Genomic DNA, 57671 nt, shown 5'->3' with positions numbered 1-57671 from the left:
GAGGCTGCAAAAGCTTTACGTGATTTAGATTTAGAAACACATGTTGTTGAGTTTGCGCCACGTTTAATGGCAGTTCAAATTGATGATTTGGGCGGTAAAGTTTTACGCCGTAAAATTGAAGACCTTGGTGTAAAAGTTCATACACAAAAAGCGACACAATCTATCGAATGTGGAAACAGCACTACACATGTAATGAAATTTGCAGATGGTAGCGAGCTTGAAGCAGATGTCATTTTATTCTCTGCGGGGATCCGTCCACGTGATGAACTTGCACGCAATAGTGGTCTGGCGATTGGTGAGCGTGGCGGTATCGTCATTAATGATTATTGCCAAACGTCGGACACCAATATTTATGCGATTGGTGAATGTGCGCTTTGGCAAAATAAAATTTATGGTTTGGTTGCACCGGGCTATGACATGGCGCGTATTGCAGCAAAACACATTTTAGATGAAGAGTGTAATTGCTTCGCCGGTGCAGACATGAGCACCAAGTTGAAGTTGATGGGGGTGGACGTTGCCTCTGTAGGTGATGCTCATGCCATGACTCCGGGTGCATTAAGCTATTTCTATGCAGATGAGCATGCGCTGGTTTATAAAAAGATTGTTGTAAATGCAGATAAAACCAAATTGCTGGGCGCAGTTTTGGTGGGTGATGCCAAAGAATACAATGACCTTTTACAAATGATGTTAAACGGTCTAGCTTTACCGGAAGTACCTGAAAGCTTGATTATGCCTGGATTTGAACAATCAGCAGGTAAGTCTGGTGGTAGCGGTGTAGATTTACTTCCAGACAGCGCGACCATTTGTTCATGTAATAACGTATCAAAAGCAGACATCTGCCAAGCAATTAGCGATGGTTCGACCTCTTTAGGTGCATTAAAGAAATGCACCAAAGCAGCAACAGCATGTGGTGGCTGTGCACCATTAGTGACACAAGTGTTGAAGTCAGAGTTGCAACGTCAAGGTGTGACTGTAAATAACCACATTTGCGAACACTTCCCGTACTCGCGTCAAGAGTTGTATCACTTGGTTCGTGTCAATGAAATTAAGACATTCGATGATTTGATTCATCAACATGGTCATGGTTTAGGGTGCGATATCTGTAAGCCTGCTGCCGCAAATATTCTGGCATCTTGCTGGAACGATTTCGTACTTGAGCCAAGTCATGCAGGCTTACAAGACAGTAATGACTACTATTTGGGTAACATCCAAAAAGACGGTTCTTACTCGGTTGTACCGCGTATGGCTGGTGGTGAAGTGACTCCAGATGGTTTAATCGCGATTGGTCAAATTGCGAAGAAATATAACTTATACACCAAAATTACTGGCGGTCAACGTGTTGACATGTTCGGTGCGCAAGTTCACGAGCTTCCATTCATTTGGGAAGAGTTAAATGCTGCTGGTTTCGAGTCTGGTCATGCTTACGGTAAATCATTGCGTACCGTGAAATCGTGTGTGGGTAGCACATGGTGCCGTTACGGGGTAGACAATTCCGTTGGTTTAGCGATTGAGCTTGAAAACCGCTACAAAGGTTTGCGTTCACCACATAAATTAAAAATGGCAGTGTCTGGCTGTACTCGTGAGTGTGCGGAAGCACAAGGTAAAGACGTTGGTATTATCGCGACCGAAAAAGGGTGGAACCTTTATGTCTGTGGTAACGGTGGTATGAAACCACGTCATGCTGAATTACTTGCATCTGACCTTGATAAAGCAACGCTCATCCGTTATATCGACCGTTTCTATATGTTCTACATTCAAACCGCAGACCGCTTACAACGTACCAGTGTATGGCGCGACAACATGGAAGGTGGTCTAGATTATCTTAAATCTGTAGTGGTGGATGATTCACTTGGTTTGGCTGCCGAGCTTGAGCGCCGTATGGAACACATTATTGGCACATATCAAGACGAATGGCGTACTGCGGTGGAAAATCCTGAAGTTCGTAAACGCTTCCAAACGTATATCAACGCAGGAGCAAATGAACAGGCCGATCCACACATTCAATTTACAACTGAACGTGGTCAAATTCGCCCATTAACTGAAGCTGAACGTTCAGAAGACCGTATTCCAATGGTTGAAGCATAAAGGAGAGTTTCTATGAATATTGTACAAGACAAAAATATGCTTCCTGATGATCAATGGATTGATGTGTGTGCACTCGATGATTTAACCCCAAACACTGGCGCGGGTGCGCTAGTGGGTGGACAAGCGGTAGCAATTTTTCGTGTAGGACATGAAAAACGTGTTTACGTGCTGAGTAATAAAGATCCATTTAGCCAAGCGAATGTGATGAGCCGCGGCATTATTGGTGATTTACAAGGTGAGCGTGTCATTGCATCGCCAATCTATAAACAACATTTCAGTTTAGCTACGGGCCGTTGTTTAGAAGATAAAGACCAAAAATTGGCGGTTTACCCGAGCAGAATTGTTGATGGTCGTGTTTGGGTCAATGCGGTGCCGCAGAAAACTTATATTACCAATACAGGTGTATCACAAGACAAACTTAAACTGGTGCTGATCGGGAATGGTTTGGCAGGGATGCGTTGTCTAGAAGATTTACTGGATATGGCACCAGACCGTTATGAAGTCACAGTGATCGGTGAGGAACCTTGGGGTAACTACAACCGCATTATGTTGTCTCCGGTTTTATCAGGCGAAAAAACCATTGAAGATATTATGCTGCACCCACCAAAGTGGTATAGCGATAAAGGCATCAAATTTATTGCCGGTGATAAAGCCGTAAAAATTGATCGCCCACGTAAAGTGGTTTACACCGAAAAAGGTCAGACAGTGGATTATGATCGTTTAATTCTGGCAACAGGCTCGGCACCATTTATTCCACCAGTTCAGGGTGTCGACTTAAAGGGTGTGTTAACTTTCCGCGATATTTATGACGTCAACACCATGATTGAATACTGCGGTTCAAAAACCAACGCCGTGGTGATTGGCGGTGGTTTACTTGGTTTAGAAGCAGCGTACGGTTTAAAACAACGCGGTATGAATGTCACAGTATTGCATTTGATGGACCGTATTATGGAACGTCAACTTGATGGGCGTGCAAGTCAGTTACTTCGTCATAGTATTGAGCAAAAAGGCATTCATATTATTACCGAAGCCAATACAGAGGCGTTAATTGGTGATGAAAATGGTCATGTCAAACAAATCCGTTTGAAAGATGGCACGGTCTTAGATGCTGACCTTGTGGTATTTGCTGTGGGCATTCGTCCAAATATTGCTTTGGCACAAAGTGCTGGTTTACGTTGCAATCGTGGTGTATTAGTGAATGATACCATGCAAACATTTGACCCAAGTATTTACGCGGTGGGTGAGTGTATTGAACACCGTGGTCAAACTTTTGGTTTGGTTGAACCACTATGGGGTCAAGCTTTTATTTGCGCGACCCATTTGGCTGAACACGGCAGCTTAACTTTTAAAGCACCCACTGTACCGACTCAGTTAAAAGTCAGTGGTGTCGATGTATTTTCGGCTGGTAATTTTGAGCCGAAAGATGATTATGAAGACATTATCCTGAACGATGAAAAACGCCAGATTTATAAGCGTATTATCATTCAAAGCGATCGGGTAATCGGTGCAGTACTGTTTGGTGATACTGAAGATGGCATGTGGTATGCAGAGTTAATTGCAGACCAAACACCTGTTTCTTCATTTAGAAATAAACTGCTATTTGGTCGAGATTTTGCATTAAAAAATGCAGGCTAAATAGGCAAAGGAGCAGTTATGAATAGTATTCCAAGCGTTGAAGTCGATAGCTCCGATCATGTTGCAAAAACAATCAAAACAACATGTCCATATTGTGGTGTAGGTTGTGGTGTTAGCGTAAACGTCCAACAAAAACCTCAAGGACCTGTGGTGCAAGTTGAGGGGGATGCTGAGCATCCTTCCAACTTTGGACGCTTATGTATCAAAGGTAGCCGTCTTGCGGATACTTTAGGGTTAGAAACACGTGTTTTACAACCAATGATGGGGCGCAAAGCTGATCGGGTGGTAACGACATGGGATACGGCAATCAATAAAATTGCTGATAAATTCCAATCTTGTATCGATCAATATGGTCGTGACAGCATTGCATTTTATGTTTCTGGTCAGCTTTTGACTGAAGACTATTATGTGGTGAACAAGTTTGTAAAAGGCTATTTGGGCACTGCAAATATCGATACCAACTCGCGCCTTTGTATGTCATCTGCGGTGGCAGGTCACAAACGTAGCTTTGGTGAAGATCTTGTCCCTGCAAGTTATGAAGATTTTGAACATGCAGATATGGTGGTTTTGGTTGGTTCCAATACCGCATGGTGCCATCCTGTGCTGTATCAGCGGATTATGCAGGCTAAAAGCCAAAATCCAGATATGTTTGTGGTGGTAATTGACCCACGTTTTACCAGTACCTGTGAACAAGCCGATTTACATTTGCCGATTTTACCAGGTCAAGATGTCGCATTGTTTAATGGTTTATTTCAATATTTATATAGAAATGGTCATGCCGATCAGGCCTTTGTAGAGACTTATACCGAAGGTTTACAAGAAGTTTTGGCAAGCAGCGAGCCAGAAACCGATATTGAATATGTGGCAAAGCGTACAGGTATTGCACTCGATAAATTACAGCAGTTTTTTGAAAAATTTGCACAGACTGAAAAAGTAATCACGTTATTTTCAATGGGTGTGAATCAATCAAGTCAGGGTGTAAATAAAGCCAATAGTATTATTAACTGTCATTTATTGACTGGAAAAATTGGTAAGCTTGGTGCTGCACCATTTTCAATGACTGGTCAGCCCAACGCGATGGGTGGCCGTGAAGTCGGTGGCTTAGCCAATATGTTGGCTGCGCACATGGACTTAGATAATCCACTACATCAAAAAGTTGTTCAAACTTTCTGGGACAGCCCATTTATTGCAACTCAAGCTGGCTTAAAAGCAGTGGATTTATTTAATGCGGTTGAAGCTGGAAAAATTAAAGCCATCTGGATTATGGCAACCAATCCAGTGGTGAGTCTGCCAGATGCCGATCAAGTTAAACGTGCTTTAGAGAAGTGCGAGTTAGTCGTCGTATCAGATATCTGTGCTGATACCGATACTACGGCTTATGCCGATGTTTTGCTTCCAGCTTTAGGGTGGGGAGAAAAAGATGGAACTGTGACTAACTCTGAGCGCCGTATTTCACGTCAGCGTGCTTTTTTACCTGCACCAGGTGAAGCAAAAGCAGACTGGTGGTCTGTTAGCCAAGTCGCGAAAAAATTAGGGTTTAATGGTTTTGATTTCACCACTGCCGTTGATATTTTCAATGAGCATGCAGCGTTATCTGCACAAGACAATGCAGACATAGATGCTCGTGAACAAAGTAATAATTTCCGTTATTTTAACTTAAAAGGCTTAATGAATCTGAGCGCTGTGGAGTACGACGCTCTACAATCAATTCAATGGCCAGTATGGGATAAAAACCAAGACGCTAAAGCCGTTCAACAATTGTTTGGCAAGGGCCAGTTTAGTCATAAAAATGCCAAGGCAAAATTGATTCCGACTGTTGCAATTGATCCGGTACATGCAGTTTCAGAAGATTATCCGCTCATTTTGAACACGGGACGTATTCGTGATCAATGGCATACCATGACCCGTACTGGTTTGTCACCAAATTTGACCAGTCACCGCGCTGAACCATTCTGTGAGATTCATCCAAGTGATGCCCTGAAATTTGGTGTACGTGATCAAGGCTTAGTAGAAGTTCGTTCGAAATGGGGCAGTTGTGTACTACGTGTGACCTTCTCATCGGGTGTCCGTCGTGGGCAAATTTTTGCACCGATTCACTGGACTGAACAGGTTGCATCCGACGCGCGTATTGGTAAAGTCGTTAATCCAGAAGTTGATGCAATTTCAGGTGAACCTGAGTTCAAACATACGCCTGTAACTATTCAGCCGTTCTATACCACTTGGCAGGGCGTGCTCTATATTCGTGAAGGATATGATTCGCAGATTCAAGAATCGCTACATCACTGTGCATGGTGGACCAAAGTCAAAATGGTGAAAACCAATCGTTATGAACTTGCAGACCGCCAAACTTTTCACGATACTCAAAAGAATCTGAAAAGCTTTTTACCATTTGCCGATGAAACCTTTGAATGGTTAAGCATAGAAGATATCTCTTCACAACTGAGCCATAGCGTTATTTTGAAAGATGGCATTGTAATTGCAAGTCTATATATTGCACCGCCAGATTTATTGCCAGACCGTGATTGGGTAGCGAGTCTGTTTAAACGAGAACGTTTGAGCGCCTTGCACCGAAAAGCTTTACTAGCGGGTATGCCAATGTCGGCTACTAATAATGATGGGCCTTTAGTGTGTAGTTGTTTTAAAGTAGGTAAGAATAAAATTATCGACGTGATAAAAACACAAAACATTACCCATGAAAAACAGGTTACTGCATGTTTAAAAGCAGGTGGGAACTGTGGTTCATGTTTACCTGAGATTCGTGGCTTGATTAAAGCTTGCCAACAAGAGGTGGAAGTGTGAATAAGGGATATCCCGTAACTGATTTGGTCATTTTGGCGGGTGGACAAGCCCGCCGTATGAATGGTTTAAATAAGCTGTTGCAGCAATTCGATGGCGATACGCAACTATCCAAAATTCATCAAAAACTAAAGTCATCTGTATCTGAAATTTGGGTAAATAGTCATCGTGATTATTCGATTTATCAAAGTATTGTGCCTGATATTAAGTGTTTTCAAGATGATGCTTCCGGTTTTTTCGGCCCACTTATGGGCATGAAAAGCGCATGGTCACATGTAAAAGCAGATTATGTTTTGTGTATTCCCTGTGATGTGACGTATATACCTACGCAAGTCGTTGCGAAATTACACAGTGCACTACGCAAAAATAAACAAGCTCAGGCAGCCTATGTTTCAATTAATGGGGATGCTTTATACCCATTTTGCTTATTAAAGCGTGAAAGCCTGCTTACGATAACAGCGCAAATTGATAAACAACGATTAAGTTTAAAAGAGTGCTTTAAGCTTTTACATGCACAAGTCGCCGTATTTCAAAAACAAAACTTATTTTTTCATAGCATTAACTCTTTGGATGAGCTTCAACAATATAAACAAATCAATGCTTTTAAAGAGATATTTACCGCGAGTTAAACATTAGATTTTATTAATTTACAAACTAAAGTGATGTTATAAACAAATTTTAAAGTGATGCGTTCTTGACTATCTAATATATAAGTTCTATTTTGGAACTTGTTATTTTAATTCTAGCTAGATGTATAAAAATAAACGGAGCCAGAAAAATGATGGACACAGCTCAGCAAAGTAAAACAGAAGTGACCGCATGTATCTTATGTTCTAGAAACTGCGGTTTAAGTGTTGAAATTAAAGATAACCAGTTTGTCAAAATTAAAGGTGATCCCGAACATCCATTTTCTCAAGGCTACATTTGCCAAAAAGCTGCCAGATTACAACACTACCAACAACACGCAGACCGTTTGACCACACCTTTAAAACTTCAGCCAGATGGTTCATTTCAAGAAGTGAGTTGGGATGTTGCCATACAAGAAATTGCTGATCGATTAGTGCAGATTAGAGATGATTTTGGTGGGACTGCTTTTGCTTCGGTTGGGGGCGGTGGCCAAGGCAATCATTTAGGTGCAGCGTATGGTCGACAACTTTTGCTGGCCATGAAAAGTTATTATGCATACAACTCACTTGCCCAAGAAAAAACGGGTGATTTCTGGCTGAATGGTCGTTTGTTCGGTAGTCAGGCTTGCCATACCACAGAAGATGTTGAACATGCCGACTATGTACTTTTCATTGGAACAAATCCTTTTCAGGCCCATGGCATTCCCAACGCCCGAGACACGCTAAAACATATTAAGAAAGATCCGAACCGAACTATGGTGGTGTTTGACCCGCGTGTTACCGAAACAGCCAAACAAGCTGATATTCATGTGCAACTAAAACCGGGGACAGATGCTTTTTTAATGTCAGCCATGATTGCGATCATTATTAAAGAAAAGCTTTATGACGAAGCATTTATTGAGCAGCATACGCACGGTTTTGAAGACGTAAAAACAGCATTTAGTCGAGTTCCAATTGAAGACTATATTGCTAAAGCTGATGTTCCAGTCGATTTGATTTACCAAGTCGTTCGAGATTTTGCCAAGGCGAAAAAAGGCTGTATACGTATTGATTTAGGCATTCAACATACTTTAAATACTACATTAAACGGATATTTAGAAAAACTACTGTACTTACTGACTGGAAACTTTGGAAAGCAAGGTACCAATAATCTGCATACTATGTTTATTCCAATCTTAAGCGATACAGATGAAAGAAAGCCTAAATATCGACGTAGTGTTTACCATAAAATGTTCCCCATTTCTGGGTTCTTCCCGCCTAATATTTTACCCGATGAAATTTTAAAAGCAGGGGAAAAGCGAATTCGTGCTGTGTTTGTAGATAGTTGTAACCCGTTATTAACTTATCCTGATACACCAGCTTATGAGGAAGCATTTAAAGCATTAGATTTGTTGGTTGTGGTGGATGTTGCCATGACGGAAACCGCTAGGCTTGCGGACTACATTTTGCCAGCGCATACCCAGTTTGAAAAATGGGAATTTACTGGCTTTAATCTTGAGTTTCCTAAAAATGGTTTTCACCTCAGGCATCCTGTATTGGCCGCTCAAACGAATACTTTGCCAGAGGCAGAAATTTATACACGATTACTTGAAGCTATGCTGGTGATTCCAAAACGCTTTCCAATTTTAGAAAAAATAGCTTCAGTCGACTCGAAAAAAACAGCCTATTTACCTTACCTATCGGCATTGGGACTTACTTTTGCACGAAATAAAAAATACATTCCTTTTGCAGCCTCAATTCTCTATCGCACTTTAGGTAAACACTTAGAAAAATCAGCTGGTTCAGTTGCTTTTTTATTGCCACTATCGATTCAATATGCTGTCTTACACACCAAAGCAGTGCGCCGTGCAGGTTACAAAGGTAACCCTTTAACTTTAGGTGTTCGTTTATTTGAACAAATTTTAAAGCAACGTTCAGGCGTAGTGTTATCGCAACATGAATATGACGAAATCTGGAAACTGGTTGCTTATAAAGATAAGAAAATACGTCTAGCTATTCCAGAGATGTTAAATGAGCTCGCAAGCTTGAAAAGCCATAACGTTAATATAGAAGAGTTTCCTTTTATCCTCTTATCAGGTGAGCGACGTAGCTATAATGCCAATCAAATTTACCGTGATCCAGCTTGGCGAAAAGTAGATGCTGAAGGAGCTTTACGAATTCATCCTGAAGATGCAGAGGCCTTAAATGTAGCTATGGGTGATCAAATCAAATGTATCTCACAACATGGAGAAATTCAGGTTACTGTAGATTTTGATGAGGGAATGCGAAAAGGAGTTGTTTCGCTTCCACATGGTTATGGCATGCGCTTTCAAGGTGGGGAACCAATTGGACCACAATTAAACATGCTCATTTCTGGTGAGCATTGTGATCCTTTGTCTAAAACGCCGTACCATAAATATGTACCCATCCGTTTAGAAAAGTGCTAGAAATAAAGTAGGGCATATAAAAGGTTGACGCCGCACTGATTTTGTAAAGCTTTAAAGTTTGAGCTAAAACGGTACGGCCGAAATTTCAAATACAACCCAAAAAGTTATGGATGATAAATAGAATTGGAACAAATTTTGCAATAAAGATCAAAGCACTACTAAGGCGCAATTTTAAAAGTTTAATTGCTCTTAATGAGTGCTTGCAATATTTGAACTGTTCTCAATATGAGTGCAAATAATGAAACAATATCACTCTGAAACTGCCCCAATGCTTTTGCAAGATCAATATGGGCGCATCAAGCGAAAGTTACGTATTTCAGTAACTGACCGCTGTAATTTTAAGTGTGTGTATTGCATGCCTGAACATCCTGAATGGCTAAATAAACAAGATTTGCTTAGTTTTGAAGCGCTCTTTCAGTTTTGCAGTTTTATGGTGCAACAAGGTATTGAAAGTATCCGTATTACGGGTGGTGAACCATTAATGCGTCAAGGTATTGTTCATTTCGTTCGCGATTTACAAGCTTTAAAAGCATTAGGTTTAAAGCGTATTTCAATGACCACCAATGGACATTATCTTGCAAAATACGCTCAGCAATTAAAAGATGTTGGTCTAGATGATTTAAATATTAGTTTAGATAGCTTAGATCCTGTTCAGTTTAAAGAGTTGACCAAGAAAAAATTGGAGCCAGTTCTTGAGGGTATTCAAGCTACAAAAGATGCAGGGCTACCTTTTAAAATTAACTGCGTGTTAATGAAAGATAAAAATGACGATCAAATCCTACCGATGGTGAAATGGTCTATCGCCAATCATATTCCGCTACGTTTTATTGAATTCATGCCACTTGATGGTGATGCACTTTGGTCAAATAAAGATGTGGTGAGTGAAGCCGAAATTTTACAGGCGTTGCAACCACATTATTCAGTACAAGTGATTGAGCAGCAACATGAGCCAGCACGCCAATATTTACTTAACAATAGCTACGCGCTAGGCATCATTTCTACCATTACTCATTCATTTTGCCATCAATGTGACCGTATACGACTAACGGCACAAGGTGAACTCTATAACTGTTTATTTGCACCGCAGGGTTTAAATATTAAACCACAACTTCAAACGCTGGTAAGTAAACAACGTACACCAGAATACGATATGTATATCCAAAATTTAAAGAATTTGGTCCATCCATATATCTGGCATAAAGCTAAAGGCTTTCATGCCTTACAACATCAACAAACCCGTAAAATCAGTATGCATATGCTTGGGGGATAAATGCAGCAATCTATCCAAATTAAAATCGAATCATTTGGTGCAATTGAAAAATTGCTTCCACAAAATCTTTCGTTAGTTTTCCCCACCGATATTTTAGTTAAAGATGTCTTAAATGAAATTGTTTCGTTGCATCCGGAATGTACACAGGCCATGGAAAAATGTGCATGCGCTATTGGCGATAATGTCATAACAAGGCAATCAGCTTTAAGTCAGCCATGTACTTTGGTTTTATTATCACCCGTTGCAGGAGGCTAAGCCATGCGAGATTTTGCACGTATACAAGAGCAGGCTTTAAGCCTTGATACCTTTGATCCTATTGAATCATTTCCTGAATGCGGTGGAATTGATATTTTTATGGGTACGGTTCGTAATCATCATGAAGGTAAAGCTGTTAAAGCACTGAAATATACCTCGTATAAACCGCTTTCTGAAAAAATGATACGTGAAATTGAACTGGAAATTGAGAAAAAGTATCAGGTATCTTATGTGCGAGTGGTTCATCGGATTGGATATCTAGATGTGGGTGAAACAGCCATTATTGCAATTGCTTATGCAGCCCATCGCCGTGAAGCTTTTCAAGCATGCGAAGAAGCGGTTGAGCGGGTTAAACATGAAGTGCCTGTGTTTAAAGAAGAGTTCTTTACAGATGGCACGAGTCATTATGTAGAGGGCTGCTGTATTCGTAAGGATGCACCGCACGAACACAAGCATCACCATCATGCCGGCCATGAACACTCAAACTGAAATAAGTAAGACTAGGATAAATAATGAAAAACGTAGGAATGAAGCCGGAAAGTTATCGTGTTGCTGAAGCACAAGCAATTTTATATGCACCACCGCACTGTATTGAATTATTAAGACAAGGGAATACGGAAAAAGGTGATGCATTAAAAACTGCACGTGTTGCAGGAATTTTGGCAGCAAAACGTACTGATGAGCTGATTCCTTTATGTCATCCACTGCCGATTTATCGGGCAGATGTTGAATATGAACTAGAACATGATTTTGTAAAGATCGTTGCAGTAGTTGAAACCATTGGTCCAACTGGCGTAGAAATGGAAGCCTTAACGGCTGCAAGTCTTGCAGGGTTAACCATTTACGACATGTTAAAGCCGCATTGTGAACCAGAAGAGCTCTGGATGGACCAATGTAAATTGCTTAAGAAAAAAGGCGGTAAATCACACTTTAAGCGAGTTCTTCGTCAGCCTGTTTCGGCTGCGGTTATTGTGTTGTCAGACACCGTAGCAGCGGGTAGAAAGCCCGATACTGCCGGAAAATCTGTGGTTGAAACTTTAACCGAAGCAGGATTCGATCCAATCCATTACCAAATTTTGCCAGATGAAGCGGATACTTTAAAAAACTTAGTGCTTGAGTTGAGCAAATCATATGCTTGCATTATGACGGTTGGTGGAACAGGAATTGGTAAGCGTGACATTACAGTTGATACGCTAGAACCACTTTTAGAACGAAAGTTAGATGGCTTAATGGAAGCTGCTCGTTCATTTGGACAAAAACGCACGCCATATGCTGCAATGTCGCGTGGAGTAGCTGGTTTTATTGATCGCTCTTTAGTGGTGACTTTACCGGGAAGCCGTGGTGGAGCAAGCGAATCAATGGCTGCTATTTTACCTGCCTTAGTGCATATTTTTGATGTTTGCCGTGATCTACCACATCCGGGAGGCTATGAATAATGACTGGTTGTGGTGCAGAACGTGGGTTGATTAGCGTGGATGAAGCAATTGAGCTGATTAGTAACCGACCTAAAAAATTAGACTCAATTCAGCAAGTTCTTCAAAATAGCCTAAGTAGATATCTTGCTAAAGAAATTTATTCAGAAATTAATTTACCAAGTTTCTCTCAAAGTGCTGTAGATGGTTACGCACTTTGTAGCCATGCAGAAGATTTAAATAATCAAAAGTTTCAGGTTACTGGCGAGATTCGCGCCGGAAGCGAAAGTCATGACATTCTGAATGAAGGACAGGCAATTCGTATATTTACTGGTGGCAAAATTCCTGAAGGCACAACACATGTTGCGAGGCAAGAAATCGTAGAGGTCGTTTCAGCACAAGAAATTTCGTTAACTGAACATATTCGCCCTAAAGCTGATATCCGTTTTACTGGCGAAGAAATCCAGCAAGGGCAGTTACTTGCGCAAGTTGGACAATTTTTGAATATTGGAAGTTTGGCTGCCTTAAGTATGGCGGGAGTGCAAACCGTTGAAGTCTATCGTGCGCCGAAAGTAGCTGTTTTGATCACGGGTGATGAAGTTGCCGAAACAGCAGAAGATCTAGCTGAAGGTAAAATCTTTGATGCAAATGGCCCATTACTAAAAGCTTGGTTTGAAGATTATGGTTTAGATGTTGAACTCATTCATGTGGCAGATGAGACAGCACAGGTCACACAATATTTCGATCAATTAAAAGATAGCCATGATGTCATCATAACCACGGGTGGAGTCTCTGTTGGAGACTATGATTTTGTTCGGCCATGTGCTTTTGAAGTTGGTTTTGAACAGATCTTTTGGAAAGTAAAACAAAAGCCGGGTAAGCCACTCTTTTTTGCTGAATATTCTCATCCTGAATCAGATCACCACTGTTATTTACTGGGGTTGCCCGGTAATCCTGCTGCGGTATATGTGTCTATGCAGGTTTACGGTAAAGCATTGCTCGACACTTTGCAGGGAAACCAAGCTGGGCCAGTGTGGTTTAGTGCAATTTTAGATCATGATTTAAAAGAAGATGCACGCGAGCGTTTTCTAAGAATGCATGCCTATTTTGACAATGGACAACTCAAAGTTAAAAGTCTGGCAAAACAGCAATCACATATGCTCAGTAATTTAATGCAAGCCAATTGTCTGGTTCGAATTCCGGCAAGTGCAAAATTGGAAGCGGGTTATATATTGAAGGGCGTATTTATTTCAAATTAATAACCAGTAATGATAAATATAACTCACTATATAATTGAGTGAGTTATATTTATTAAGCAATTTTAAATAATAATTTTAAATTTTTTATAATGAAAATTCTTTCATAAGCTTGATAAGAAGTTATTTTAATAATGAATCTTGCATAAATCGTGCTAAGTGGTTTAGGGTATAAACAATAGGGCCATTAGGCTAGGAAATATCGAGGAACGCATAAAGATGAAATGGGATGACATCGGTGATCAACCTTGTTCGGTTGCTCGTATGCTATCAGTGATTGGCGATCGATGGACGATGCTAATATTACGTAATGCTTTTATGGGAATACGCCGTTTTGACGATTTTCAAAAGTCATTAGGTGTCACTCGTCATGTCCTTTCGGATCGTTTAAAGCGTTTGGTTGAATATGAAATTTTAGTCAAAGCCCCTTATTTTGATCGGCAGGAACGCTTTGAATATAAATTGACTGATAAAGGTTTTGAGCTTTATCCAATTATCTTATCTATGGCAAATTGGGCAGATAAATGGATGGATCAAGGTTTAGGTAAACCTTTAGAATATCGTCATAAAACTTGTGGTCATAAATTTGAACCAGTCATGGTATGTTCGGTTTGCCGTGAACCTTTACATGCAAAACAAGTTCAGGTTTCAGCTGGGCCAGGTTATTTTGCATATATGCAGCAAAAACAGAAACAAGCTTAATTTCTCTTATTGCCAACTAAGACTCTTGTTGAATTGCATCAGCCAGAGTTTTATAGATATGGTCATGATTTGACTGTGTTACATTAAAGCGTATAAATTGACCAGCATTGGAAGCTTGGCTAAACGCATTTCCTGGCGCAAGAATAACCTGATGATTAATACAATATTTTGCAATTTCTGAAGCTTCAACTCCCTTTGGCAAATGACACCAAACAAAAATTCCAGCTTGAGGCTTAATCCATGGTTTTATACCCAAAGGTTCTAACTGAGTAATGGTATCGTGCATCGCTTTTGCTAATCGGACCTTTAATAATTCTATATGTTTACGATAAGAACCATCTGTTAAAGCACTTAATAAAACTTCAGCTGATACACCATTGTGAGAAAAGCTTGTGGCAATTTTCAGGTCGGTGAGCTGATCAATCCATTCTGGTTTAGCAATGATATAACCACAACGAATAGATGCCGATAAAGTTTTAGAAAAACTCCCAATAAAAATGACACGTGAAAGATTATCCAAAGCAGCAAGCCGAGGAGCAGGGCTATATTCAAAGTCTGAGAAAATATCATCCTCAACAACAATCAAATTTGATTGTTCAATAAGTTTTAATAATTGATGCGCCGTAGAAAGAGAAAGTACTGCACCAGTCGGATTATGAATTCCTGAGTTGGTGATATAAAGGCGTGGATTATAAGTTTCAATTGCTTCTTTAAATGCCTCTAAGTCAGGACCTGTTGGTGTGTAGGGAATACCAATAACTTTGACTTGATGGACTTTAAGTAATGCATGAAAGTTGAAATAACAAGGATCATCAATAAGAACGACATCATTCGGCTTTAATAAAAATCGGCAAACCAAATCAATTGCTTGAGTTCCAGAGTCTGTTAAAAGCACTTGATTAAGATTTGCATTGATACCTTTTGCTTGAGCACGTCTTGCCAGTAAATCACGTAGAGCTGGTAATCCTAATGGCGTTGAATAACCCATCAAACAATCATCTGGGCTTCTTGCAGCCGACCTTAATGCTTTACGAATACTATCTAATGGCATCCAGTCATCAGGTAACCAACCGCAGCCGGGTTTAAAAACATCTGATTTTGCTTCTAAAGATTGACGTGAAATCCATAATGGATCGACTGAGCGATCTAATTTAGGACCTAATTCGCTTAAAGAAAGAGGGGCAAGCGGACCAACAATATAAAAACCAGATCCAGTTCTTGATTCGATTTTGCCTAGAGCAATTAATCTTTCATAGGCTTCTACAACCGTTGATACAGAAAATCCAAGGTTATTTGCTAACTTACGAACGGAGGGTAAGCGTGCTCCAGGCATTAAAGACCGATTTTTTATTTGTTGCTCAATCTCAGAAATGACAATTTCAATTTTGGTTTTGTTCTGTTTCACTGGCTTACAATCCGAACTGTACTGGTTATTAATGCATTACAGTTCTTTTGAATTGTACTGCTTTGTATCTGGTTTATTCACCTTAGCACAGCTTAAATTCTTCGTATAGTGACGGAGAAAATTATGAATAGGTTTATGAATGGCTGGGTGAATGGTTTTATTGGCGTGGCTATTTTTGCGGGATCACTACCAGCAACACGTGTAGCCGTAATGGGGTTCGAACCGGGTTTTCTAACTGCGGCACGTGCGGCAATTGCAGGTATTTTAGGCCTTATTCTTATTTTGGTTTTAAAACAAAAAAAACCAGCCAAGCAAGATTGGTGGCCTCTTGCCATCGTCTCTTTAGGCGTGGTAATAGGTTTTCCTCTATTTACAGCGCTTGCTCTCCAATACATGAATGCGGCTCATTCAATCGTTTTTGTTAGCCTTTTACCTCTCGCAACTGCAATATTTGCTGTACTGAGAGGCGGAGAAAAACCCAATCAATTTTTCTGGATATTCGCAATCTTGGGGAGCGCGGTTGTATTTGCTTATATGTTCTTCATCTCTGGTGATACCTCACTTGGGATAGGAGACTTTTATATGTTGATGGCAATTATTTTATGTGGTTTTGGCTATGCAGAAGGCGGTGTACTTTCAAGAAAAATAGGGGGGTGGCAGGTCATTTGTTGGGCGCTAATTTTATCATTACCGTTTATGCTATTTCTGACTATTTTCTATATGCCAGCTTCATTTCAGAGCGTATCTACATCAGCTTTGGTCGGCCTTATTTATGTGTCTTTATTTAGTATGCTGATAGGTTTTTTCTTTTGGTACAAAGGGCTTGCACAAGGAGGGATTGCTGCGATTAGCCAACTACAACTCTTACAACCTTTAATGGGATTAGGTATTGCTGCGGTCTTGTTACACGAACAAGTAAGTTGGTCAATGTTGGTGGTTACAGCAGCAACGATTTTATGCGTCGCTGCTGCTAAAAAATTTACTTAATTTTATAAACAATTTGCTGGTTTAGGGATTCCAGCTAAACGACTTAAATGACGCGCCACTAAACCAGTATTAAATTGTTGCTGTAAAACCGCATTATTAATTTCTGGACTAACCGTTTTTATTAAAAATTTAATCAGCGGGCGAGTTGCTGGAGAATGTCCAAACTGTTGATAAAACTGACGTACAGCTGCTAAAACTTCAAAATGCCAATCGGTGAGTTCAAGATCAAGCGATTTGGCAAGTTCTTGCGCAACTTCAGGATTCCAGATTGTGTAATCAACCAAATGACCATCTTGGTCTAATTCTAAATTCATGAAACCAGCCTAAATATATTATTTAAGAGAAATACAGCGATTAAACGTTAAAACCAGATCAGCAAATTGATCGTAATCTAATACCTTCACTTGAGCTAAAGTAGCTGTATCGATTAAATCTTTTTCGATGCTTAAACATGAAACAGATACAAATGGTTGAATCATTTCAGCAGAAAGGTGTGCAGTTGCATCACCCATAAAAACAATTTGGTCACCTACCTGAAAAAGATTGTGTAATTCATCAATAATTTTCGGCGTAGAATGGTAAGAAGATTGCACAAGATAAAGTGTTGACGGATTCATTAAACTTACACCTTAATCTACCAATATAGAACATGATCAAAAGATTGAATAAACTCAGCATTCAACTGAACGAATTCAATTTCTTGTTCGGTTTTTTGTACAAGAGTATGCTGCTGATTTTTACATTCAATCAGAATAGGGCTCAAGTCGTAGAACTCAAAACTTTCGACCATATTTGAGGCCACTTTGAAAGCCTGACGAAACTGATCAAAGCTCAAATCATTTTGCAAAAGACTAAGAGCAGCATCTTTCAATAATACTTTGACTGGTGAGCCAAAGGTTGCTAAAACCATAGTAGCAGAAAGGCTTTCATTGATTTGAAGACTGGTTAAATTGGCTTGGCTTAAAATGACGAGTACAGATTTCACACAATATACCTTTTAAAAGCAACAATCTAAGCAAACAAAGTAACTTAAAATTGAATAAGACGAGATGCTGACTTTACTGCATCAGCAAGTTCACCTAACCCGACAAGTTCAAAGTCTTTGGCAAGGTTGTGATGAGTAAGGTGATGACGACTGGCATTTTCTGCATCTGTAATACCACGAGCGAGGGCAGCACTCACACAAACAGGAAGACGAATAGCAAGCTTTTGCCATTCATGCGTTAAATTACGTTGGTCGTCAGGAACCCATTGAAAATCATTAGCAACCTGCACGCCATCTTGGTAAAAGAATACACGGAAGTCTTCATTTTTACTTTTGAGTGCCTGAGCAAGTCCTAACGCATGCCAAGCATGAATGGAAGTAGGAGCAGAGGTAATTAGTAGTAATGTACTCATTGAGAATTCACTATGGTCATACGTCTAAATGGGCGTAGATACATTAAGAGAAAGGTAAGTATACAATGATTTTAGTGACAGGTGGTTTAGGCTTTATCGGTTCACACATTGCGTTGAGTCTAATGGCTCAAGGGCAAGAGGTGGTAATCGTCGATAATTTGGCTAATTCAACCTTGCAAACTTTGGAACGGCTAGAGTTTATTTCTGGTATGTACGTTCCATTTGTCAAACTTGATGTACGCAATACACCAGCGCTGAATAAGGTGTTTGAGCAATATTCAATTGATGCAGTTATTCATACTGCCGGATTCAAATCAATTGAAGAATCTAACCTTAAACCTCTTGAATATTATAATGATAATGTTAGTTGTATCATGAGCTTGCTTCGTGCCATGCAACGTACGGGTGTTCGTCACTTTATTCATCTGTCTAGCCTTGCAGCTTATGGGAAATCTGGCTTGCAATTGAGTGAAACAGAAGAATTTAATTATGCTTATCCTAATCCCTACATTAAGTCTCAACAGATGATTGAAGAAATTATCCGTGATACTTATAAAATTGACCATGAGTGGAAAATTGCGATCTTACGATTGTCTAATATCGTAGGTGCATTTGAACATGGGGTACTCGGAGAGTATGTCGCTCAGCTCCCTAAAAATATTGTTCCGCTTGCGATGCAAGTCGCAGCAATGCAACGTGATTTAATTGAATTACAAGATCAAGCTGAAACGTCAGATCATACGACTGAACGTAGTTTTTTACATGTTTTAGATTTATGTGAAGCTGTCATTGCGAGCTTACATTGGCTGCGTGAACAAACGCATTGTTGTGAAGCATTTAATATTGCACATGACCAAGTTCATTCAATTCGTCAATTACTCGATGAAATTTCACAAGTTACTAAAGCTGAAGTTCCTACACAATCAGCAATTTATAAACATGTCGAGTTAGATCAAGTTGGCGCTAATATTGAGAAAGCAAAAACCTTATTGCAATGGACACCGAAGCGCCCATTAAAACAAATGATCGAAGATGAATGGCGCTTCTATCAAAATACTTTAAATGGAAGATAAGATAATGATTCTTATTTACAATGCTGGTATGCTTGAGTACGATATTCAAAATTAACTAGCCAGAGCAAACACTTGCTTCAGCCCGTGAGTTCTTTATTGAGATAACCGAGGTTTCTATGCAAACACGAATTGAACATGACACTATGGGTGAGATTGAAGTTCCAAATGAAGCATTGTGGGGGGCACAGACTCAACGCAGCTTACAGAACTTTAAAATCGGGCAGGAACGATTACCCCGTGCCATGATTCGAGCGATGGGTTTGGTAAAAAAGGCTGCTGCAATAACCAATGCTGAACTTGAACAACTACCACAAGATTTGAGTCAATATATTGTGGGTGCTGCTGAAGAGGTCATTGATGGCAAGTGGGATTCCCAATTTCCTTTAGTTGTCTGGCAAACAGGTTCTGGTACGCAAAGCAACATGAACTGTAACGAAGTGATTGCCAATATTGCAAACCAGAAATTAGGGCAAGCCTTAGGTGCTCAAAAACCAGTACATCCAAATGATCACGTTAATCGTGCTCAATCAACAAACGACTCCTTTCCAACGGCCATTCACGTGGCAGCAAGTTTGCAAATTAATGAATTACTCATCCCTGCTGTAGAGCAGCTCAAAGCGACTTTGCAAAAAAAGTCAGATGAGTTTCAGGATATTGTCAAAATTGGCCGTACCCATTTGCAAGATGCTACTCCATTAACCTTAGGTCAAGAATTTAGTGGCTATGTATCACAGCTTGAGCATGGATTGGTTCGACTACAACAAGCTTTAAGTGGTTTATATGAGTTGCCATTAGGTGGCACAGCGGTAGGTACAGGATTAAATGCACATCCTGACTATGCAGTAAAAGCAGCAGCTCAGCTTGCACTACTTACAGGTTTACCTTTTGTAACTGCACCCAATAAATTTGAAGCTCTAGCAGGACGGGACGCCGCTGTTTTTGCATCAGGTGCATTAAAAACTTTGGCTGTAAGCTTAAACAAAATCGCGAATGATATTCGTTGGCTGGCAAGTGGACCTCGTTGTGGTTTTGGTGAAATCCGTATTCCAGAAAATGAGCCTGGTTCAAGCATTATGCCTGGAAAAGTAAACCCAACACAAAGTGAAGCAATGACCATGGTTGTTGCGCAAGTGCTTGGAAATGATACGACCATTAACGTAGCAGGTGCTTCAGGTAACTTCGAATTAAACGTCTTTATGCCAGTGATTGCTTATAACTTATTGCAATCTATTCAGTTACTTGGTGATGCATGTAATAGCTTTAATGATCACTGCGCGGTGGGAATTGAGCCTAATCGCGATAAAATTGATCACTTCTTGCATAATTCTCTGATGCTAGTTACAGCTTTAAATCCAGTAATCGGCTATGAAAATTCTGCAAAAGTTGCAAAGACTGCTTATAAAGAAAATAAAACGTTGAAGCAGGTCGCTGTTGAGCTTGGTTTGGTTACAGCGGAACAATTTGACGAAGTAGTTAAACCTGAAAAGATGGTTTCGCCAAATAGTAAGTAATCTATCTAAAAATAAAGATATTTTTAGAATCTCAATCAATAGAAAGGCACTTTGGAGCTATTTCGAAAGTGCCTTTTTATTTGAATAATTCGAATACTTAACTCCTATGAAAACTTGGCTTTTGATAATCTTATAGTTCAGGATAAAAGTTCAGTCGTTCTCATAGTGTTTAAAAAATTGAGAAATATAGTGAGAGGAAGCTATGTTTAGTAATCTTTGGAACATTTTCGGCTTTTCGTATTTCTTTTGAATGTTTTGTAACTCAGCTCAATTTATTACTTTTGTGTTAAAAAGTGCTTTTAATCGCAAAATTTACCTTAAAATCCATAGTTTTACTGATTACATTCTGGTTTTTCTATGGGAAATTTAACAATTTTAGGTGAAGCACTAGAAAGTGCAGAAATCTTGAAAAACATTCAATATCATATTAAAGACAACAGATTACCTATATCATTAAAAGATGATTTGAATAAGCAAGTTATTGAAGTTGAAAAATATTTTGGAGAAGATGATTTTGAAAAACTAGAAGTTAAGAAAAATAAAATCAATATATGGACAGGAGTTCTTGCGGTTCCAATATTGATTTATTGTATTGCATTATTCTTAAGTCGATATGTACATAACTTTGGTATCAATATTGATGTAGATGTCTTAAATCATATGTTATTCGATAACATATTTAAATATATATGGATTGTCATAATTTATGCAGTCATATTCTTTGGATTGATTGGATATTTTTATATACTTAATAACCAAAGCAAAAAATTAATTGAAAAGAATGTGAATAAACTTCTTAGCTAAATATGTTTAAAATCTTTAAGCATATAATATGCTGTGCATTCTATTATCTGTTTGTACAGATAAATCATTAATAAAAGTGTACGCGCTAATATTTATATAAAGCCCTCAAAGGAGGGCTCTTTTGGGGGGAAGGATTTAGCTTGTATCTAGAAATTAGAAAATATTAAAGTAAGCCGTCTATGTATTCCCAACCATGAGATTTCATAGCTTCAAACTTCTTTTTTAGCTCTTCTTTTTCGTACTCATGTATATCGCGTGCTAAAAGAACATGATACGAGTTAGATTCTGGTTCTATAGTCACTTCAATAATCTCTACTGGTTCAATCACTCCACTCTCAGTTAAACCAGAGTCTATAAAACACATTCCTTTTACAGGAATAACAGTACAATCATATTCCTTAGAAATAAAATAATTATTTGCTGAAGCGGAATACGTACGTGATGCTCTAACTTTCATATGTACCTCCTTCTCAAGCATAAAAAGGGAATGTTTTAGTCTGGCGTGCTTCCACAGTTATTTCTGTTTAATTTATATAGTGATTTTATTTTTTACTTCAATATTCTAATTATAGATTTTTTATTAGCATAAAATGCTGTTAGTTATAATTTATAAGTAAGGTATTAAAAAACTTATGAATCAAAAGCCAATTTCAGTTGTTTTAATTCCTGGTTATATGCTTGATGAATCTCTCTGGAATGAACTCATAGATGAAATGCCTAAAGAGTGGAGTATATCTCGAGCTACTTTAAAAGAAGGGAAAACAATCAAAGAAATTGCTCAAAATATTGTTGAACATGCGCCAGAAAGCTTTGTACTGATTGGTTTCTCACTTGGAGGATATATCGCTAGATCTATAGTGGAGCAATTTCCTGAAAAAGTTAAGGCACTTATTTTAATAGCGTCTTCACTACGCTCAGATACAGAAGAGCAGAAGAGTCAAAAGTTAACGGCGATTAAACTTAACTCTGGGAAAAATTTCCATGGGCTAAGCTCAATATCGATTGAAAAAACACTTCATCCATCGAATGTGCAGAATCGTACTCTTGTAAAAAGAATCCAAGAGATGGGGAAAGCTTTGGGTTATGAAGAATTCGTTAAACAATCTATGTTAGATAGAAGCTCTTATGATATGAGTAAAATCACATGTCCAACTTTAATCATTTCTGGTGCAGAGGACCAGCTGCGTTCTAAGGAAGAAGCTATAGAATTATTAGTTCAGTTACCCCATGCAAAGCTTGGGATAATTAAAAATACGGGCCATATGATTCCGATTGAACAACCTAAGTCGCTGGCATCAGTGATTTCCATATGGTTAAGTGAAAAGAATTTAGGAGCAAGTTAGAGAGCTTTAAATAACTTAAAAAATAGTTACTTGAGGACTTATGTTTCAGGAGGGCCTAACTTTCGTTTTCTTCGTCAGAATCTTAATAATCCTGAAAACTTGATTACCAAGTTTGATCTTTTGGTGAATGGTTGCATGATCAAGCTGATCCCATAACTCAAATGGGAAAAACTCTGAACTATGATCAAATATCCATAACCATTGGTAGCTATTGTTAAGCGTATTCTTATCAAAACGAACATCTTGGACTTTAATAATCTTAAACTGTTTATGATGTTCGTCTTGAAGAATAATTTCATGATTCTCCATTAGACATCCATACATTAAAGATAATTTTCAATTGTACTAAAATTAATAGTGTCTAATTAACTTGTTAGGTTGGCATTAATTTACAAAAGATTTCGGGTTGTTAAAGTTTGTCATTTTCAAAAAGAAAATAATCTTTACTTTTGAAATACAAGGTTTTAAATAGCTTACATTGTAAGAAGAGAGGGTAGATGTCAGAATGGACATAAAAATCTATCTTCGAGTATCGCTATGAGTTTAATAGGCTTTATGTATGCAAGTAAAACCAATAGTGAACATAGTCAAATAAAACAAGATTTAATTGATATTCTCACCGAAGCTGTCAAATTCAATTCACATAATGATATTACAGGAGTGCTTTACTATGGTAATGGATACTTCTTGCAGTATTTGGAAGGTGAGAAAGAACAGGTCGAATCGCTATTTTATAAATTAATTTTGAAAGATTCGAGACATCAGAACTGTGAAATCATCTTTTCAGAACCATCCGAACAACGGCTATTTAAACATTGGAGTATGAAATTTGCTCCCATTAACACGAAAATAAAAGAGTTCTTTCATCATCATCATGTTGATGAATTTAATCCTTATCTGCTTAACACTACATCTATTCCGACTTTTATTGAACTGCTTGTAGATCAGCCAAATTATAAAGTTGATCAATATCAAGGTTAATCGAAACCAAGAATTACAACGGATTTTTGATGTTCTATTTAAAGTTAAGCTCTCTTCGGAGAGCTTTTTATCACAAAGGCAGAAACTTTCACTAATTAATGGCGAATTGGCGTTGAATAAGCCGTCATAATTGTTAAAATGCCCACCTTGTCCTGTTTTTATATTGTTTTTTTGTTTTGCATGTATTTTGCAAAGTTAGAGATAAAATTATTAAAAACAGCTGCTTAGTTAAGGATTTTTGAATGCTCTCTATTTATTTAACAGATACCCAACAACATGTGCAATTTAATGATTATCCTAGTGATCAGCCGGTTAAGTTTCTGTTAAATCTTAAAAAGATTTTCCCAAGTACAGCGGATTTATTATTACCAGTTTTACCTGAAGATAATGATCTAGAAAACGTAACGTGGGAATCAACCTCAAAAGATTTTGAAGTTTTTAAAAAGCTATTAGCGGGATGGGGTGTTATTGAGCTTCGTTTAAATGCAATTACTGCTTATAAAGATAAAAACTTTGCAAATGAGCTAGTGAAACAAGCACAGGTAAAACGTAAGAAAACAGCGCAAAAAAATCATCAGCTTTCTTTAGTTGCTCTAGATTATATTTTTATGCACGAAGTTCATGCATTGATTGATGCTGAATTGGTCACTATTGGTGAGAAATTCTACTTACCAACCTTGCGTGAGCAATGGAAGGGTACGGTTTCAGACCAAGTGCTTAACGGTAAACTCTAATTTAAGTGTAAAAGGTGGATTTATAAAAATTCGCCTTTTTTATTTTCTAATTAAATCAGTATTTTATAATTTTAAGATTGCTTATACAAAAGTTTACAAGAAAAGAATGCGTTTTTTTCAATGTGGCAGATACATTGCTTATATAAATACAAAATTATTGCGGGAGAGAGGTTCATTAAGAACCCGCCGAAGGAGCAACAAGCCCGGAAACTCTCAGGCAAAAGGACTGTAATAATTAAAAAATCTGGAGAGAAGCTTAGATTTATAAGAATGGAAAACAATAACTTATAAATTATAAACTCACCGAAGGGGAAGATCTAAACGTTAAAAGGTAACGTTGGGGTCGAAACTCTCAGGTACCAATGACAGATGGGCTGTACTGATGAAATGTTTTTGCATTTCTGAGGAGTCTGTTATGCCACATGTTATTGTGATAGGTGCGGGAATCACAGGGGTTACCTCTGCTTATGAATTATCGCAACTGGGTTATCAAGTCACAGTGATTGATCGACATTTATATCCTGCAATGGAAACATCATTTGCCAATGGAGGGCAATTATCGGCTTGTAACGCCGAAGTATGGAACCAAAAAGCCACCGTCATTAAAGGCTTTAAATGGATGAGACAAAAAGATGCTCCTCTATTGTTGAACCCTTCATTTAGTTTGCATAAGTATAGTTGGTTGGTTGAATTTCTATCACATATTAAAAACTATGAAGCAAATACGATTGAGACGGTCCGTTTGGCATTGCTTGCTCGTAAGCGTTTGTTTGAAGTTGCTGAAAAAGAGCAGCTTGAGTTTGATTTGGAGAAACGTGGAATCCTCCATATGTATCACAGTAAGGCTGACTACGAGATTGCTAAACAAGTTAATAACGTATTGAACAAAGGTACATTGGAACGCTATTCGGTTTCACCTGATGAAATGAAAACAATAGAACCATCTTTGACGGGTGACTATTTCGGTGGCTATTACACACCAAGTGATGCGACGGGTGATATTCATAAATATTCAACTTCTTTGGCTGAGAAGACTAAACAATATGGCGTTCAATATAAGTTTGGCCTAGAAGTTATGGATATTAAGTGCAGCGCAGACAAAGTAGTCGTAACTTGTCAGCCAAGTGCTGAGCATCCTTATCTGGTTGAGTCCGATAACATTCAGCTTGAAGGTGATGTACTTGTTGTTTGTGGTGGTGTGGGGAGTTATCAACTTGCCGATATGATTGGTGAGCGAGTAAATGTGTATCCAGTAAAAGGTTATTCAATTACCGTGCAATTAAAAGATGAGCACAGTGTAAACAATGCTCCTTGGGTAAGCTTGCTAGATGAAAGTGCAAAAATTGTGACTTCTCGTTTAGGTAAAGATCGACTGCGTGTGGCAGGGACTGCTGAGTTTAATGGCTATAACCGTGACATACGGGCTGATCGTATTCAACCATTAGTGAATTGGGTTAATCGTAACTTTGATATTTCAACTGAGCATGTGGTGCCTTGGGCAGGGTTAAGACCAATGATGCCGAATATGCTGCCTGTTGTTAAGCAATCTAAACAACCTCGTGTTTTTTATAATACAGGGCATGGGCATTTAGGTTGGACTTTGTCTGCGGCAACCGCAGTTTTAGTCGGTCAGGATATTGCTCAAAAATATCCAGCGTAGAAAGTAAAAAGCCAGTGTTCAAACACTGGCTTTTATTTTAAGCGTTAATCATATAGGCGGTAGATTCCGCTAAAACGTTCACAGCCTTTTTGCTGAGTTTTCACATTAAGTAAAGCTTTTTGAAAATTAAACTGATATTTACAGTTGTGCTCATTGTCTAAAATCTCACTTTTTTGTTCAGGTGAACTATAGGCCATCAATGAGATCGTTTGAGTTTCTTTGCGGTTATTTGGATTGCGGTATGCTATCCCTTCAATCTTAATTTTATCTTTCGCGAGCTGATGGACTTGAATGTGTACAGGCTGAGCTGCTATATGTCCATTTTCAAACTTAAGATAATGCTGGGTAAGCGTTTGCTTAAGTGAAGCATAAAAATTTAAGTCATCAGTACGTAAATCAAACTGTTGTTGAATACATGTATTACTCTTGCATTGCTGAGTATGTTTAGACCATAACTTTTGTGTATCCTGTAAAAGCTGTAAGGGGGCATCAGTAACTAAATATGCAGAAAGATATTTATTATTGAGTTGCTTTCTGGATTCACTAAATGTTTTTGAACAGATTTTAAGCTCAGCTCCAGTATTGGAACAGTCTATTGATTCTGCAAAGACAAGAGGTGAACATAAACAACTCAGTGTCACGACAAAACTTAATCTTTTCAATTGATTCATATCAGTATTAGACAGCATGATCGCTTATACTTTCAGTCTACTTTGCTAGGTGTACTATAGCGAAACAGAACGGCTGAATACAAGATTTCTTAAGTTTTTATGGAAGGTAATAATTTATATGGTTGCTCAGATTCGTATTGGACAAGGAATGGATGTACATGCCTTTGAAGAGGGGAACTTCGTTACATTGGCGGGTATTCAAATTCCACATACACATGGTTTGAAAGCGCACTCTGACGGTGACGTTGTACTTCATGCGCTATGTGATGCTTTATTAGGTGCTTTAGCGCTTGGAGATATTGGACAACATTTTCCTGATACTGACCCAGAATACAAAGGCGCAGATAGCCGAGTATTGTTAAAGCATGTTTATCAATTGATCTTAGACCGTGGTTATCAGTTAAATAATGCCGATATTACGGTGGCTTGCGAGCGTCCAAAATTAGCTAAGCATAATCTTGAAATGCGTCAAAGCATTGCTGACGTTCTAAATGTAGATATTAATCAAATTAGTATTAAAGCAACGACAACCGAAAAACTTGGGTTTACCGGTCGTCAAGAAGGTATTTTGGCTACAGCGACTGTTTTAGTCTCTCATCACACCAAGTGATCGGCCTGCTGCAAAGACTGTTGAAGTTCTAAAGTTGCCTTACGGCCTTGTAGCTGTAAGGTAATACTATGAATGAGTCCAGTCCAAGTCTCATTAGGTTCCCAAATTTCGTGCAATAAATCCTGAGAAGTCGGCATATCCATATTCATATAAAACTGTCTATAGACATACATAAGGCAACTTACGCGTTTATTTTTGGCGCAATGTATCCAGATAATTTCATTTTGCACTAAATGATCAATCAAATCTAAAACTAATAAGCACTGCTCAGCAGAAGGCATCTCCCAATCAATTGGAATATGAATATAATTTAAACCTAGGTCTAAACAAATACGGTCTTCATTCTCAAGATGATTTGAAGCGTTAGTTAAAGCAAGGTTAATGACTGTGCTGCAACCAAACTCTTTAATCAATTTTAGTTGTTCAGCAGAAGGCTGGGCCGAGCTAAATAAATGTTCATGAATAATCGAAAATGCGGGAATTTGAGATAATGATTGTTCAAGGGTTGTCATGATCGCACTCTACAAGAGTAGGCTTAGCTTATTGTGTAGAATGTTATACACGATTCTAGAGAATAGTTGAAATATAGCCTGCTTATATATTCGGCAACGTTATCAAATTTTTAAAAATAATTAACTGGAAGAGTACAAGTCTTATAAAATAAAAAACAGCATCATTAAGATGCTGTTTTTTTAACTCAAAATTTAAGCTTTTTTTAGATTTTCATTCAATAAAAATTCGACTAAAGCTTTTTGAGCATGGAGACGGTTTTCTGCTTCATCCCATACGACTGCATTTTTATAATCGAGCATGGTTTCAGAAATTTCTTCGCCGCGATGAGCAGGTAAGCAGTGCATGAATAAACAATCTGGGTGAGCAAGGCTCATTAATTTTTCGTTAACTTGAAAATCAGCAAAGGCTTTTTCACGAAGTTTTTGCTCTTCTTCTTGGCCCATACTTGCCCATACATCAGTCACAATAAGGTCAGCATTTACTGCTGCATCTTCCGCATTATCATAAAGCTCAACGCAATGACCAAACTCCGCTAAAAATTCAGATTTAGGTTCATATCCTTTTGGCGATGCAATTTTGAGTTTGAAACCCATCATGTGCGCAGCTTCAATATATGAATTACACATATTATTACCATCACCAACCCAAGCAACGGTTTTGCCTTCAATGCTGCCGCGGTGTTCAATATAAGTTTGTAAGTCAGCAAGTAACTGGCATGGATGATGATCATCAGTTAAGCCGTTAATTACAGGAACTTTTGAATAAGATGCAAAACGTTCAACAATGTCATGACCGAAAGTACGAATCATCACAATATCAAGCATACTTGAAATTACACGTGCTGAATCTTCGATTGGTTCACCACGGCCTAATTGTGTGTCACGAGGCGATAAAAAAATCGCACTACCGCCAAATTGGTTAATACCTGCTTCAAAAGAGATACGTGTACGCGTACTTGATTTCTCAAAAATCATTCCCAATACTTTACCAACAAAAGGCTGGTAGACCTTATTGTCATGTTGCATTTTTTTAAGCTCGCTTGCGCGTTCTAAAATGCGATTAAGTTCTAGAGTGGATAGATCACGTAAAGTCAGGAAATGTCTTAGAGCCATGTAGCTACTCCATAATAATTGTTTTGAAATATAACAATTATCTGTTGTTGGCTGGGTGGATGTGGGAAAAAAGAAGTCTACTATACTATAAGCATTTTAAAATGCAAAAGAATTAGACTTTATGATGGCCTTTTAAGAAAATATCTACACAATATTCAATATAATCAAAAGCTTCTTTCTCATCTGGAAGAGCTGGCATACCCATAATCATACGCCATTCAATATCTCGTAAAATCCCGAAATACATGAGTGAAGAATAATACGGAGAATTACAGGTAATTTCGCCTGATTTATCCGCAAACTCTAATGCTTGAGTAAGTGTATTTTGTAAATTATGTACCCATTTGTCATATAAGTATTGTATGAGGACAGTGTTACATTCGGTCTGTTCAATAATAAGTCTTAAAAATGCAACATGTTCGGGCTGAATAATATGAATATATACACGATTAAGTGTTTGAATCAGATATTCTCTTAAAGTGCTTTTCTCTGGTTGGAATGGAATGCAAATATCTTTAAAAAACATTTCACGTTTATGATCACATATAGCCGTAAAAAGTCCTTCTTTATTGCCAAAATATTTATAAATAGAAGCCTTAGAGCCACCTGCATGATTAACAATATCATCGAGAGATACAGCATCATATCCTTTCTCTAGGAACAGCTCGGTCGCGCTTAACAATAGAGCTAAACGACGTTCAATACCGCGGCGTGTTTGAGGTTTCTCACATGCAAGGTGATGTGAATCCAGGACTGAATCATGCATAAAATTTAATAACAACAACTGACTTTGCTTATCTAGTATAGCAAAACTATCTTTAGTGATGGTCATAACCATTTTTTTAGATCATATGCTGAACAGTAAGTGGTTAATTCAAAAAATAAACTAATAGAAAATATAAGCTTAGAGTTGGTTGTAGAGGGATTTTATGATGTAACCTTATGTTTACATTATATTTTAATGAAAAATCTGATTTAAAAATAAAGCGGCTAAGAATGACTTAACCGCTCTGAAGTTAAATAACGAGATTTCTAGGCTTCAGTTTGAGTAACCTTGTGCTCATCTTCTTCGTCATCATCTGCAGAATCCATTCCAAGTTCTTTTAACTTGCGTGTTAAGGTATTGCGACCCCAACCCAATAATTCTGCTGCATGACGTTTGCGTCCACGTGTTTGTTGCAAGGCGGCGTTAATCAACGTGCGTTCAAACATTGGTGTGGCAATATCCAAAATTTTCATTTCACCATTTTTAAGCTTTTGAATAGCCCATTGATTTAGTAGTTCATCCCAATGATGTAGAGAAATACGTTCAAATGAAGGTGCTGGTTGACTAGAATCACTATTCTTTTGCAATGGAACTTGTTTGAGCTCAGAAGGTAAATCTTCCGGATAAACTTCGCGGCCCGTAATCATTACAGTTAGCCAGCGGCACGTATTCTCAAGTTGTCGTACGTTACCTGGCCATGGTAACTGTTGCATATAGTCTGTCGTCTCGGTACGTAAGATTTTTGGACTTACGCCAAGCTCTTTACCTGCACGCGCAAGGAAATGCTGCGCAAGCATTGGAATATCTTCACTACGGTGGGCAAGCTTAGGAATGTGAATACGAATCACATTTAAGCGGTGATATAAGTCTTCACGGAAGCGGCCTTCGTTTACCAACTTTTCTAAATCCTGATGCGTTGCGGCCACAATTCGAACATCTACTTTAACGGGAATGTGCCCACCTACACGATAGAACTCACCGTCAGCGAGTACGCGAAGCAATCGAGTCTGAGTTTCAAATGGCATATCACCAATTTCATCAAGGAACAGTGTTCCGCCATTTGCCTGTTCAAAGCGGCCTTGATGTTGAGTATTCGCGCCTGTAAATGCTCCTTTCTCATGACCAAATAACTCGGTTTCAATTAAGTCTTTTGGTATCGCAGCCATATTTAAAGCAATAAAAGGCTTAGCACGGCGTGGGGAGTGCTTGTGTAAAGCATGAGCAACTAATTCTTTACCCGTACCCGATTCACCATTAATTAAAACAGTAATATGAGATTGCGATAAACGGCCGATAGCACGGAAAACCTCCTGCATTGCCGGAGATTCACCAATAATTTCTGTTGATTGAAGAGGTGAGGCTGTTTTTGTAGCTTCTTGCTGTTGTAGTTTATTAATATGCAGGATTGCGCGATTGACTAAAGCTAAAGCTTCATCAATATCAAAAGGCTTTGGTAAATATTCAAACGCGCCTGTTTGATAGCTTGATACAGCAGACTCTAAGTCAGAATGTGCTGTCATAATAATGACAGGTAAATCTGGATGAGTGTTTTTGACTTTAGATAAAAAAGTTAAACCATCAATTCCAGGCATGCGGATGTCAGTTAAGATGACATCGGGAGCATCATGGTGCAAACGTTCAAGCGCAGTTTGAGCTTCTTCAAAATTGGTAACATCAAAACCTTCCTCTTTAAAGGTCTTTTCCAATACCCATCGCATGGCGCGATCATCATCAATAACCCATATTTTATTTCGCGACACGGTCTGACTCCCAAGGTAAATATAAGCTAAAAATTGTTTTTCCAGGAACAGATTGGCATTCAATCATTCCGTTATGTTGATGCATAATATTCTGTGCAATACTCAGGCCAAGCCCAGTACCTTTTGCTCGTCCAGTAACCAATGGATAGAATACTGACTCCAAAATACTTTCAGGAATGCCTGGTCCATTGTCCTCTATGTCGACTCGCACTGTAGATCGATTTAGTACACCGTTAATTGTGACAAGACGTTGTATACGTGTACGTAGAATTAACTCCGGTTCGTGATCTATAAAAAATGCTTTGTTTTCTGTTATGGCTTGAATTGCATTTACACTAATGTTGAGCATGACTTGTATTAACTGATCACGATCGGCATTAACATCGGGTAAAGACAAATCATAATCCCGTATAATTTTAATTTTCTTCTTTGTCTGGTTGGCGATAAGTGAACGCACTCGCTCCAAAGGCTCGTGTACGTTAACATTTTCATAACTTGGGAGTTGTCTAGAACCCAACATAGTATCTGCCAAGTTAGTTAAACGATCTACTTCATTAATAATGACATCTGTAAATTCAGCATAACTCTTATCGTTTAAACTGCGAGCGAGTAATTGAGTTGCACCACGAATACCTGCCAGTGGGTTCTTAATTTCGTGAGCAACGCCACGTACAAGCTGTCTGGCTACCTGATGTTGTTGTACCAGATTTTCTTCTTTAGAAATCTTTAACATACGATCAATCGGGTTGAGCTCAATCAAGAGTAATGGGTGATAACTTTTACCTGCATTTAATTGAGACACCGTGTAATCAACATGAAGGTCTTTAAAGTTGACATTAATAACCGCTTCTCGACGGGTATAAGGTTGACCCGTTTTAATAGTGTTTAATAAAGCTTCATGTGTATTAAAAGTATCATCTGGTGCATGAAGTAAGTTCAAAACCGGCTGTCCTGAAGCTCGAAGCAAACTAATGTCAAATAGTGCTTCGCAGGCAGAATTTAAGTAAAAAATATTCAAGTTACTATCGATCAATAAAATCGCAGTAGTTAAGTTGTCTACCAATAGGCGATAGTCGATAGGGTTGTGTTGATCCATTAGCGAATCGTTCCTGTCTTAAAATAGCGCAATGGCATCTTCATTGGTTATCGGATTTTCACCGTTATAGAACATGAACGATGCAAAATATACGCCAACTTTGTTTATGGGTTATTTTAAAGTTTTAAAGTATTTAAAAACGCGCTGAAATCGGTCTTTATATCGGTTGATCAAAACTGATGGCTTGAATATAGATAATAACATGATCCAACTTGGTGCAAAGGTGAGTTTTGGTGCAAATGTTGGTCGTATTTTGGTGCATTACACAAAGAGTAGGCTTTCCACCTATGCTTGAGACAAGAAAAGACATACAATACGCGCATTCAAGTGGAGCGCAGATTCATGAAGACCCCCAAAGTCGGTTTTGTTTCTTTAGGTTGTCCTAAGGCATTGGTAGATTCTGAACGAATTTTAACTCAGTTAAAGACTGAAGGTTATCAAGTTGCATCAGATTATGATGGTGCTGATTTAGTTGTTGTTAATACCTGTGGTTTTATCGAATCTGCGGTACAAGAGTCGCTAGATGCAATTGGCGAGGCCATGAGTGAAAATGGTCGAGTAATCGTTACTGGATGCTTAGGTAAAGACGAAGACAAAATTCGTCAAATGCATCCAAATGTTTTAAAGGTTACTGGTGCAGCAGCTTATCAAGATGTAATGGAAGCTGTGCATGAATATGTACCGGCACCACCTAAACACAACCCGTTTGTTGATTTGGTTCCTGAACAAGGAATTCGCTTAACACCAAAGCATTATGCCTATTTAAAAATATCTGAAGGATGTAACCATCGTTGTACCTTCTGTATTATCCCAAGTATGCGTGGTGATCTTGTTTCTCGTCCAGTCGGAAGTGTACTGGAAGAAGCTGCTGCGCTTAAAAGAGCAGGTGTTAAAGAAATCTTGGTTATTTCCCAAGATACATCAGCTTATGGTGTAGATACCAAGTACAAACTTGATTTCTGGAATGGCCAGCCTGTTAAAACAAAATTCTTTGATATGTGTGAAGCACTAGGCCAACTTGGTATCTGGGTGCGCTTACATTATGTTTATCCATACCCACATGTTGATGCGGTTATTGACTTGATGGCACAAGGAAAAATTCTGCCATATCTTGATATTCCATTCCAACATGCAAGCCCGCGTATTCTTAAGTTAATGAAGCGTCCGGCTCACAGTGAAAATACGCTAGAAAAAATTAAATTGTGGCGTGAAAAATGCCCGGAACTTGTAATTCGTTCTACATTTGTTGTGGGTTTCCCAGGCGAAACTGAAGAAGATTTTCAAATATTGCTCGATTGGTTAGTTGAAGCTGAACTTGATCGTGTTGGCTGCTTTACCTACTCACCAGTAGAAGGCGCTACGGCAAATGATTTACCCGATCATGTGCCTGAAGAAATTAAGCAAGAGCGTTACGAGCGCTTTATGCAAGTGCAGCAACAAATTTCTGCTGCTAAGTTGCAAAAACGTATTGGTCAAACGATGACTGTATTAGTCGATAGTTTGGAAGATGAATATCCTGTTGCTGTTGCACGTTCTTATGCCGATGCTCCGGAAATTGACGGTAATGTCTTTGTAGAAGATATCGATAAGAGCACTATTCAACCAGGCGATATGTTGGAAGTCGAAATCACCGATGCGGATGAATACGACTTATTTGCAAAGTTAATTAAAATTAAGTCGGTTTAATCGATAACGATTCAAAAAAGCATTCAGTTTAAGAGGTTTTGGAGCAAACTCATGGCGGAAACAATTAGCCCCCGTTATTCACGCATTTTATTAAAACTATCTGGTGAAGCATTATCAGGTAACAAAGACATGGGTATTGATGCCCAAGTTCTTGATCAAATGTCCCTTTCAATTGCTCACTTAGTTGGCTTGGGTGTGCAAGTGGGTATCGTTGTTGGTGGCGGTAACTTGTATCGTGGTAGTCAGTTGCAAAAAGATGGCTTGGTTGGTCGTGTAACAGGCGATCAAATGGGTATGCTTGCAACTGTAATGAATGGTTTGGCTATGCGTGATGCATTGGTTCGCCGTAATATCAGAACTCGTCTTATGTCTGCATTACCAATTGGTACAGTAGTTGAGTCTTATTCAAGTCGTGATGCTATTCGTCACTTGAGTCAGGGTGAAGTTTGTGTTTTTGTTGCTGGTACAGGAAATCCATTCTTTACGACTGATACGGCAGCTTGCTTACGCGGAATTGAAATTGAAGCAAATTTAATTCTAAAAGCGACCAAAGTTGATGGCGTATATAATAAAGATCCAAGTAAATACGAGGATGCAGTTAAATATGATCATTTAACCTTTGATCAGGTATTGGACGAAAAACTTGGTGTTATGGATTTGACCGCTATTTGTTTATGTCGTGACCATAATGTGCCATTACAAGTTTTTGATATGAATAAATCAGGCGCGCTATTGTCAGTAGTCATGGGCGAAAAAGAAGGTACGCGCGTTACTAAATAATGTACGTGTTGACGAAAGCTCTTTATACTAGCGCTAAATTAAATTTGTTAAAACATCCTTGAATAAATAAGTAAGGTAGATCATATGATTAACGATCTGAAAAAAGACAGCGAACAGCGTATGTTAAAAACTCTTGAGTCTTTGGAACTAGGGTTTGCTAAAGTTCGTACCGGCCGTGCACACCCATCAATCTTAAATGGGGTAATGGTTCCTTACTACGGTTCTGATGTGCCTTTAAATCAAGTGGCAAACGTTGGTGTTGAAGATTCTCGTACACTTCTTGTTCAGCCATTTGAACGTACAATGGTTTCAGCGATTGATAAGGCAATTCGTGAGAGTGATCTTGGTTTAAACCCGATTACAGCGGATGCCATTCGTGTACCTTTACCTGCATTAACTGAAGAAACACGTCGTGATATGCAAAAAATTGCGCGTAGCGAAGCTGAGAATGCAAAAGTTGCAATTCGTAATATTCGTCGTGATGTATTAGGTGATATCAAAGCATTATTAAAAGAGAAAGAAATCTCTGAAGATGATGAGCGCCGTGCAGGTGATGATATCCAGAAAATCACTGACAAATATGTTGCAGAAGTAGACAAGCGTCTTGCAGCGAAAGAAGCAGAATTGATGAAGGTCTAAATTTTATGACCGATTCAGAAGAGTATCATCTTCCTAAGCATGTTGCCATCATCATGGATGGCAACAACCGCTTTGCAAAAAAAAATCAAATGCAAAAAGGTGATGGACATCGAGAGGGTAAAAATGTTCTTGATCCTATCGTTGAACATTGTAAAAAAACAGGTATTCGTGCTTTAACGGTGTTTGCATTTTCAAGCGAAAACTGGAATCGACCACAATTTGAAGTCGATCTGCTTATGAAGCTTCTTGAAGAAACTATTCATGAGCAAATACCTCGCATGAAGAAATTTAATATTGCTTTGCGTTTCATCGGTGATCGTTCCAGATTACCGTCACACCTAGTTGCCTTAATGGAAGATGCAGAGCAACAGACAGCACACCATAACACTATGACCTTAACTATTGCTGTGAGTTATGGTGGGATGTGGGATATTGCAAATGCAGCAAAACAAGTTGCTGAAGCGGTTTCCCGTGGTGAATTTGGTGCTGATCAAATAAATGTTGATTTGTTCGAAAAATATGTCAGTCTAAACGATCTGCCAGCTGTGGACTTATTGATCCGTACAGGTGGAGATTATCGCATATCTAATTTCTTGTTATGGCAAGCAGCATATGCTGAACTGTATTTTACTGATACTTTATGGCCAGAATTTACAGTACAAGAATTCGATCATGCATTGAATGTTTTTTCAGGGCGTGAACGTCGTTTTGGCAAAACATCTGAACAAATTCAGCAAGAGAAAATAGAGAACTTATAATGTTAGAGCGGATTGTTACCGCATTGGTACTTGTCGCAGTTGTTTTAGGCTGTATGTTTGCTACGCAATCACATTATCCAATGTTGGTTCTTATGATTGTAGCAGCAGGAGTAGCGGGGTATGAATGGTATAAATTAATGCCTCATGAAACTGTAAATGCTGTAAAGCCAAAAGCTTGGTGCTACGGTCTGCTTGTTGCATTCGTTTCAGGCGTTGCTCTATTTTTCCATGATATTGCATTACTTTTATGGTCAGCTTCAATTTTGACTTGGCTTGTAAGTGTTTATTGGGTCAAATCTTTTCCTGAATTTGATGGGTGGTATAACGCTACTCTATATGTAATTGGCATTATTTTAGTTTGTGCTGCGGTAACTTCAATTTTTGTTGTTTGGCAAAGTTCGCCATGGTGGTTAATGTATCTGTTCTTGCTCGTGTGGGGTGCAGATAGTGGTGCTTACTTTGTTGGCCGTAAATTTGGTAAAAGAAAACTAGCACCAACGGTAAGTCCGAACAAATCAGTAGAAGGTTTATATGGTGGTGTTATCACGACCATACTGGTAATGTTGGTTGTGCAATACCAGTATCTAAATTTAACTTTAATTCAGCAAATCCTGTTTCTTATATTGTCACTGATTACAGTATTCGGTTCAGTTTTAGGTGATTTATTTGAGTCGATGATTAAACGTCGTGCTGGTATTAAAGATTCTGGACGTGTACTACCTGGTCATGGTGGTGTTTTAGATCGTATTGATTCTTTACTTGCTGCAGCCCCGATCTTTGCAACGGGAATGTATATATTAAAACTTATTGGTGTAGATTTATAAATGACACAATCTGTTTGCATATTGGGTGTAACCGGTTCCATTGGGCAAAGTACCTTAAAAATTTTAAATCAACATCCTGATAAGTATTCAGTATTTGCAATTTCAGCTCATAGTCGAATTTCTGAATTGGTTGATATATGTAAACAATTTCAACCAAAAGTTGTAGTTGTTCCAAAGCAAAAAGTTGACGAATTAGCAGCTTTATTTGTAAAGAGTGAATTACAAAATATTGAAATTTTGACTGATCAGGAAGGGCTGGTAAGTATCGCATCTCACCCTGATGTTGATGTAGTTATGGCTGCAATTGTTGGAGCAGCTGGTTTATTACCAACATTAGCGGCTGTAAAAGCTGGTAAACGCGTATTGCTTGCTAATAAAGAAGCCTTGGTCATGTCTGGTGAAATCATGATGCAAGCAGCACGTGATCATCAGGCATTATTATTACCGGTAGATTCTGAACACAACGCTATTTTTCAGTCTTTACCTCATAACTATTTAGACGCTGAAAGAAATGGACAACCGCAACAGGGTGTATCAAGAATCTTATTGACCGCTTCAGGTGGACCATTTTTAAACCATTCGTTAGAACAATTAGAAAAAGTTACTCCTGCCCAGGCTTGTAAGCATCCCAACTGGTCTATGGGACAGAAAATCTCAGTTGACTCAGCTACTCTTATGAATAAAGGGTTGGAGTTGATCGAGGCGTGTCATTTGTTTTCAATATCTGAACATTTTGTTACAGTTGTTGTTCATCCACAAAGTATTATTCATTCTATGGTGCAATATGTTGACGGTTCAACATTGGCTCAAATGGGTAATCCAGACATGTGTACACCGATTGCCCATGCATTAGCATGGCCAGAACGTTTACAGACTAATGTTCCTGCTTTAGATTTATTTGAGTATTCTCAGCTTAATTTTCAAGCACCGGATATCCAGAAATTTCCAGCACTTGATTTAGCTCGTCAGGCAATGCGTGCGGGAGGGTTGGCACCTACTATTTTAAATGCTGCAAATGAGGTTGCCGTTGCTGCATTTTTAAAGGAACAGATTGGATTTACAAATATCCCACAAGTGGTAGAGCATACTTTGCAAAAATTGGAAAACTCAGTTGCTGATAATATCGAGTCTATTTTGAATAAAGACGAAGTAGCACGACATGTAGCACAGCAGTATATATCAAGTATAGGAGGCTGAAATGAGCGCATTATTTATGATTGCAGCAGCAGCTCTCTTGCTCGGTCCATTAATTGCAATTCATGAGTTCGGTCATTATTGGGTGGCACGAAAACTTGGTGTTAAGGTTCTAGTCTATTCCATCGGTTTTGGTCCGACATTACTTAAATGGACATCAAAAAAATCTGGAATTAAGTACCAACTTTCAGCTTTGCCTCTAGGTGGTTATGTAAAAATGCTCGATGAGCGTGAAGGTAATGTTGCAGAGCAAGATTTACCTTATGCCTTTAACCGTCAAAAACCATGGAAGCGTATAGCAATTGTTGCGGCTGGACCTTTAATTAACTTGATTTTTGCTGTTTTACTTTTCTGGATTTTATTTTTACCAGCACAGGAACAACTAAATACAAGAGTGGGTAAAGTTATACCCAACTCGCCAGCAGCAACAGCTCAACTACAAGTAGGTGACAAGATTATTGCTGTTGACGGAAAGGAAACGCAAACTTGGGAAAAACTTAATTTTGCTTTGATTGATCGTGTAGGTGAAACTGGTAGCTTGAATATCGATGTAGATCGTGCAGGTACTGAGAAAAATATTGTTTTACCAATTAAAGATTTTTTAAAAAACCAAAATGAATCAGCTTTAGATGTATTAGGTTTTTTACCTTATCGTCCCGTTATTCCTGCTGTTGTAACGGAGTTGACTGCAGATGGGGCAGCAATTCGTCAAGGAATGAAAGTCGGTGATCGTATTGTTTCAATTAATGGTCAAGTAATGAAAGACTGGTTTGATGTTGTGGAAGTTGTGCAACATTCACCAGAAAAATTACTTGGTATTGATGTGTTACGTAATGGTCAGCTCGTTCATTTGCAAGTTATGCCCCAAGGAAAGCGTGACAATATGGGGCAAGTGAGTGGGGTTTTAGGCGTAAAAAGCGATGCAGGAAAAATTACAATTCCTGACGAATATAAGCAAACAATTCAATATACTCCATTACAAGCTTTCCAGATGTCGCTAGATAAGACTGGCCAAATCTCTAGCATGATATTGAGTTCGATAGTAAAAATGGTTAAGGGTTTAATTGGCTTAGAGAATCTTTCTGGACCAATTACAATCGCGAAAGTAGCGGGACAAAGTGCAGAAATGGGATGGCAGACTTTTATCTCATTTATGGCTTTAATGAGTGTAAGTCTTGGAATTTTAAATTTATTGCCAATTCCAATGCTTGATGGTGGACACCTCGTTTATTACATTATTGAAGCTATTCGTGGGAAGCCTGTTTCTGAACAAATACAAATGTTTGGTCTAAAAATTGGTATGGTACTGCTCGGTAGTATGATGCTTTTAGCTTTATTTAACGATTTTATGCGTTTGTAAACGTATATGGATTTATAACTTACTGGAAAAACTGGCATGCGGCACACACATTTTTTAATGCCTTTGGCACTTGTTAGCGCTATGGCAGCGGTACAACAAGCATATGCAGCTGATGATTTCGTTGTTCGAGATATTCGTATAGATGGTTTGGTCCGTCTTACTCCTGCAAATGTTTCTACCATGTTGCCAATCAACAGTGGCGATCGCGTTAATGAACCGATGATCGCAGAAGCAATTCGAACATTGTATGCCACTGGACTTTTTGACGATATTAAAGCATCAAGAGATAACGATACTTTAGTTTTCAATGTCGTAGAGCGCCCAATTATTTCAAAACTTGAATTTAAGGGTAACAAACTCATTCCTAAAGAGGCTTTAGAGCAAGGCCTCAAAAAAATGGGAATTGCTGAAGGCGAAGTTTTTAAGAAGTCAGCTTTACAAACAATTGAAACTGAATTAGAGCAGCAATATACTCAACAAGGTCGTTATGATGCTGATGTAACTGTTGATACGATAGCTCGTCCAAATAACCGTGTTGAACTTAAATTAAATTTTAATGAAGGTACGGCTGCTAAAGTTTTTAATATCAATATTATTGGTAACACTGTTTTTAAAGACAGCGAAATTAAACAAGCTTTCGCAGTTAAAGAAAGTGGCTGGGCTTCTGTTGTAACCCGTAACGACCGTTATGCTAGAGAGAAAATGGCAGCGAGCCTTGAAGCTTTGCGTGCGATGTATCTGAATAAGGGTTATATCAATTTTCAAATCAATAACTCACAGCTTAATATTAGTGAAGATAAAAAGAATATCTTTATTGAAGTTGCTGTTGAGGAAGGTAGCCAGTTCAAATTTGGTCAAACCAAGTTTTTAGGTGACGCACTTTATAAACCTGAAGAACTGCAAGCTTTGAAAATTTATAAAGATGGCGATACCTATTCTCAAGAAAAGGTAAATGCTGTTAAGCAATTGTTATTGCGTAAATATGGTAATGCTGGTTATTACTTTGCAGATGTAAATGTCGTTCCGCAAATTAATAATGAAACGGGTGTTGTTGACTTAAACTATTATGTAAACCCAGGTCAGCAAGTAACCGTACGTCGTATTAACTTTACAGGTAATAGTAAAACTGCCGATGAAGTATTGCGTCGTGAAATGCGTCAAATGGAAGGCGCTTTAGCGAGTAATGAAAAAATTGATTTGTCCAAGGTTCGTTTAGAGCGTACTGGATTCTTCAAAACAGTTGATATTAAACCAGCTCGTATTCCAAACTCACCAGATCAGGTGGATTTAAACGTAAATGTTGAAGAACAACACTCGGGAACTACAACACTAGCGGTAGGTTACTCACAAAGTGGTGGTATTACATTCCAGGCAGGTTTAAGTCAAACCAACTTTATGGGAACAGGTAATCGTGTTGCGATCGATTTATCTCGCTCTGAAACCCAAGACTACTATAACTTAAGCGTTACCGACCCTTATTTCACTATTGATGGTGTAAGCCGCGGCTATAACGTTTACTACCGTAAAACAAAGTTAAATGATGACTATAACGTTAATAACTATGTTACCGATAGTTTCGGTGGTAGTTTAAGTTTTGGTTATCCTATTGATGAAAACCAAAGCCTAAGTGCTTCGGTTGGTATTGATAATACTAAAGTAACTACTGGTGCATTTGTATCAACGTATGTACGTGATTATTTGGTAAAAAATGGTGGGAAGGCCACTGGTAAAGGAGAGTACTGTTCAGGAAGTTATAAGTCTCAAGCTGATATTGATAAGGCAAATGGAACTGCACCTCCAACAACTAAGCCAGAAGGTTATGATCTTGCTACTAAATGTGTAGATTCGAATAATAATACGTTAGGTCTTACCAGTTATGATAATGCTTTTGAAGGTGAATTCTTCACCTATAATCTGAATTTAGGTTGGTCATATAACACCTTAAATAGACCAATTTTCCCAACTTCAGGTATGTCTCATCGTGTAGGTCTAGAAATTGGTTTGCCAGGTAGTGATGTTGAATACCAAAAAGCAACTTATGATGCTCAAGCGTTCTGGCCTATTAAAGACACAGGTTTTGTGCTGCGTGGCTATGGTAAGCTTGGTTATGGTAATGATTTACCATTCTATAAAAACTTCTATGCGGGTGGTTATGGTTCTGTTCGTGGTTATGACAACAGTACCTTGGGCCCGAAATATTCAAGCGTGAATTTACAAGAAGAAGGTAAAAATGACTCTTCTCCAGAAGAAGTTGGTGGTAATGCTTTAGTTCAGTTTGGTACAGAGCTTGCTTTACCATTGCCATTCAAAGGAGATTGGACTCGCCAAGTACGACCAGTCCTTTTTGCTGAAGGCGGTCAAGTATTTGATACTAAATGTGATGTTGGCTCTTATTCTATGATTATGAATGGGCAGCAAATCGCAGATGCAAAAAAATACTGTGAAGATAACTACGGTTTTGATTTAGGCAATATGCGCTATAGCGTAGGTGTTGGTTTCACATGGATCACTATGATTGGACCATTATCTCTTAGCTATGCATTCCCGTTAAATGACAAGCCTGGTGACGAAACTAAAGAGATTCAGTTTGAAATCGGTCGTACTTTCTAAGTACGACTTGACTAAACAATGAAATAAGGACACAAATTAAGATGAAAAAATTAAATATATTAATGTTAGGATTAGGTCTTACAGTTTCTGCTATGACTAATGCAGCTGGTTATGGCGTTATTGATCTTGCTAAAGTTGTTGAAAGTAGTACTTATTTAAAACAACAAAATGCAAGTTTAAATCAATCTGTTAAACCAACAACAACTCGTCTTGAGCAGTTGGGTAAAGAGTTAGAAGGTCTTCAACGTCAAGCCCAAACCCAAGGGCAAAAAATGAAAGAAGATGATATTAAAAAGCTTCAGACTCAATATCAGTCAAAATTAAATGAATTTAATTCAACTCAACAAGGCTTGCAATCTAAAGTTCAAACTAGTTTGCAAGGAATGAACTCAACTTTTGAGACTCGTGTGAAGCAAGCAGCTGAACAATTACGAAAAGAAAATAATCTTGACTTCATTTTGAATAAAAATTCGACCGTTGCCTATGACGCTAAATATGATTTAACTGATAAAATGATACAAAAGGTTAATTCAATGAAATAAATTAATGAAAGTGCAACATTATCGTTTAGATGAACTAGCTCACCTAGTTAATGGTGAGTTAGTCGGTGCGGGTAGTCTTCAATTTATAAACCTGGCAAGTTTAGAAAATGCTGAACCTTCCCATATTACTTTCGTAAATGGCGAAAAGTATATTGATCAAGCAAAAGCTAGCCGTGCGGGTGCGTACATTGTTACAAACTCAATTAAAGAACAGCTTACTGATAAACAAAATTTTATTATTGTTGATAATCCTTATTTAGCTTTTGCCATACTTACGCATGCTTTTGATAAAAAGATCACATCAATAGGTATTGAAAGTACTGCTCAAATTCATCCTTCTGCAATTATTTCTGAAAAAGCATATATTGGCCATTACGTTGTAATTGGTGAAAATTGTGTAGTAGGTGAGAACACGATTATTCAGTCTCATACTCGTCTGGATGATAATGTGGAAATTGGAAAGGATTGTTTTATCGATTCTCATGTCACCATTACTGGCGGTTCTAAATTACTTGATCGTGTTCGAGTTCATGCAAGTACTGTAATTGGTAGTGAAGGCTTTGGATTTGCACCATATCAAGGTAAATGGCATCGTATCGCACAATTAGGTTCAGTGATCATTGGTAATGATGTCCGCATTGGATCAAATTGTAGTATTGATCGAGGGGCACTAGATAATACGATTTTGGAAGATGGGGTAATTATTGATAATCTTGTGCAAATCGCACATAACGTTCATATTGGTTCCAATACAGCTATTGCTGCTAAATGTGGAATTGCTGGAAGCACTAAAATTGGCAAAAACTGTATTCTTGCAGGAGCCTGTGGTGTGTCTGGTCACCTTTCAATCACTGATAATGTGACTTTAACTGGAATGTCAATGGTCACAAAAAATATTTCTGAAGCTGGTACCTATTCTTCAGGAATTGGATTATTTGAAAATAGTCATTGGAAAAAGACAATTGTACGCTTGCGACAATTAGCAGATGTGCCATTGACCCAAATCACTAAACGACTTGATCATATACAAGCTCAAATAGAGTCTCTTGAATCAACTTTTAATTTGCGTAAATAGAATATTATGACCGAGTCAACTACACCTAAATTTGCCATCCCTGAATTACCAATGCAGATTCAAACGATTCGTCAATATTTGCCGCATCGTTACCCATTCTTATTGGTTGATCGTGTGACTGAAGTTACTGACAATAGTATTGTTGGTTATAAAAATGTTTCTATCAATGAAGAGTTCCTACAAGGACATTTCCCAGAATATCCGATTATGCCGGGTGTCTTAATTGTAGAAGCATTAGCTCAAGTTTCGGGCGTTCTAGGTTTTATTATGAACAATGAGACGCCAAAACCGGGTTCTTTATTCCTCTTTGCTGGTGCAGAAAAGGTTAGATTTAAAAAACAAGTAGTTGCAGGCGACCAACTTGTATTAAAATCTGAATTAGTAATGCAAAAACGCGGTATCTACAAATATAACTGTACGGCTACCGTTGACGGTATTGTAGCAACAACCGCTGAAATTATGATTTCACACCAAAAAACAGAGCAGGCATGAGCAATCACGATTTAATTCATTCTACGGCCATTATTGATCCATCTGCAGTGATTGCCCCGGATGTCCAGATAGGACCTTATTGTATTATTGGTCCAAATGTGACGATTGGCGCTGGTACTAAATTACATTCACATGTTGTAGTTGGTGGTTTTACCAAAATTGGTCAAAATAATGAGATTTTCCAGTTTGCAAGTGTTGGTGAAGTTTGCCAAGACTTGAAATATCAAGGTGAAGAAACTTGGTTAGAGATTGGAGATCATAATTTAATTCGTGAGCATTGCAGTTTACATAGAGGAACTGTACAAGATAATGCTTTAACTAAAATAGGTAGCCATAACTTATTGATGGTTAATACGCATATTGCACATGACTGTATTGTTGGTGATCATAATATTTTCGCAAATAATGTTGGTGTTGCTGGACACGTCCATATTGGTGATCATGTCATTATTGGTGGTAATTCGGGAATTCATCAATTCTGTAAAATCGATTCTTACAGTATGGTTGGTGGAGCATCTTTAATTTTAAAAGATGTGCCAGCTTATGTTATGGCATCTGGTAATCCAGCACATGCGTTTGGTATTAATATAGAAGGTATGCGCCGAAAGGGTTGGTCTAAGGATACAATTCAAGGTCTTAGAGAAGCTTATAAATTGATTTTTAAATCAGGCCTGACTTCTGTTCAAGCTGTTGAGCAGATTAAAAATGATATTCTTCCGAATGTTCCAGAAGCTCAATTATTAATTGACTCTGTTGAGCAATCAGAACGTGGTATTGTACGTTAAGCCGAGATATTCAAAAAAAGACACCGCAATCTGCGGTGTCTTTTTTTCTTAAAAACTTTTATTTGTTAAAAAATTTGGCTTCTTCAGATTTTGGATACTGACTTAAAATTTTAGCTTTATATTGGTTTGCTGATACAGTGTTTTTATCAACATCTTTGGCAATACTGTAGAGTTGATAAAGCGCGCGAGGAGCTTTACTAGAATTTGGGTATTGCGTAGCGACTACATTATAGTTCTTTTTAGCTTCATTATAATTTACCGGATCAGTTGCTAAATTAAACTCGGCTAACCAAAAATAGGCATTCCCTGTATAAACGCTATTAGGATGATTTTTGATAAAGTTTTGCATTGGAGCAATCGCTTTTTTCGCTCCACCTTGTTTGTAGGCATCTAAAGCGACAGTATAAGCTGCTTTTTCAAGTTCTACAGGGTTCGATTGATTTTGCGTAGCAGGCGATGAAGCTGGTTGTGTTACTTGCGTTTGTGAGGGGGAAGTAACTTGACTTGCAGCAGTTGTAGTAGTACTAGCTGCTTTATTGTCGGTAGGAGGAGCTTCTGAGCTTCCGGTAGCTGTAGCATCACTATTTGCTGTATTGTCTGGTGCTGCACTTTCTGGATCTACTTTTTGATTTAGTAATTCCAAACGCTGGTCTAAATCGGTATAGCGATTAGATAAATCTTTTTTCAGTTGTTCAATATCATTCGATTGTTCTTCTAACTGTCCACGTAAGGTGCGTATATCATTTTCTAATTGTTGGTTTTTTTGCATCAATTCCCAATTTAAATTACTAGGGACTGAAGCGTTATTCGATGAAGTGTTAGTTGAACTACCACCACTTTGACTTAAACCGCGCGATTCAATTGGAATATTGGCATAGAGAGAAGTAGTGCTCATTAAGGCAATAAATAATAAAGAATGCTTCATCAATCGCATGAGTATAGGTCCATAATTTTATGTAAAAGCTAACTTGAGAAGGGAATATGTAAACTATTCACATTAGCTATCTAAGGTTTTAATTGATCATTGCAATTAAAACAGCTAACAATATAAATGCAAGAATAGTTTACAATCTTCAAGCATATTTTATTCAAAATAAGTATCAAGAAAGAATATAAGATAAGAGATTCTAGGAATTTATATGTTTTTGATGATGAATTAATCAATTGAAACATAAACTTGCTTAAAATTGAGAAGAAGGCTTGCAACTCTTTTAAAAATCTCTATACTCTGTTTTGCAATGGTAGCCCCGCTGGTGGCTTCGCAATTGTACTCTGTGAACCCCGCCAGGACCGGAAGGTAGCAACGGTAGCAGATCTATGATGTGCCGAAGTTTTGCTAGTGGGGTTGCCACCATCTTCTAATCCGATCTCCGTTGGATTGCCTTCATAATTACATCTAAATCAAATCCTCTATACTGTAAAAACCTCATCTGTTTTGCTTTAAGTTTAGGATCTTTTTCTACTTCTTCACCAAACTTTTTTACTTTAAGTTGATAAGCCTGTTCCACCCAATCAATATTATGAATTTCATCTGCAATTAAATCATTTTCGATTTGTTTAGTTTTTAAAGCTTGTTTAATGCGTTTTGGCCCTTTACCTTTACGAATTTGGCTAGCTAATGTTAGTTCTGCAACGCGTTGGTCACTTTGATAATTTTGCTCAGATAACTCTTCAACAAGTTGCTTAACCTCTTCAGGGTTTTGTGCGTAACGATTCAATTTCTCGATAAGTTCTGCTTTCGAATAATCTCGACGAGTCAATAACGCAAAAGCATATGAGCGCAAACGTTGACCTGTTAGCAAAGCGCGTTGTTGGGGCTGTTCTTCTGTTGTTTTGAACATATTTAATATTTCCTTGTAAAAAACGCCCCGAAGGGCGTTTTAAGACTTATAAGCGGTAATTAAGACTCTAATAGAAGATCTTCTTCTTCATCTTCCACTTGTACAGCACCATTAGTACCCGTAGTTAGCAGTTGTTCACGGATAATCTTTTCAATTTCGCCAGCCATTTGAGGATTTTCTTCAAAGTGGCGGATAACATTGTTTTTACCTTGGCCAATTTTATTGCCTTGATATGAATACCAAGCGCCTGCTTTTTGCACGATATCTTGTTGTACAGCTAAATCTACAAGTTCGCCAAGCTGGTTTGTACCTTTACCGTATAGGATTTGGAAAATAGCTTCTTTAAAAGGAGGAGCCATTTTGTTTTTAACAACTTTAACTCGAGTTTCAGAGCCGATGATTTCATCACCTTCTTTGACCTGACCAATACGGCGGATATCTAAACGTACAGAAGCATAGAACTTCAATGCGTTACCACCAGTCGTAGTCTCAGGGCTACCAAACATTACACCAATTTTCATACGGATCTGGTTAATGAAAATAACCATACAGTTCGAGCGTTTAGCGTTACCCGTAATTTTACGTAATGCCTGACTCATTAAGCGAGCTTGTAAGCCCATGTGAGAGTCACCCATTTCGCCTTCAATTTCTGCTTTAGGAGTAAGAGCAGCAACTGAGTCGACAACGATTAAATCAATTGCACCAGAACGAACTAGCATGTCTGCAATCTCAAGTGCTTGTTCACCGTTATCAGGTTGCGATACAAGTAGATTATCAATGTCCACGCCCAGCTTACGTGCATATTGTGGATCTAATGCGTGTTCTGCATCGATAAATGCACAAGTACCACCAGCTTTTTGACATTGTGCAATCGCTTGGAGAGTCATTGTGGTTTTACCAGAAGATTCTGGACCATAAATCTCAACGATACGACCTTTCGGTAAACCGCCAATCCCCAATGCAATATCTAAAGTCAAAGAACCTGTAGATACAGCTTCAACTGCTTGAACAGTGTTATCACCGAGACGCATCACCGTATTTTTGCCAAATTGCTTCTCAATTTGACTTAGCGCGGCTTGTAATGCTTTGCTTTTATTCTCATCCATCTCAAAAACCTCAATACTCTAAGTTCATCACGTTTAACCCAAGTGGATGCATTGAATCTCAACTTGTTTCACAGGGCTAATAGTGACAGATTTTTTCTATAGCTTCTATGTGTTGTCTGTGTGTGTGCGACACAACTCGACGTTTTTATTCATCACCATACGACCAGTGTTGATCATTGTCCTGTTTAAACCGATTAATCTGTCTACGATCCTTTTTACTCGGTCTATGATCAGGTCGAGCAAGATTATGCAATTTTCGTTGGGATGCAATCAACTCCCGTCTAGCAATACTTACTTCTGTTTCTTCATAAAGTTGCTGGGCAACTGGTGCTGGACCACGTGTGTTCGAAAGCGCTTTTACGACAACGGTTTTTTTATCAAAACCTTGTTGAATAATCAGTTCCATTCCAACACGAATTTCTTTGGAAACTTTTACACGCTCATTATTGTGATGTACTTTACCTCCTTCGATTGCTGCTTTAGCAATTGAACGAGTTTTAAAAAAACGAGCAGCCCATAACCATTTGTCGATACGCATGGTCTCTACAGCATCGTTTTCAAGCGATTTTGACATCATTATCCTTTCTATCAATTTGATTCAATATAGACAGCAATTCTGTAAGTCGATCTAGTGCTTTATATTCTAAATCTTCATGCTTTCTTACATCCTTTAGACTTGAGGGCTGCAAGATAGTAAACAAGTGTTTGATACCAAATTTTTCAGCTGTTTTGAGTACAGGAGCTGTATCATCAATAAAAATGGTTGCGTCTGGGTCGAAAGGGTGTAATTTTTGGAGCTCTTGCCAAAAATGAATATCTTCTTTTGCATAACCAATTTGTTCACTCGATACGATTACGTCAAAGAAGTGTTCAATTGCAACATTATCGAGCTTTAACCGTAAGCTTGCACGATCGGCATTTGTAACTAACCAACAACTATATCCTTGCTTTTTCAGTTCCTGCAGAAGCTCAATACAACCAGACCGAGCTTGAATTTTTGTCTGAAATTCTTGCTGTAATTTGAGTACATCAACGCCTACAGTTTTGGTCCAATAAGCTGATGAATACCAAACAAGTGTATGTTTATGTGCTTGATAAAACTGATATAATGTTCTTTTGCTCTGGGCAAGTGGAAGTTGATGTATCTCTGCATGTCGCTTAGGAAGACATTCATTCCAGATGAAATCATCAAAAGCGAGATCTAATAGCGTACCATCCATGTCAAACATTACGATTTTAGACATATCTAAATATCTCCAAAATCATTTAAAGCAAAATTTTTAAGACACATCTACCATATACCCTTTTTAAAATCATTAATTAAAGAAACTTCGAAATATAAAATTAATTTAAAACTCCACCCATTAATTCTTTCAAAAGGTGTTTTGATTAATGTGATGGGTAGGGAGGATAAATGATTTGAAAATTATAGCGTGTAATTTTGCAAAACAGGAAACAATAATAAGTGCTTTTTAGTGGATAACTTTTACTGTGTTTGAAGTAAAAATAGGGAGCCAAAGTTTTGCAATTAAGAAATCTTAAAAGCCATCTATATTTATAGTTAATTTTGCTTACATAGGATACGTATTGACATACATTTTATAAATTGAAGGATACTTGTTTAAAGATATATTTAAAATTAACCCTAATAAGAATTTAGAGAAAGCAATGAAAATTGGATTTATTGGCGGAGCCAATGACGGTATTGTAATCAATGCTGCTGATGGCCTTGATACCTATAAGCTTGAATGGCATTACAAAGCAGAAAAGCACTGTGAATCGCAGCCAACATTAGGTCTTAATGGGCCTGAGTATGATTACTACAACCTCTTAATACTGAGAAAAAATAAAGAGGCTAAACTCTTTTATGTACTCACTACAATGGGAAAAGATGATATCGCAAGTAAAATCCATGAGTATTGGGAGTGCTCTACATCTGTTGGCTATGATTTCGATGATTAAGAAAATTTTTATTAATAATTTAAAATTTTGACTTTAATCAAAAAATAAATGAAGAGCTTGTAATTTCATATAATACATGTGCTTTTAGTTGGTGATGGAGAGGAACCTTGGGATGATCAAAGTTTTTAACTCTGTGCATTCCAAGTCTTTCCATGACAGCTTGAGAGGGTGTATTTATGTTAGCGGTAAATGAAACGATCTTATTTAAATTCAGTATATTAAAACCATAGTCTAAAGCCGCTTTTGCTCCTTCAGTTGCATAACCTTGTTTCCAGAAGTCTTTTGCAAGTCTCCAACCAATTTCCACACATGGAGAAAAGTCAAACTGTTCAGGTTGGCTGTGCAAACCAATAAACCCGATAAATTGATGGGTTTGTTTTAATTCTACTGCCCAGAAGCCCCAACCATTTTCATTAATGAGAGATGAAATTTTTTGGATTAAATTAAGGCTTTCTTGGGGTGTTAATAGAGTTGGGAAAAATTGCATAACATCTTGATCCAAGCCCATTGTTATGAAAGGCTCAACATCACTTTCTTTCCATTGTCTTAAAATTAAACGTTTTGTTTCGATCATGAGATGTCTCTTTAATAAAAATAAGGGATTAAAGTGGTTTTTGCACAATCTTTTGTAAAATGATCTTGGAATTGATGCTCACTACACCTTTTATTTTATTTAAGGTATTAATGACGAAATGAGAAAAAGAACTCAAATCTTTGGTCGCAACGTGTAAAACATAATTAGATTCGCCAGTAATAATATATGCATTAATGACTTCATCAAAATTTTTGATCTGACTTAAAAAGAAGTTGTGATCATTTTCTGTGAGTTGGGCAAGCTTTATTTCGACAATTGCCTCAATTTTTATACCTAGTTTTTCATAGTTAACTTTCGCTTGATATTTTTCAATTACACCATTGCTTTCTAAAATTTTAACTCGCCGATGACAAGCTGAAGCCGAAAGGTTAACGAGATCGGCCAGTTCTTGGTTACTTAACCTCGCATTATCTTGTAAATACTTCAAAATTTTAAGATCGATTGCATCTACATTCATTTTCGAATTTCATCCATGTTTTTTAATTTTAATTCGAATTTTATACGAAAATAGCAAATTTTAATCAAATATTATCGAATAAATCGAAAGAATTGGCATGATAAAATTCAACTACAAAGGAAATGTTGAAAATAGGTGAAAGAACAAATGATTACTCACGAACAATGCCTCTATTGGGATCAGGAAGATGAACTCAAAAAGTTTAAAGATGAATTTGCACTACCAGAAAATGTCATTTATTTAGATGGTAATTCTTTGGGTGCAAGACCAAAAAAATCATTAGAGGTTGCTCAGCATATTATTGCCAAAGAGTGGGGTGAGGACCTTATTAATAGTTGGAATAAAGCAGATTGGTGGGGCTTACCGACTAGACTCGGAGATAAAGTCGCGCAGCTTATCGGTGCTGAAAAAGGGGAAGTCGTTATTTCAGATTCCACAACATTAAATTTATTCAAAGTTTTATCAGCAGCGGTAAAAATTCAAGCTGAAAAATTTCCAAACCGTAAAATTATTGTTGCAGAAAAAGATGCTTTCCCAACCGATATTTATATTATTGAAGGCTTTATCGATTTGATTCATCAGGGTTATCAAGTTGAGTTAATTGATGGTGCAGATGATTTATCTCGTGTTTTAGAAAAAGATGTAGCGGTAGTTGTTCTTTCTCATGTGAATTATCGGACTGGATATTTCTATGATATGGAATCTATTAATCAACAAATTCACGCTAAAGATGCTTTGATTATTTGGGATTTATGTCACTCAGTTGGTGCGGTGTCTATGGATCTTAATCAGAGCAATAGTGATTTTGCGATTGGTTGTACTTATAAATATTTAAATGGTGGCCCAGGTTCTCCAGCGTTGTTATGGGTAAATCGAAAGCATCGTGATCAGTTCTGGCAACCTCTCTCAGGCTGGTGGAGCCACAAAAAACCATTTGATATGGCCCAGCACTATGAACCAGCTAACAGTATTCGCCGTTACTTGTGCGGAACTCAACCCATCATTTCTATGAGCCTAATTGAATGTGGTGTCGATATTTTCTTACAAGCTGATATGCAACAAATACGCGAGAAATCACTCAAATTAACTGATTTGTTTATTCAACTTGTTCAACAAGAGTGTGCCCAGTTTGGTTTTGAACTGATTACACCTTTAAATCATAAATATCGTGGTAGTCATGTCAGTTATAGACATGAGTTTGGTTATGAAATTATTCAAGCGCTGATTGCTCGTGGTGTGATTGGGGATTATCGAGAGCCGGAAGTATTACGTTTTGGAATTACACCTTTATATTTAGGATTTGAAGATATTTGGAATGCCGTACAACAACTTAAGCAAATCATGCTGAATAGTGAATGGAAAAATGAAAGTTATCTAGTGCGCAGTGAAGTGACCTGATCGTTAAAGATCAACATTAGAAAAATGGCTAGGAGGGCCTATGAGCAGTTTTGATGAAATACAAAATCGAGAAGCGGGTTTACATAAAAAATTATCCGCAAAACAGATGGGAATGATTGCAATTGGTGGAGCGATTGGTACAGGGCTGTTCATGGGAAGTAAGTTCGCAATTAGCTTTGCTGGCCCTGCCGTCATTGTGAGTTATGCTATTGGTGGTTTAATCGCATTTGCTATTATGGCTTTTTTTGCTGAGATGACGGGTCAGCATCCTACATCAGGCTCATTTGGAGCATATGCTGAGCATTATGTAAGTCCCCTTGCGGGTTTTTTAGTCCGTTATTGTTATTGGGCGTGTATTGTATTAGCGGTCGGTACAGAAATTACAGCGGTTGCTGACTATATGAAATTATGGTTTCCACATGTAGGTTCTTGGGTCTGGATTGCCTTTTTCTCGCTAACTTTACTTGTTGTTAATGCTTATAGCGTTAAAGCATTTGGGTTAGTTGAATATTGGTTTTCGACAATAAAAGTCTTTGCAATTATTGTATTTATTCTTTTAGCAATTGGTATTTTGACCCAAAGTCATGGAGGAACGGAACAGGTTCTCTCTAATTTAACCGAGCATGGAGGATTTTTCCCTCATGGTTTTAGTGGAGTCTGGATTGGAGTAATAATTTCAATATTTAGTTATTTAAGTATTGAAATGATCGCTGTTGCAGCAGGTGAGGCTAAAGATCCAGAAAGAGCTGTTAAAAAAGCTTTTAAAAGTACTGCGATTCGCTTAATTCTATTTTATCTACTGTCTTTATTTCTCATTGTGGCACTTGTTCCTTGGACAACTTTAATTGGAGCCGACGCAACCAGCCCTTTTGTGATGGTGATGAAAATTGTAGGGATTCCATATGCAGACAGTATTTTAAATTTTATTGTAATTGTCGCGGCCTTGTCAGCCATGAATAGTATGCTATATATCTCAACACGTATGCTATTTAGCTTGTCACGAGCAGGGGATGCGCCAAAACTATTTGGTCGTATTAGTCACAATGGCGTACCAATTAATGCGTTGTTACTGTCAGCTGTTGGTATTGGTATCGCTAGTATTGTTTATACCATTAATCCGAGCTCGGCATTCCCGATCATGATTGCTTTATCTATGTTTGGTGCATTGTTCACTTGGGGCAGTATTTTCATTACCCATATGTTTTTTAGACGGAAAATGGCACAACAAGGCCAGCAATTAAAGTTTAAGGTTCCAGCAAGCCAGTTAATTTCATTGTTGGGATTAATCGCAATTTTAAGTATCACAGTCACCACATGGTTTACCAATGAATTCAAGTCAACTTTACAATTTGGAGTCCCATTAGTTGTTGTGCTTACGGTTTTCTACTATTTAAAACGGTCATCAGCCAAGCTTGCTTTAAATGCTCATAAAGAATCGTTGAAGTGAGAGAACTATGAGACTCTATGACAATTCTAGAACCGTAGCGAATGAACATGAAATATTGGCAGAATTTAAAAGAACAAGCTTGTTGAGCTATCAAAAATTTACCCATATGGCAGATATCCAATATGGTACGCACTCACGGTCAACTTTAGATTTATTCCCATTAGAGCAAGCCAAAAAGACTGTTATTTTTATTCATGGTGGATATTGGCAATGGTGTGATAAATCAGATTTTGCATTCATCGTACCGTATGTTCTAGCAAAAGGAGTCCAGTGCGTTCTTTTAGAATATGATCTAGCCCCACAAAGCAAAATTTCAGATATTGCTTCTCAAATTAATCAAGCTCTCGATTTTATTCGAGAGCAAGACTGGAAAACTAATGAGGTAGTTTTGGTTGGGCATTCGGCAGGGGCGCATCTGGCTGCTTTGTCATTAGGCCATCCACTCATATCTGAGATGGTTTTGTTAAGTGGAATTTATGATCTTGAGCCTATACAAAGTACACATTTAAATCATGCTCTCAATCTTTCAAGCGAAGATATCTTAAAATACAGCCCTGTTCATCAGTCAAAACGAATTACTACTCCATGTTCAATTTTCTGTGGTGAACTCGAACTTGATGAGTTGAAATGGCAAAGCCAAAATTATTTTGAAATGAAGAAAAGGCAAGATCAGGATTTTGTTTCTTTCAAGCTTATTCCTAAAATTAACCATTATTCTATTTTAAATCATTACTTTAATAATATTTTAATTTAAGTGTTTGAAATAGAATGTAATTGAGTAAAGAAAAACAGATTAAACTTATTAGAAGATAAAATGTGAGATAAATCACAACTCAACCTAATTTTTATAAAAATTAAGTATCCTTATTGACCTGACTATAGAACTTAATTAGATTAAAAAGATAGTGCTTTCTCACTAAGCGGCAAAATGTTTAGCTGTTGTTTAGTTGAGTTTCAAGTCCGTAGCTTCCCAAGATGCGGACTTTTTTATTTGATTTTTAAAAACAATAAGATAAATCGAATTTTGTTCTTGGATATGGCGGTAATATCTATTTAATGATTAATATGAGTTAATCACATAGCCCTCTGCCAAATAAGAAACAAACTAGTATTTGCTTTTCATTATTTAACTGGAATTATCATTTAATTAATGGATTATATAAAATATATTTTACCAAACTAACAAAGTGTGAGATTACACTCGGAACTTCATGAATTTGTCATATAGGTTGGATAAATTAAAAAACAGAAAAATAAAAGAGAGAAGGTTATAGCACATAATTTAATAATATATAGCATCTTTAAGTAAGTGGTTTAATCGGCTCTTATGAGTTGGCTTTTTTATTTTTAAAGGAGTGTTAATGAAAGTACAGTATTTTGAAGGAGGCATGTATAAACATATGTGTCCTGCTTGCGGATATCTTCATTATATTCCTGTACATTATTATCCTTTCTCTAACGGCAACCAATGGTTTTTTAATGGTAACTTGGAAAAACCGACATTTGATCCCATCATAAGTATAAATGAATATTGTAATTACTTTATTAAAGATGGCTTTATCGAATATAGTGTTAATTGTAGGCATCATTTAGCTGGTTGTAAGGTTGAGCTACCACAGCTAAAATTAAAAAAACTATAGAATATAATTAATTTTGGTGTTTATTAATTAAAACCATTTAAAAAACAGCACATTCATTAATTAACAAATATTTTGCAATATATATTTACATATTTGATACTGAACCCATATAGTTTAAAAAATTGTAAATCTCTTTTAGTTGAAGGCTATATCAAAATTTGCAAGAATTTTCATAACTTACTGTTTTATATTTTTATTTATGGATATCTGGAAATTTTTAAAAAGCTTTAATACAACTGGAACATATCTCATTATTTCTACATTTATATTATTTTTAATGATTATATATTTTTACATTATACATCCAACCTAAACTAAATTATAAATAAAGTAAGATAATTATTTATTCTAAAATTTTTTATGTATTGGTTTATTTGAATTGGTTCTCAATTTTAATTGAAAAAAGATAATAGCATTGTATAGGTCCAAGTTTTATGAAAACATGACGTGGTCATAATATATGGAGAATATAATAAAAATTCCTTTCTAAAGATGTTAATCCCTAAATATAAAGACTGTACTGATCATAACAATGATGTCTAAAGTAAAAAATATGGAGATTTTCTATGAAGTTTTGCCAAGTTTCGACTTTTCTTTTAACAATAGCGCTGAGCCATTTAACCTATGCTGCACCAGCTACAACCAATTCTGTACTAAGCTCGTCTGAAGCAAAAGGAATTATTAAAAATCAATATATTGTTATTCTTAATAAGGATGTGGGTTCTTCTAACGAGTTTGCACAAGGTATTGCTAAACAACATGGTGGGAAGGTATTACAGACCTATGATGCTGTACTTAAGGGATTTGCAATTTATTTACCCGATGTTGCCAGTACTGCTTTTGTTGAAGCAATGAAAAAAAATCCGAAAGTCGTTTCTGTTGAAAATGATACAATCATGAAAATTGATGCCACTACACAAAGTAACCCTGATTGGGGACTAGATCGTATTGACCAAAAAAACTTACCTCTAGATTCAGCCTATTCGTACTTACAAACAGGTTCAGGTACAACCGCTTATATTGTTGATACAGGAATATTGTCTACACATCAACAGTTCTCTGGACGGGTATTAAGTGGCTATACCGCGATATCTGATGGAAATGGCACAAACGACTGTCATGGTCATGGTACACATGTGGCAGGAACAGTTGGTGGTAGTACCTATGGAGTTGCCAAGAATGTAAGCTTAGTACCCATTCGGATTTTAGTATGTGATGGTTCTGGTGCTTCGAGTAACGTGATTGCCGGGCTAGATTGGATATTAAAAAATGGTAAAAAGCCAGCTGTAGTGAATATGTCTTTAGGTGGTGAAGCAAACGCATCTTTAGATAGTGCAGTGGAAAATTTATTTAATAATGGTTATGTAATGGTTGTGGCAGCAGGAAACTCGAATACAGATGCATGTAGTTCTTCTCCTGCCAGAGTAAGTAAGGCAATTACTGTTGCTGCTACAGATAGTACAGATACTCGAGCTAGTTATTCGAATTATGGAAGCTGCGTTGATATTTTTGCGCCTGGAAGCCAGATTAACTCTTCTTGGATTGGGAGTAATACAGCAACTAAAGTTTTAAATGGAACTTCAATGGCTACTC

At 37.7% G+C, this 57671-nt stretch carries 58 protein-coding genes, 1 other RNA gene and 1 riboswitch (2 of these 60 cut by a window edge); of the genes, 39 read left to right on the top strand and 20 right to left on the bottom strand.

What is annotated here, in order from left to right; all coding sequences use genetic code 11:
• The 11 genes from nirB to J580_RS08815 all read left to right on the top strand — a co-directional run.
• On the top strand, positions 1-2085 hold the 3' portion of the coding sequence (nirB, locus tag J580_RS08865; protein ID WP_032003842.1) for a nitrite reductase large subunit NirB. It extends 462 nt beyond the left edge of the window; 2085 of the gene's 2547 nt are visible here — the last part of the coding sequence; its start codon lies beyond the left edge, outside the window; the stop codon is at positions 2083-2085.
• A 12-nt stretch (positions 2086-2097) separates the two neighbouring features.
• Positions 2098-3720 (top strand): nitrite reductase small subunit NirD, encoded by a 1623-nt coding sequence (nirD, locus tag J580_RS08860; RefSeq protein ID WP_032003841.1) that lies wholly within the window; start codon positions 2098-2100, stop codon positions 3718-3720.
• 18 nt (positions 3721-3738) lie between these two features.
• Positions 3739-6519, top strand: a complete 2781-nt coding sequence (locus J580_RS08855) for a nitrate reductase (RefSeq protein ID WP_032003840.1) — start codon at positions 3739-3741, stop codon at positions 6517-6519.
• Complete coding sequence (gene mobA, locus J580_RS08850; RefSeq protein WP_032003839.1) at positions 6516-7145, top strand: molybdenum cofactor guanylyltransferase; 630 nt, start codon at positions 6516-6518, stop codon at positions 7143-7145. Before J580_RS08855 ends, mobA begins: the two co-directional genes overlap by 4 nt.
• Positions 7146-7294: 149 nt before the next feature.
• Positions 7295-9568, top strand: a complete 2274-nt coding sequence (locus J580_RS08845) for a molybdopterin-dependent oxidoreductase (RefSeq protein WP_032003838.1) — start codon at positions 7295-7297, stop codon at positions 9566-9568.
• A gap of 229 nt (positions 9569-9797) precedes the next feature.
• Positions 9798-10838 carry a GTP 3',8-cyclase MoaA gene (moaA, locus tag J580_RS08840; protein WP_081403566.1) on the top strand — a complete coding sequence of 347 codons (1041 nt, stop codon included), beginning with the start codon at positions 9798-9800 and terminating at the stop codon, positions 10836-10838.
• Positions 10839-11093: a MoaD/ThiS family protein gene (locus J580_RS08835; RefSeq protein WP_017480948.1), complete on the top strand. Its 255-nt coding sequence runs from the start codon at positions 10839-10841 to the stop codon at positions 11091-11093.
• 3 nt (positions 11094-11096) lie between these two features.
• The gene (locus tag J580_RS08830; RefSeq protein WP_032003835.1) at positions 11097-11582 is read left to right on the top strand and encodes a molybdenum cofactor biosynthesis protein MoaE; all 486 of its coding nucleotides are present in this window, start codon (positions 11097-11099) and stop codon (positions 11580-11582) included.
• Between the two features lie 23 nt (positions 11583-11605).
• Positions 11606-12529, top strand: a complete 924-nt coding sequence (gene moaCB, locus J580_RS08825) for a bifunctional molybdenum cofactor biosynthesis protein MoaC/MoaB (protein ID WP_000799987.1) — start codon at positions 11606-11608, stop codon at positions 12527-12529.
• The gene (locus J580_RS08820) at positions 12529-13764 is read left to right on the top strand and encodes a molybdopterin molybdotransferase MoeA (protein WP_032003834.1); all 1236 of its coding nucleotides are present in this window, start codon (positions 12529-12531) and stop codon (positions 13762-13764) included. The genes moaCB and J580_RS08820 overlap by 1 nt, the downstream gene beginning before the upstream one ends.
• A gap of 216 nt (positions 13765-13980) precedes the next feature.
• Positions 13981-14463, top strand: a complete 483-nt coding sequence (locus tag J580_RS08815; protein ID WP_005068860.1) for a winged helix-turn-helix transcriptional regulator — start codon at positions 13981-13983, stop codon at positions 14461-14463.
• A 16-nt stretch (positions 14464-14479) separates the two neighbouring features.
• On the opposite strand, the gene J580_RS08810 is transcribed toward J580_RS08815, so the two are convergent.
• Entirely contained in the window at positions 14480-15868 is a 1389-nt protein-coding gene (locus J580_RS08810) for a PLP-dependent aminotransferase family protein (protein ID WP_032003832.1), read from the bottom strand.
• A 123-nt stretch (positions 15869-15991) separates the two neighbouring features.
• On the opposite strand from J580_RS08810, the gene J580_RS08805 reads away from it, so the two are divergent.
• Entirely contained in the window at positions 15992-16855 is an 864-nt protein-coding gene (locus J580_RS08805; protein WP_025465973.1) for a DMT family transporter, read from the top strand.
• A gap of 2 nt (positions 16856-16857) precedes the next feature.
• Here the strand turns inward: J580_RS08805 and J580_RS08800 are convergent, their stop codons facing one another.
• The 4 genes from J580_RS08800 to tusD are packed head-to-tail and all read right to left on the bottom strand — an operon-like array spanning position 16858 to position 18253.
• Positions 16858-17169, bottom strand: coding sequence for a TusE/DsrC/DsvC family sulfur relay protein (locus J580_RS08800; RefSeq protein WP_032003831.1), 312 nt, complete (start codon positions 17167-17169; stop codon positions 16858-16860).
• A gap of 18 nt (positions 17170-17187) precedes the next feature.
• A complete protein-coding gene (locus J580_RS08795; protein WP_032003829.1) occupies positions 17188-17472 on the bottom strand; it encodes a DsrH like protein in 285 nt (94 codons plus the stop codon).
• A 17-nt stretch (positions 17473-17489) separates the two neighbouring features.
• A complete protein-coding gene (locus tag J580_RS08790; RefSeq protein WP_032003827.1) occupies positions 17490-17840 on the bottom strand; it encodes a hypothetical protein in 351 nt (116 codons plus the stop codon).
• Positions 17841-17884: 44 nt separating this feature from the next.
• Positions 17885-18253 carry a sulfurtransferase complex subunit TusD gene (gene tusD / locus J580_RS08785; RefSeq protein ID WP_032003825.1) on the bottom strand — a complete coding sequence of 123 codons (369 nt, stop codon included), beginning with the start codon at positions 18251-18253 and terminating at the stop codon, positions 17885-17887.
• A 65-nt stretch (positions 18254-18318) separates the two neighbouring features.
• Between tusD and galE the strand changes: the two genes are divergently transcribed.
• From galE to J580_RS08770, 3 genes are all read left to right on the top strand, one after another.
• Entirely contained in the window at positions 18319-19326 is a 1008-nt protein-coding gene (galE, locus tag J580_RS08780; protein ID WP_014207002.1) for a UDP-glucose 4-epimerase GalE, read from the top strand.
• A 116-nt stretch (positions 19327-19442) separates the two neighbouring features.
• Positions 19443-20837: a class II fumarate hydratase gene (fumC, locus tag J580_RS08775; RefSeq protein WP_005068873.1), complete on the top strand. Its 1395-nt coding sequence runs from the start codon at positions 19443-19445 to the stop codon at positions 20835-20837.
• A gap of 357 nt (positions 20838-21194) precedes the next feature.
• Positions 21195-21641, top strand: a complete 447-nt coding sequence (locus tag J580_RS08770) for a DUF6097 family protein (RefSeq protein ID WP_032003823.1) — start codon at positions 21195-21197, stop codon at positions 21639-21641.
• 163 nt (positions 21642-21804) lie between these two features.
• Here the strand turns inward: J580_RS08770 and J580_RS08765 are convergent, their stop codons facing one another.
• On the bottom strand, positions 21805-22098 hold the full coding sequence (locus J580_RS08765) for a hypothetical protein (RefSeq protein ID WP_002115649.1): 294 nt from the start codon (positions 22096-22098) through the stop codon (positions 21805-21807).
• A gap of 175 nt (positions 22099-22273) precedes the next feature.
• Here J580_RS08765 and J580_RS08760 point away from each other — a divergent pair, with 175 nt between their 5' ends.
• The gene (locus tag J580_RS08760) at positions 22274-22984 is read left to right on the top strand and encodes an alpha/beta fold hydrolase (RefSeq protein ID WP_032003822.1); all 711 of its coding nucleotides are present in this window, start codon (positions 22274-22276) and stop codon (positions 22982-22984) included.
• Positions 22985-23029: 45 nt separating this feature from the next.
• On the opposite strand, the gene J580_RS0104080 is transcribed toward J580_RS08760, so the two are convergent.
• The gene (locus tag J580_RS0104080) at positions 23030-23293 is read right to left on the bottom strand and encodes a hypothetical protein (protein WP_017398951.1); all 264 of its coding nucleotides are present in this window, start codon (positions 23291-23293) and stop codon (positions 23030-23032) included.
• Positions 23294-23521: 228 nt separating this feature from the next.
• Between J580_RS0104080 and J580_RS08755 the strand changes: the two genes are divergently transcribed.
• The 3 genes from J580_RS08755 to J580_RS08745 all read left to right on the top strand — a co-directional run bounded on the left by J580_RS08755 (position 23522) and on the right by J580_RS08745 (position 26359).
• On the top strand, positions 23522-23965 hold the full coding sequence (locus tag J580_RS08755; protein WP_017398952.1) for a BLUF domain-containing protein: 444 nt from the start codon (positions 23522-23524) through the stop codon (positions 23963-23965).
• 242 nt (positions 23966-24207) lie between these two features.
• A complete protein-coding gene (locus J580_RS08750; protein ID WP_002115670.1) occupies positions 24208-24699 on the top strand; it encodes a hypothetical protein in 492 nt (163 codons plus the stop codon).
• Between the two features lie 150 nt (positions 24700-24849).
• A riboswitch (glycine riboswitch) is annotated at positions 24850-24938 on the top strand.
• Between the two features lie 176 nt (positions 24939-25114).
• A complete protein-coding gene (locus J580_RS08745; protein ID WP_017385991.1) occupies positions 25115-26359 on the top strand; it encodes a D-amino acid dehydrogenase in 1245 nt (414 codons plus the stop codon).
• Positions 26360-26403: 44 nt separating this feature from the next.
• Here the strand turns inward: J580_RS08745 and J580_RS08740 are convergent, their stop codons facing one another.
• Positions 26404-27048: a hypothetical protein gene (locus J580_RS08740; protein ID WP_016140721.1), complete on the bottom strand. Its 645-nt coding sequence runs from the start codon at positions 27046-27048 to the stop codon at positions 26404-26406.
• 100 nt (positions 27049-27148) lie between these two features.
• Here J580_RS08740 and ispF point away from each other — a divergent pair, with 100 nt between their 5' ends.
• Positions 27149-27640 (top strand): 2-C-methyl-D-erythritol 2,4-cyclodiphosphate synthase, encoded by a 492-nt coding sequence (gene ispF, locus J580_RS08735; RefSeq protein WP_002115651.1) that lies wholly within the window; start codon positions 27149-27151, stop codon positions 27638-27640.
• On the opposite strand, the gene J580_RS08730 is transcribed toward ispF, so the two are convergent.
• The 5 genes from J580_RS08730 to glnL form a co-directional block, all read right to left on the bottom strand.
• Positions 27628-28152, bottom strand: a complete 525-nt coding sequence (locus J580_RS08730) for a protein tyrosine phosphatase family protein (protein WP_019767677.1) — start codon at positions 28150-28152, stop codon at positions 27628-27630. The genes ispF and J580_RS08730 overlap by 13 nt on opposite strands.
• Positions 28153-28344: 192 nt before the next feature.
• On the bottom strand, positions 28345-29265 hold the full coding sequence (gene argF / locus J580_RS08725; protein ID WP_032003821.1) for an ornithine carbamoyltransferase: 921 nt from the start codon (positions 29263-29265) through the stop codon (positions 28345-28347).
• 112 nt (positions 29266-29377) lie between these two features.
• Positions 29378-30031 (bottom strand): TetR/AcrR family transcriptional regulator, encoded by a 654-nt coding sequence (locus J580_RS08720; RefSeq protein ID WP_005803466.1) that lies wholly within the window; start codon positions 30029-30031, stop codon positions 29378-29380.
• Between the two features lie 266 nt (positions 30032-30297).
• A complete protein-coding gene (gene glnG, locus J580_RS08715; RefSeq protein ID WP_002115702.1) occupies positions 30298-31791 on the bottom strand; it encodes a nitrogen regulation protein NR(I) in 1494 nt (497 codons plus the stop codon).
• Positions 31778-32887 (bottom strand): nitrogen regulation protein NR(II), encoded by a 1110-nt coding sequence (gene glnL, locus J580_RS08710; RefSeq protein ID WP_002115631.1) that lies wholly within the window; start codon positions 32885-32887, stop codon positions 31778-31780. The genes glnG and glnL overlap by 14 nt, the downstream gene beginning before the upstream one ends.
• A 342-nt stretch (positions 32888-33229) precedes the next feature.
• Between glnL and rimO the strand changes: the two genes are divergently transcribed.
• From rimO to lpxA, 12 genes are all read left to right on the top strand, one after another.
• Complete coding sequence (rimO, locus tag J580_RS08705) at positions 33230-34573, top strand: 30S ribosomal protein S12 methylthiotransferase RimO (protein ID WP_032003820.1); 1344 nt, start codon at positions 33230-33232, stop codon at positions 34571-34573.
• A gap of 51 nt (positions 34574-34624) precedes the next feature.
• Positions 34625-35353 carry a UMP kinase gene (gene pyrH, locus J580_RS08700; RefSeq protein ID WP_000852257.1) on the top strand — a complete coding sequence of 243 codons (729 nt, stop codon included), beginning with the start codon at positions 34625-34627 and terminating at the stop codon, positions 35351-35353.
• 84 nt (positions 35354-35437) lie between these two features.
• Complete coding sequence (gene frr / locus J580_RS08695; RefSeq protein WP_002115638.1) at positions 35438-35992, top strand: ribosome recycling factor; 555 nt, start codon at positions 35438-35440, stop codon at positions 35990-35992.
• Between the two features lie 5 nt (positions 35993-35997).
• A complete protein-coding gene (gene uppS / locus J580_RS08690) occupies positions 35998-36750 on the top strand; it encodes a polyprenyl diphosphate synthase (protein WP_002115643.1) in 753 nt (250 codons plus the stop codon).
• Positions 36750-37574, top strand: a complete 825-nt coding sequence (locus J580_RS08685) for a phosphatidate cytidylyltransferase (RefSeq protein ID WP_014206990.1) — start codon at positions 36750-36752, stop codon at positions 37572-37574. Before uppS ends, J580_RS08685 begins: the two co-directional genes overlap by 1 nt.
• The gene (gene ispC / locus J580_RS08680) at positions 37575-38771 is read left to right on the top strand and encodes a 1-deoxy-D-xylulose-5-phosphate reductoisomerase (RefSeq protein ID WP_032003819.1); all 1197 of its coding nucleotides are present in this window, start codon (positions 37575-37577) and stop codon (positions 38769-38771) included.
• A 1-nt stretch (position 38772) separates the two neighbouring features.
• Complete coding sequence (gene rseP, locus J580_RS08675) at positions 38773-40128, top strand: RIP metalloprotease RseP (RefSeq protein WP_032003818.1); 1356 nt, start codon at positions 38773-38775, stop codon at positions 40126-40128.
• A 36-nt stretch (positions 40129-40164) separates the two neighbouring features.
• Entirely contained in the window at positions 40165-42738 is a 2574-nt protein-coding gene (gene bamA / locus J580_RS08670) for an outer membrane protein assembly factor BamA (protein WP_032003816.1), read from the top strand.
• A gap of 41 nt (positions 42739-42779) precedes the next feature.
• Complete coding sequence (locus J580_RS08665; protein WP_016145644.1) at positions 42780-43280, top strand: OmpH family outer membrane protein; 501 nt, start codon at positions 42780-42782, stop codon at positions 43278-43280.
• A gap of 4 nt (positions 43281-43284) precedes the next feature.
• A complete protein-coding gene (lpxD, locus tag J580_RS08660) occupies positions 43285-44355 on the top strand; it encodes a UDP-3-O-(3-hydroxymyristoyl)glucosamine N-acyltransferase (RefSeq protein WP_032003815.1) in 1071 nt (356 codons plus the stop codon).
• A 6-nt stretch (positions 44356-44361) separates the two neighbouring features.
• The gene (gene fabZ, locus J580_RS08655; RefSeq protein WP_002115603.1) at positions 44362-44847 is read left to right on the top strand and encodes a 3-hydroxyacyl-ACP dehydratase FabZ; all 486 of its coding nucleotides are present in this window, start codon (positions 44362-44364) and stop codon (positions 44845-44847) included.
• On the top strand, positions 44844-45632 hold the full coding sequence (lpxA, locus tag J580_RS08650; RefSeq protein WP_017385998.1) for an acyl-ACP--UDP-N-acetylglucosamine O-acyltransferase: 789 nt from the start codon (positions 44844-44846) through the stop codon (positions 45630-45632). Before fabZ ends, lpxA begins: the two co-directional genes overlap by 4 nt.
• A gap of 58 nt (positions 45633-45690) precedes the next feature.
• Here the strand turns inward: lpxA and J580_RS08645 are convergent, their stop codons facing one another.
• Positions 45691-46566, bottom strand: coding sequence for a YbgF trimerization domain-containing protein (locus tag J580_RS08645; RefSeq protein ID WP_005068911.1), 876 nt, complete (start codon positions 46564-46566; stop codon positions 45691-45693).
• A 314-nt stretch (positions 46567-46880) separates the two neighbouring features.
• On the opposite strand from J580_RS08645, the gene ffs reads away from it, so the two are divergent.
• An RNA gene (ffs, locus tag J580_RS22760) (signal recognition particle sRNA small type) lies at positions 46881-46977 on the top strand.
• A gap of 13 nt (positions 46978-46990) precedes the next feature.
• Here ffs and J580_RS08640 read toward each other — a convergent pair.
• The 4 genes from J580_RS08640 to J580_RS08625 form a co-directional block, all read right to left on the bottom strand.
• Positions 46991-47473, bottom strand: a complete 483-nt coding sequence (locus J580_RS08640) for a regulatory protein RecX (RefSeq protein ID WP_032003813.1) — start codon at positions 47471-47473, stop codon at positions 46991-46993.
• A gap of 59 nt (positions 47474-47532) precedes the next feature.
• Positions 47533-48579 carry a recombinase RecA gene (gene recA, locus J580_RS08635; RefSeq protein ID WP_002115680.1) on the bottom strand — a complete coding sequence of 349 codons (1047 nt, stop codon included), beginning with the start codon at positions 48577-48579 and terminating at the stop codon, positions 47533-47535.
• A gap of 145 nt (positions 48580-48724) precedes the next feature.
• On the bottom strand, positions 48725-49153 hold the full coding sequence (locus J580_RS08630; protein ID WP_005068915.1) for an RNA-binding S4 domain-containing protein: 429 nt from the start codon (positions 49151-49153) through the stop codon (positions 48725-48727).
• Complete coding sequence (locus J580_RS08625) at positions 49137-49823, bottom strand: HAD-IA family hydrolase (protein WP_032003812.1); 687 nt, start codon at positions 49821-49823, stop codon at positions 49137-49139. Before J580_RS08625 ends, J580_RS08630 begins: the two co-directional genes overlap by 17 nt.
• 424 nt (positions 49824-50247) lie before the next feature.
• Between J580_RS08625 and J580_RS08620 the strand changes: the two genes are divergently transcribed.
• The gene (locus tag J580_RS08620; RefSeq protein WP_025465974.1) at positions 50248-50541 is read left to right on the top strand and encodes a hypothetical protein; all 294 of its coding nucleotides are present in this window, start codon (positions 50248-50250) and stop codon (positions 50539-50541) included.
• Between the two features lie 37 nt (positions 50542-50578).
• Here the strand turns inward: J580_RS08620 and J580_RS08615 are convergent, their stop codons facing one another.
• Positions 50579-51115 carry a GNAT family N-acetyltransferase gene (locus tag J580_RS08615; protein ID WP_032003811.1) on the bottom strand — a complete coding sequence of 179 codons (537 nt, stop codon included), beginning with the start codon at positions 51113-51115 and terminating at the stop codon, positions 50579-50581.
• A gap of 28 nt (positions 51116-51143) precedes the next feature.
• Entirely contained in the window at positions 51144-51593 is a 450-nt protein-coding gene (gigD, locus tag J580_RS08610; protein ID WP_004791887.1) for an Lrp/AsnC family transcriptional regulator GigD, read from the bottom strand.
• A gap of 147 nt (positions 51594-51740) precedes the next feature.
• Here gigD and kynU point away from each other — a divergent pair, with 147 nt between their 5' ends.
• The 5 genes from kynU to J580_RS08590 all read left to right on the top strand — a co-directional run.
• Positions 51741-52991 (top strand): kynureninase, encoded by a 1251-nt coding sequence (gene kynU, locus J580_RS08605; RefSeq protein WP_032003810.1) that lies wholly within the window; start codon positions 51741-51743, stop codon positions 52989-52991.
• Positions 52992-53031: 40 nt separating this feature from the next.
• Positions 53032-54438 carry an amino acid permease gene (locus J580_RS08600; protein ID WP_032003808.1) on the top strand — a complete coding sequence of 469 codons (1407 nt, stop codon included), beginning with the start codon at positions 53032-53034 and terminating at the stop codon, positions 54436-54438.
• 7 nt (positions 54439-54445) lie between these two features.
• Positions 54446-55192: an alpha/beta hydrolase gene (locus J580_RS08595; protein ID WP_032003807.1), complete on the top strand. Its 747-nt coding sequence runs from the start codon at positions 54446-54448 to the stop codon at positions 55190-55192.
• 607 nt (positions 55193-55799) lie between these two features.
• Positions 55800-56078, top strand: coding sequence for a DUF6527 family protein (locus J580_RS0104070; RefSeq protein WP_032003806.1), 279 nt, complete (start codon positions 55800-55802; stop codon positions 56076-56078).
• A gap of 566 nt (positions 56079-56644) precedes the next feature.
• Positions 56645-57671 carry the 5' portion of a S8 family peptidase gene (locus tag J580_RS08590; RefSeq protein WP_032003805.1) on the top strand. It continues 155 nt past the right edge of the window, so only the first 1027 of its 1182 coding nucleotides appear in the window; the start codon lies at positions 56645-56647; the stop codon falls past the right edge of the window.

This window comes from Acinetobacter sp. 1542444 (assembly GCF_000581835.1).
Taxonomy (GTDB): Bacteria; Pseudomonadota; Gammaproteobacteria; order Pseudomonadales; family Moraxellaceae; genus Acinetobacter; species Acinetobacter pittii.
The sequence above is the reverse complement of the archived record's forward strand: the minus strand, read 5'-3'. Positions and strand labels throughout refer to the sequence as shown.

Excerpts from the sequence above, each read along its gene's own strand:
- nirD (WP_032003841.1), top strand. The coding sequence starts at position 2,098 with ATGAATATTGTACAAGACAAAAATATGCTTCCTGATGATCAATGGATT.
- J580_RS08855 (WP_032003840.1), top strand. The coding sequence starts at position 3,739 with ATGAATAGTATTCCAAGCGTTGAAGTCGATAGCTCCGATCATGTTGCA.
- J580_RS08845 (WP_032003838.1), top strand. The coding sequence starts at position 7,295 with ATGATGGACACAGCTCAGCAAAGTAAAACAGAAGTGACCGCATGTATC.
- J580_RS08835 (WP_017480948.1), top strand. The coding sequence starts at position 10,839 with ATGCAGCAATCTATCCAAATTAAAATCGAATCATTTGGTGCAATTGAA.
- J580_RS08830 (WP_032003835.1), top strand. The coding sequence starts at position 11,097 with ATGCGAGATTTTGCACGTATACAAGAGCAGGCTTTAAGCCTTGATACC.
- moaCB (WP_000799987.1), top strand. The coding sequence starts at position 11,606 with ATGAAAAACGTAGGAATGAAGCCGGAAAGTTATCGTGTTGCTGAAGCA.
- J580_RS08820 (WP_032003834.1), top strand. The coding sequence starts at position 12,529 with ATGACTGGTTGTGGTGCAGAACGTGGGTTGATTAGCGTGGATGAAGCA.
- J580_RS08815 (WP_005068860.1), top strand. The coding sequence starts at position 13,981 with ATGAAATGGGATGACATCGGTGATCAACCTTGTTCGGTTGCTCGTATG.
- J580_RS08805 (WP_025465973.1), top strand. The coding sequence starts at position 15,992 with ATGAATAGGTTTATGAATGGCTGGGTGAATGGTTTTATTGGCGTGGCT.
- J580_RS08800 (WP_032003831.1), bottom strand. The coding sequence starts at position 17,169 with ATGAATTTAGAATTAGACCAAGATGGTCATTTGGTTGATTACACAATC.
- J580_RS08795 (WP_032003829.1), bottom strand. The coding sequence starts at position 17,472 with ATGAATCCGTCAACACTTTATCTTGTGCAATCTTCTTACCATTCTACG.
- tusD (WP_032003825.1), bottom strand. The coding sequence starts at position 18,253 with ATGAGTACATTACTACTAATTACCTCTGCTCCTACTTCCATTCATGCT.
- galE (WP_014207002.1), top strand. The coding sequence starts at position 18,319 with ATGATTTTAGTGACAGGTGGTTTAGGCTTTATCGGTTCACACATTGCG.
- fumC (WP_005068873.1), top strand. The coding sequence starts at position 19,443 with ATGCAAACACGAATTGAACATGACACTATGGGTGAGATTGAAGTTCCA.
- J580_RS08770 (WP_032003823.1), top strand. The coding sequence starts at position 21,195 with ATGGGAAATTTAACAATTTTAGGTGAAGCACTAGAAAGTGCAGAAATC.
- J580_RS08765 (WP_002115649.1), bottom strand. The coding sequence starts at position 22,098 with ATGAAAGTTAGAGCATCACGTACGTATTCCGCTTCAGCAAATAATTAT.
- J580_RS08760 (WP_032003822.1), top strand. The coding sequence starts at position 22,274 with ATGAATCAAAAGCCAATTTCAGTTGTTTTAATTCCTGGTTATATGCTT.
- J580_RS0104080 (WP_017398951.1), bottom strand. The coding sequence starts at position 23,293 with ATGGAGAATCATGAAATTATTCTTCAAGACGAACATCATAAACAGTTT.
- J580_RS08755 (WP_017398952.1), top strand. The coding sequence starts at position 23,522 with ATGAGTTTAATAGGCTTTATGTATGCAAGTAAAACCAATAGTGAACAT.
- J580_RS08750 (WP_002115670.1), top strand. The coding sequence starts at position 24,208 with ATGCTCTCTATTTATTTAACAGATACCCAACAACATGTGCAATTTAAT.
- J580_RS08745 (WP_017385991.1), top strand. The coding sequence starts at position 25,115 with ATGCCACATGTTATTGTGATAGGTGCGGGAATCACAGGGGTTACCTCT.
- J580_RS08740 (WP_016140721.1), bottom strand. The coding sequence starts at position 27,048 with ATGCTGTCTAATACTGATATGAATCAATTGAAAAGATTAAGTTTTGTC.
- ispF (WP_002115651.1), top strand. The coding sequence starts at position 27,149 with ATGGTTGCTCAGATTCGTATTGGACAAGGAATGGATGTACATGCCTTT.
- J580_RS08730 (WP_019767677.1), bottom strand. The coding sequence starts at position 28,152 with ATGACAACCCTTGAACAATCATTATCTCAAATTCCCGCATTTTCGATT.
- argF (WP_032003821.1), bottom strand. The coding sequence starts at position 29,265 with ATGGCTCTAAGACATTTCCTGACTTTACGTGATCTATCCACTCTAGAA.
- J580_RS08720 (WP_005803466.1), bottom strand. The coding sequence starts at position 30,031 with ATGCATGATTCAGTCCTGGATTCACATCACCTTGCATGTGAGAAACCT.
- glnL (WP_002115631.1), bottom strand. The coding sequence starts at position 32,887 with ATGGATCAACACAACCCTATCGACTATCGCCTATTGGTAGACAACTTA.
- rimO (WP_032003820.1), top strand. The coding sequence starts at position 33,230 with ATGAAGACCCCCAAAGTCGGTTTTGTTTCTTTAGGTTGTCCTAAGGCA.
- pyrH (WP_000852257.1), top strand. The coding sequence starts at position 34,625 with ATGGCGGAAACAATTAGCCCCCGTTATTCACGCATTTTATTAAAACTA.
- frr (WP_002115638.1), top strand. The coding sequence starts at position 35,438 with ATGATTAACGATCTGAAAAAAGACAGCGAACAGCGTATGTTAAAAACT.
- uppS (WP_002115643.1), top strand. The coding sequence starts at position 35,998 with ATGACCGATTCAGAAGAGTATCATCTTCCTAAGCATGTTGCCATCATC.
- J580_RS08685 (WP_014206990.1), top strand. The coding sequence starts at position 36,750 with ATGTTAGAGCGGATTGTTACCGCATTGGTACTTGTCGCAGTTGTTTTA.
- ispC (WP_032003819.1), top strand. The coding sequence starts at position 37,575 with ATGACACAATCTGTTTGCATATTGGGTGTAACCGGTTCCATTGGGCAA.
- rseP (WP_032003818.1), top strand. The coding sequence starts at position 38,773 with ATGAGCGCATTATTTATGATTGCAGCAGCAGCTCTCTTGCTCGGTCCA.
- bamA (WP_032003816.1), top strand. The coding sequence starts at position 40,165 with ATGCGGCACACACATTTTTTAATGCCTTTGGCACTTGTTAGCGCTATG.
- J580_RS08665 (WP_016145644.1), top strand. The coding sequence starts at position 42,780 with ATGAAAAAATTAAATATATTAATGTTAGGATTAGGTCTTACAGTTTCT.
- lpxD (WP_032003815.1), top strand. The coding sequence starts at position 43,285 with ATGAAAGTGCAACATTATCGTTTAGATGAACTAGCTCACCTAGTTAAT.
- fabZ (WP_002115603.1), top strand. The coding sequence starts at position 44,362 with ATGACCGAGTCAACTACACCTAAATTTGCCATCCCTGAATTACCAATG.
- lpxA (WP_017385998.1), top strand. The coding sequence starts at position 44,844 with ATGAGCAATCACGATTTAATTCATTCTACGGCCATTATTGATCCATCT.
- J580_RS08645 (WP_005068911.1), bottom strand. The coding sequence starts at position 46,566 with ATGCGATTGATGAAGCATTCTTTATTATTTATTGCCTTAATGAGCACT.
- J580_RS08640 (WP_032003813.1), bottom strand. The coding sequence starts at position 47,473 with ATGTTCAAAACAACAGAAGAACAGCCCCAACAACGCGCTTTGCTAACA.
- recA (WP_002115680.1), bottom strand. The coding sequence starts at position 48,579 with ATGGATGAGAATAAAAGCAAAGCATTACAAGCCGCGCTAAGTCAAATT.
- J580_RS08630 (WP_005068915.1), bottom strand. The coding sequence starts at position 49,153 with ATGTCAAAATCGCTTGAAAACGATGCTGTAGAGACCATGCGTATCGAC.
- J580_RS08625 (WP_032003812.1), bottom strand. The coding sequence starts at position 49,823 with ATGTCTAAAATCGTAATGTTTGACATGGATGGTACGCTATTAGATCTC.
- J580_RS08620 (WP_025465974.1), top strand. The coding sequence starts at position 50,248 with ATGAAAATTGGATTTATTGGCGGAGCCAATGACGGTATTGTAATCAAT.
- J580_RS08615 (WP_032003811.1), bottom strand. The coding sequence starts at position 51,115 with ATGATCGAAACAAAACGTTTAATTTTAAGACAATGGAAAGAAAGTGAT.
- gigD (WP_004791887.1), bottom strand. The coding sequence starts at position 51,593 with ATGAATGTAGATGCAATCGATCTTAAAATTTTGAAGTATTTACAAGAT.
- kynU (WP_032003810.1), top strand. The coding sequence starts at position 51,741 with ATGATTACTCACGAACAATGCCTCTATTGGGATCAGGAAGATGAACTC.
- J580_RS08600 (WP_032003808.1), top strand. The coding sequence starts at position 53,032 with ATGAGCAGTTTTGATGAAATACAAAATCGAGAAGCGGGTTTACATAAA.
- J580_RS08595 (WP_032003807.1), top strand. The coding sequence starts at position 54,446 with ATGAGACTCTATGACAATTCTAGAACCGTAGCGAATGAACATGAAATA.
- J580_RS0104070 (WP_032003806.1), top strand. The coding sequence starts at position 55,800 with ATGAAAGTACAGTATTTTGAAGGAGGCATGTATAAACATATGTGTCCT.